This is a genomic window from Micromonospora sp. CNZ299 (assembly GCF_002754415.1).
Genome location: NZ_PEFG01000001.1, coordinates 5,025,151 through 5,082,236 on the forward strand (window position 1 = coordinate 5,025,151; position 57,086 = coordinate 5,082,236).

At 73.5% G+C, this 57,086-nt stretch carries 51 protein-coding genes, 1 pseudogene and 1 riboswitch (1 of these 53 running past the window's edge); of the genes and pseudogenes, 19 read left to right on the forward strand and 33 right to left on the reverse strand.

Going from position 1 to position 57,086, the window contains the following annotated elements; translation table 11 throughout:
• The 4 genes in view from CLT68_RS22925 to CLT68_RS22940 are tightly spaced (at most 19 nt apart) and all read right to left on the reverse strand, a layout consistent with a single transcriptional unit that may run on beyond the window.
• A protein-coding gene (locus CLT68_RS22925) for an acetyl-CoA carboxylase biotin carboxylase subunit (protein WP_099853892.1) crosses the window boundary here: on the reverse strand, positions 1–354 show its 5' end (the start). 1,089 nt of this gene lie to the left of the window's left edge; 354 of the gene's 1,443 nt are visible here — the first part of the coding sequence; its start codon is at positions 352–354; its stop codon lies off the left edge, out of view.
• 19 nt (positions 355–373) lie between these two features.
• On the reverse strand, positions 374–907 hold the full coding sequence (gene accB / locus CLT68_RS22930) for an acetyl-CoA carboxylase biotin carboxyl carrier protein (protein WP_099853894.1): 534 nt from the start codon (positions 905–907) through the stop codon (positions 374–376).
• Positions 904–2,682: an acetyl-CoA carboxylase carboxyltransferase subunit alpha gene (locus CLT68_RS22935; RefSeq protein ID WP_099853895.1), complete on the reverse strand. Its 1,779-nt coding sequence runs from the start codon at positions 2,680–2,682 to the stop codon at positions 904–906. The genes accB and CLT68_RS22935 overlap by 4 nt, the downstream gene beginning before the upstream one ends.
• Positions 2,679–3,017 (reverse strand): TcmI family type II polyketide cyclase, encoded by a 339-nt coding sequence (locus CLT68_RS22940; RefSeq protein WP_088948360.1) that lies wholly within the window; start codon positions 3,015–3,017, stop codon positions 2,679–2,681. The genes CLT68_RS22935 and CLT68_RS22940 overlap by 4 nt, the downstream gene beginning before the upstream one ends.
• Positions 3,018–3,451: 434 nt before the next feature.
• On the opposite strand from CLT68_RS22940, the gene CLT68_RS22945 reads away from it, so the two are divergent.
• The 3 genes from CLT68_RS22945 (at position 3,452) to CLT68_RS22955 (ending at position 6,114) form a co-directional block, all read left to right on the forward strand.
• Complete coding sequence (locus CLT68_RS22945; RefSeq protein WP_099853897.1) at positions 3,452–4,249, forward strand: AfsR/SARP family transcriptional regulator; 798 nt, start codon at positions 3,452–3,454, stop codon at positions 4,247–4,249.
• A gap of 91 nt (positions 4,250–4,340) precedes the next feature.
• Positions 4,341–4,763, forward strand: coding sequence for a TcmI family type II polyketide cyclase (locus CLT68_RS22950; RefSeq protein ID WP_486482282.1), 423 nt, complete (start codon positions 4,341–4,343; stop codon positions 4,761–4,763).
• Position 4,764: 1 nt separating this feature from the next.
• Positions 4,765–6,114, forward strand: coding sequence for an FAD-dependent oxidoreductase (locus CLT68_RS22955; RefSeq protein ID WP_099857507.1), 1,350 nt, complete (start codon positions 4,765–4,767; stop codon positions 6,112–6,114).
• A 245-nt stretch (positions 6,115–6,359) separates the two neighbouring features.
• On the opposite strand, the gene CLT68_RS33930 is transcribed toward CLT68_RS22955, so the two are convergent.
• Positions 6,360–7,688: a calcium-binding protein gene (locus CLT68_RS33930; protein WP_158240981.1), complete on the reverse strand. Its 1,329-nt coding sequence runs from the start codon at positions 7,686–7,688 to the stop codon at positions 6,360–6,362.
• A 162-nt stretch (positions 7,689–7,850) separates the two neighbouring features.
• Here CLT68_RS33930 and CLT68_RS22965 point away from each other — a divergent pair, with 162 nt between their 5' ends.
• Positions 7,851–9,059 (forward strand): low temperature requirement protein A, encoded by a 1,209-nt coding sequence (locus CLT68_RS22965; protein ID WP_099853901.1) that lies wholly within the window; start codon positions 7,851–7,853, stop codon positions 9,057–9,059.
• A gap of 61 nt (positions 9,060–9,120) precedes the next feature.
• Here the strand turns inward: CLT68_RS22965 and CLT68_RS22970 are convergent, their stop codons facing one another.
• Together CLT68_RS22970 and CLT68_RS22975 are read right to left on the reverse strand one after the other, a co-directional pair.
• Positions 9,121–9,876: an aspartate racemase/maleate isomerase family protein gene (locus CLT68_RS22970; RefSeq protein ID WP_099853903.1), complete on the reverse strand. Its 756-nt coding sequence runs from the start codon at positions 9,874–9,876 to the stop codon at positions 9,121–9,123.
• Positions 9,873–10,700, reverse strand: coding sequence for a hypothetical protein (locus CLT68_RS22975; RefSeq protein WP_099853905.1), 828 nt, complete (start codon positions 10,698–10,700; stop codon positions 9,873–9,875). Before CLT68_RS22975 ends, CLT68_RS22970 begins: the two co-directional genes overlap by 4 nt.
• 253 nt (positions 10,701–10,953) lie before the next feature.
• Here CLT68_RS22975 and CLT68_RS22980 point away from each other — a divergent pair, with 253 nt between their 5' ends.
• Entirely contained in the window at positions 10,954–11,160 is a 207-nt protein-coding gene (locus CLT68_RS22980) for a hypothetical protein (RefSeq protein WP_007460667.1), read from the forward strand.
• A 68-nt stretch (positions 11,161–11,228) separates the two neighbouring features.
• Here CLT68_RS22980 and CLT68_RS22985 read toward each other — a convergent pair whose 3' ends face one another.
• On the reverse strand, positions 11,229–11,423 hold the full coding sequence (locus tag CLT68_RS22985; RefSeq protein ID WP_099853907.1) for a hypothetical protein: 195 nt from the start codon (positions 11,421–11,423) through the stop codon (positions 11,229–11,231).
• Between the two features lie 393 nt (positions 11,424–11,816).
• Between CLT68_RS22985 and CLT68_RS22990 the strand changes: the two genes are divergently transcribed.
• On the forward strand, positions 11,817–12,776 hold the full coding sequence (locus CLT68_RS22990; protein ID WP_099853909.1) for a TIGR03557 family F420-dependent LLM class oxidoreductase: 960 nt from the start codon (positions 11,817–11,819) through the stop codon (positions 12,774–12,776).
• A gap of 201 nt (positions 12,777–12,977) precedes the next feature.
• Here the strand turns inward: CLT68_RS22990 and CLT68_RS22995 are convergent, their stop codons facing one another.
• From CLT68_RS22995 to CLT68_RS23015, 5 genes are all read right to left on the reverse strand, one after another.
• A complete protein-coding gene (locus tag CLT68_RS22995) occupies positions 12,978–14,495 on the reverse strand; it encodes a hypothetical protein (RefSeq protein WP_099853911.1) in 1,518 nt (505 codons plus the stop codon).
• Between the two features lie 173 nt (positions 14,496–14,668).
• Positions 14,669–16,765, reverse strand: a complete 2,097-nt coding sequence (locus tag CLT68_RS23000) for an APC family permease (RefSeq protein ID WP_099853913.1) — start codon at positions 16,763–16,765, stop codon at positions 14,669–14,671.
• Between the two features lie 87 nt (positions 16,766–16,852).
• The gene (locus CLT68_RS23005; protein WP_099853915.1) at positions 16,853–17,254 is read right to left on the reverse strand and encodes a PH domain-containing protein; all 402 of its coding nucleotides are present in this window, start codon (positions 17,252–17,254) and stop codon (positions 16,853–16,855) included.
• Positions 17,255–17,618: 364 nt separating this feature from the next.
• On the reverse strand, positions 17,619–18,389 hold the full coding sequence (locus CLT68_RS23010) for a DUF5995 family protein (RefSeq protein ID WP_099857509.1): 771 nt from the start codon (positions 18,387–18,389) through the stop codon (positions 17,619–17,621).
• Positions 18,390–18,524: 135 nt separating this feature from the next.
• Positions 18,525–21,419: a LuxR family transcriptional regulator gene (locus CLT68_RS23015; RefSeq protein WP_099853917.1), complete on the reverse strand. Its 2,895-nt coding sequence runs from the start codon at positions 21,417–21,419 to the stop codon at positions 18,525–18,527.
• A gap of 194 nt (positions 21,420–21,613) precedes the next feature.
• On the opposite strand from CLT68_RS23015, the gene CLT68_RS23020 reads away from it, so the two are divergent.
• Complete coding sequence (locus CLT68_RS23020; RefSeq protein WP_099853919.1) at positions 21,614–23,911, forward strand: adenylate/guanylate cyclase domain-containing protein; 2,298 nt, start codon at positions 21,614–21,616, stop codon at positions 23,909–23,911.
• A 120-nt stretch (positions 23,912–24,031) separates the two neighbouring features.
• Here the strand turns inward: CLT68_RS23020 and CLT68_RS23025 are convergent, their stop codons facing one another.
• The 5 genes from CLT68_RS23025 to CLT68_RS23045 form a co-directional block, all read right to left on the reverse strand.
• The gene (locus tag CLT68_RS23025; RefSeq protein ID WP_099853921.1) at positions 24,032–24,577 is read right to left on the reverse strand and encodes a YciI family protein; all 546 of its coding nucleotides are present in this window, start codon (positions 24,575–24,577) and stop codon (positions 24,032–24,034) included.
• Between the two features lie 45 nt (positions 24,578–24,622).
• A complete protein-coding gene (locus tag CLT68_RS23030) occupies positions 24,623–25,189 on the reverse strand; it encodes a dienelactone hydrolase family protein (protein WP_099853923.1) in 567 nt (188 codons plus the stop codon).
• Positions 25,190–25,244: 55 nt separating this feature from the next.
• Positions 25,245–26,351, reverse strand: a complete 1,107-nt coding sequence (locus CLT68_RS23035; RefSeq protein ID WP_099853924.1) for a nucleotide disphospho-sugar-binding domain-containing protein — start codon at positions 26,349–26,351, stop codon at positions 25,245–25,247.
• A gap of 141 nt (positions 26,352–26,492) precedes the next feature.
• Positions 26,493–27,800: a phenylacetate--CoA ligase PaaK gene (gene paaK / locus CLT68_RS23040; protein WP_099853926.1), complete on the reverse strand. Its 1,308-nt coding sequence runs from the start codon at positions 27,798–27,800 to the stop codon at positions 26,493–26,495.
• Positions 27,801–27,941: 141 nt separating this feature from the next.
• Positions 27,942–28,718 (reverse strand): maleylpyruvate isomerase family mycothiol-dependent enzyme, encoded by a 777-nt coding sequence (locus CLT68_RS23045; RefSeq protein ID WP_099853928.1) that lies wholly within the window; start codon positions 28,716–28,718, stop codon positions 27,942–27,944.
• Between the two features lie 187 nt (positions 28,719–28,905).
• On the opposite strand from CLT68_RS23045, the gene CLT68_RS23050 reads away from it, so the two are divergent.
• The 6 genes from CLT68_RS23050 to CLT68_RS23075 all read left to right on the forward strand — a co-directional run bounded on the left by CLT68_RS23050 (position 28,906) and on the right by CLT68_RS23075 (position 33,976).
• Positions 28,906–29,664: a class I SAM-dependent methyltransferase gene (locus tag CLT68_RS23050; protein WP_099853930.1), complete on the forward strand. Its 759-nt coding sequence runs from the start codon at positions 28,906–28,908 to the stop codon at positions 29,662–29,664.
• Positions 29,665–29,696: 32 nt separating this feature from the next.
• Entirely contained in the window at positions 29,697–30,173 is a 477-nt protein-coding gene (locus CLT68_RS23055) for a FluC/FEX family fluoride channel (protein WP_099853932.1), read from the forward strand.
• The gene (crcB, locus tag CLT68_RS23060; protein WP_099853934.1) at positions 30,170–30,532 is read left to right on the forward strand and encodes a fluoride efflux transporter CrcB; all 363 of its coding nucleotides are present in this window, start codon (positions 30,170–30,172) and stop codon (positions 30,530–30,532) included. Before CLT68_RS23055 ends, crcB begins: the two co-directional genes overlap by 4 nt.
• Before the next feature lie 89 nt (positions 30,533–30,621).
• Entirely contained in the window at positions 30,622–31,146 is a 525-nt protein-coding gene (locus CLT68_RS23065; protein WP_099853936.1) for a PadR family transcriptional regulator, read from the forward strand.
• On the forward strand, positions 31,143–31,823 hold the full coding sequence (locus CLT68_RS23070; protein ID WP_099853938.1) for an ABC transporter ATP-binding protein: 681 nt from the start codon (positions 31,143–31,145) through the stop codon (positions 31,821–31,823). The genes CLT68_RS23065 and CLT68_RS23070 overlap by 4 nt, the downstream gene beginning before the upstream one ends.
• Positions 31,820–33,976: an FtsX-like permease family protein gene (locus tag CLT68_RS23075; RefSeq protein WP_099853940.1), complete on the forward strand. Its 2,157-nt coding sequence runs from the start codon at positions 31,820–31,822 to the stop codon at positions 33,974–33,976. The genes CLT68_RS23070 and CLT68_RS23075 overlap by 4 nt, the downstream gene beginning before the upstream one ends.
• Before the next feature lie 3 nt (positions 33,977–33,979).
• Here the strand turns inward: CLT68_RS23075 and cobA are convergent, their stop codons facing one another.
• The 12 genes and pseudogenes from cobA to cobN form a co-directional block, all read right to left on the reverse strand.
• On the reverse strand, positions 33,980–35,644 hold the full coding sequence (gene cobA, locus CLT68_RS23080; protein WP_099853942.1) for a uroporphyrinogen-III C-methyltransferase: 1,665 nt from the start codon (positions 35,642–35,644) through the stop codon (positions 33,980–33,982).
• Positions 35,641–36,237, reverse strand: coding sequence for a precorrin-8X methylmutase (locus CLT68_RS23085; protein ID WP_099853944.1), 597 nt, complete (start codon positions 36,235–36,237; stop codon positions 35,641–35,643). Before CLT68_RS23085 ends, cobA begins: the two co-directional genes overlap by 4 nt.
• Positions 36,234–36,458 (reverse strand): 4Fe-4S dicluster domain-containing protein, encoded by a 225-nt coding sequence (locus CLT68_RS23090; protein ID WP_099853946.1) that lies wholly within the window; start codon positions 36,456–36,458, stop codon positions 36,234–36,236. Before CLT68_RS23090 ends, CLT68_RS23085 begins: the two co-directional genes overlap by 4 nt.
• Positions 36,446–38,173: a precorrin-3B C(17)-methyltransferase gene (gene cobJ / locus CLT68_RS23095; RefSeq protein WP_099853948.1), complete on the reverse strand. Its 1,728-nt coding sequence runs from the start codon at positions 38,171–38,173 to the stop codon at positions 36,446–36,448. The genes CLT68_RS23090 and cobJ overlap by 13 nt, the downstream gene beginning before the upstream one ends.
• On the reverse strand, positions 38,170–39,531 hold the full coding sequence (gene cbiE / locus CLT68_RS23100) for a precorrin-6y C5,15-methyltransferase (decarboxylating) subunit CbiE (RefSeq protein ID WP_486482453.1): 1,362 nt from the start codon (positions 39,529–39,531) through the stop codon (positions 38,170–38,172). Before cbiE ends, cobJ begins: the two co-directional genes overlap by 4 nt.
• Positions 39,492–40,562, reverse strand: a pseudogene (locus CLT68_RS23105) (cobalt-precorrin-5B (C(1))-methyltransferase); the annotation flags it as partial. The gene cbiE and the pseudogene CLT68_RS23105, both read right to left, overlap by 40 nt.
• Positions 40,559–41,404, reverse strand: coding sequence for a precorrin-4 C(11)-methyltransferase (cobM, locus tag CLT68_RS23110; RefSeq protein ID WP_099853952.1), 846 nt, complete (start codon positions 41,402–41,404; stop codon positions 40,559–40,561). The pseudogene CLT68_RS23105 and the gene cobM, both read right to left, overlap by 4 nt.
• Positions 41,401–42,180: a precorrin-2 C(20)-methyltransferase gene (gene cobI / locus CLT68_RS23115; protein WP_099857515.1), complete on the reverse strand. Its 780-nt coding sequence runs from the start codon at positions 42,178–42,180 to the stop codon at positions 41,401–41,403. The genes cobM and cobI overlap by 4 nt, the downstream gene beginning before the upstream one ends.
• Positions 42,177–43,538, reverse strand: coding sequence for a cobyrinic acid a,c-diamide synthase CobB (locus CLT68_RS23120; RefSeq protein ID WP_099857513.1), 1,362 nt, complete (start codon positions 43,536–43,538; stop codon positions 42,177–42,179). The genes cobI and CLT68_RS23120 overlap by 4 nt, the downstream gene beginning before the upstream one ends.
• Positions 43,535–44,146: a cob(I)yrinic acid a,c-diamide adenosyltransferase gene (cobO, locus tag CLT68_RS23125; RefSeq protein ID WP_099857517.1), complete on the reverse strand. Its 612-nt coding sequence runs from the start codon at positions 44,144–44,146 to the stop codon at positions 43,535–43,537. Before cobO ends, CLT68_RS23120 begins: the two co-directional genes overlap by 4 nt.
• A 56-nt stretch (positions 44,147–44,202) precedes the next feature.
• On the reverse strand, positions 44,203–46,419 hold the full coding sequence (locus tag CLT68_RS23130) for a magnesium chelatase subunit D family protein (RefSeq protein ID WP_099853954.1): 2,217 nt from the start codon (positions 46,417–46,419) through the stop codon (positions 44,203–44,205).
• A complete protein-coding gene (gene cobN / locus CLT68_RS23135) occupies positions 46,416–50,084 on the reverse strand; it encodes a cobaltochelatase subunit CobN (RefSeq protein ID WP_099853956.1) in 3,669 nt (1,222 codons plus the stop codon). The genes CLT68_RS23130 and cobN overlap by 4 nt, the downstream gene beginning before the upstream one ends.
• A 60-nt stretch (positions 50,085–50,144) precedes the next feature.
• On the opposite strand from cobN, the gene CLT68_RS23140 reads away from it, so the two are divergent.
• Together CLT68_RS23140 and CLT68_RS23145 are read left to right on the forward strand one after the other, a co-directional pair.
• Positions 50,145–50,357, forward strand: a complete 213-nt coding sequence (locus CLT68_RS23140) for a hypothetical protein (RefSeq protein WP_099853958.1) — start codon at positions 50,145–50,147, stop codon at positions 50,355–50,357.
• Positions 50,358–50,397: 40 nt separating this feature from the next.
• Positions 50,398–50,574: riboswitch (cobalamin riboswitch) on the reverse strand.
• Positions 50,575–50,898: 324 nt separating this feature from the next.
• On the forward strand, positions 50,899–51,606 hold the full coding sequence (locus CLT68_RS23145) for an MBL fold metallo-hydrolase (protein ID WP_099853960.1): 708 nt from the start codon (positions 50,899–50,901) through the stop codon (positions 51,604–51,606).
• An 11-nt stretch (positions 51,607–51,617) separates the two neighbouring features.
• Here the strand turns inward: CLT68_RS23145 and CLT68_RS23150 are convergent, their stop codons facing one another.
• On the reverse strand, positions 51,618–51,953 hold the full coding sequence (locus CLT68_RS23150; protein ID WP_099853962.1) for a hypothetical protein: 336 nt from the start codon (positions 51,951–51,953) through the stop codon (positions 51,618–51,620).
• 99 nt (positions 51,954–52,052) lie between these two features.
• On the opposite strand from CLT68_RS23150, the gene CLT68_RS23155 reads away from it, so the two are divergent.
• The 4 genes from CLT68_RS23155 to CLT68_RS23170 all read left to right on the forward strand — a co-directional run bounded on the left by CLT68_RS23155 (position 52,053) and on the right by CLT68_RS23170 (position 54,675).
• Positions 52,053–52,664, forward strand: coding sequence for an RNA polymerase sigma factor (locus CLT68_RS23155; RefSeq protein ID WP_099853964.1), 612 nt, complete (start codon positions 52,053–52,055; stop codon positions 52,662–52,664).
• The gene (locus tag CLT68_RS23160) at positions 52,657–53,367 is read left to right on the forward strand and encodes a hypothetical protein (RefSeq protein WP_099853966.1); all 711 of its coding nucleotides are present in this window, start codon (positions 52,657–52,659) and stop codon (positions 53,365–53,367) included. Before CLT68_RS23155 ends, CLT68_RS23160 begins: the two co-directional genes overlap by 8 nt.
• Before the next feature lie 93 nt (positions 53,368–53,460).
• On the forward strand, positions 53,461–53,973 hold the full coding sequence (locus tag CLT68_RS23165; RefSeq protein ID WP_486482283.1) for a hypothetical protein: 513 nt from the start codon (positions 53,461–53,463) through the stop codon (positions 53,971–53,973).
• A gap of 33 nt (positions 53,974–54,006) precedes the next feature.
• Complete coding sequence (locus CLT68_RS23170; protein ID WP_099853970.1) at positions 54,007–54,675, forward strand: hypothetical protein; 669 nt, start codon at positions 54,007–54,009, stop codon at positions 54,673–54,675.
• A gap of 125 nt (positions 54,676–54,800) precedes the next feature.
• Here the strand turns inward: CLT68_RS23170 and CLT68_RS23175 are convergent, their stop codons facing one another.
• Both CLT68_RS23175 and CLT68_RS23180 read right to left on the reverse strand, forming a co-directional pair.
• Positions 54,801–55,697, reverse strand: a complete 897-nt coding sequence (locus CLT68_RS23175) for an aldo/keto reductase (protein WP_099853972.1) — start codon at positions 55,695–55,697, stop codon at positions 54,801–54,803.
• Between the two features lie 73 nt (positions 55,698–55,770).
• Complete coding sequence (locus tag CLT68_RS23180; protein ID WP_099853974.1) at positions 55,771–57,033, reverse strand: MFS transporter; 1,263 nt, start codon at positions 57,031–57,033, stop codon at positions 55,771–55,773.
• Positions 57,034–57,086 lie beyond the last annotated feature (53 nt).

The window sequence follows — 57,086 nt, forward strand, 5'->3', positions numbered from 1 at the left end:
CGACGACTTGTCGGCCAACGCGGCCATCACCGCCGGCGGCGGGCCGATGAAGATCAGCCCGTTGTCCGCGCAGATCTCGGCAAAGTCGGCGTCCTCGGACAGGAACCCGTAGCCGGGGTGCACGGCCTGCGCGCCCACCTGCCGGGCCGCCTCCACTATCGCCGCGGCATTGAGGTAGCTGCGTCGACTCGCCGCCGGCCCGATCCGGATGGCCTGGTCGGCGAGTCGGACCGCCGCCGAGTCGGCGTCCGCGGCGGAGTAGACCACCGCCGTCCGTACGCCCAGCTCCTTGCAGGCGCGCAGCACCCGCAGCGCGATCTCGCCCCGGTTGGCGATCAGGACGGTCTCGAACATGGTCAACCACCCCGCGCCGTCATGCCGGGTCCAGTTCGACCAGCGGCTGGTCGTACTCCACCGGCTGACCGTCCTCGACGAGGACCGCGACCACCCGGCCGGCGCGGTCGGCGGTCACCTCGTTCATCAGCTTCATCGCCTCGACGATGGCGACCGGCTGGCCCGGGCGGACCAGGTCACCCACCGCGACGAACGACCTCGCGCCGGGCTCCGGCGAGCGGTAGAAGGTGCCGACGATCGGCGCCCGCACCACGGCGCGCCCGGGCACCGACGGCCGGATCAGGGCCGCCGGTGGGCCGGGTGCCGGCGCGACCGGCAGCGCCGATGCCTGAACCGGAGCAGGGAGTACGTCCGGTCGGGTCACCTCTTCGGGATGCCACTCGATTTCGAGCACCGCCGGCCCGCTGCGCAGCCGGACCCGGCGCACCGGGCCGGCCAGCTCGGCGATCAGGTGCTGTGCCTGCCGGCGCAGCCCGGCCAGTGCCTCCTCGCCGCCCACCTCGGTGTCGTCGGGCGCCTCGACGGTCGACACCGTCCCGTCGCCGGCGGTCACCGGACACCTGCCCGGTTGACGCCACGGGTCGTCCCGAACCGTCGGAAGCGCTGCCGACGGAGGCGGACCAGCATGGCGGGCGGCACGTCCAGCAGCGGCAGCAGGTTGGCCAGCAGGGCGGCCCGCAACCGGTGGGCGGTCTCCGCCGGGTCGTCGTGCGCGGCGGCCGACGGCTCCGGCACGACCTCGTCGACCACGCCGAGCCGGCACAGGTCGGGCGCGGTCAGTCGCAGCGCGCGGGCGGCCTGCGGCGCCGCGGACCGGTCCGGCCAGAGGATGGCGGCGCAGCCCTCGGGGCTGATCACCGAGTAGACGGCGTTCTCCAGCATCAGCACCCGGTCGGCGACCGCCAACGCCAGGGCGCCGCCACTGCCGCCCTCTCCCGTGATGACCGCCAGCACGGGGGTGGGCAGCACGGTGAGGGTCAGGATGTTCTCCGCGATGGCCGCTGCCTGGCCCTGCTCCTCGGCGCTCACGCCGGGGTCGGCGCCGGGGGTGTCCACGAGGGTCACCACGGGCAGGCCGAGCCGGGCGGCCAGGCGCATCAGCCGCAACGCCTTGCGGTGCCCGGCCGGGCTGGCCATACCGAAGTTGCGGGCGACCAGTTCGGCGGTGGTGTGCCCCTTCTGGTGGCCGATGACCATGACGTGCCGGCCGGCCAGCCGGGCCACACCGCCCACGATGGCCGGGCAGTCACCGCCGAGGCGGTCACCGTGCAGTTCCACGAACCCGTCGAAGACCGAGTCGAGGTAGTCCAGTGTGGTCGGTCGAGCGGGGTGACGCGCCATCCGGACGGTGTCCCAGGCGTCGCGTACCGCCGGCGTCTGGCCCGCCCCCGGAGTGGGTGACGGCGCCACGGCCGCCGCCGGGCCCGCTGGCCGCGCCAGGGCGGCATCGTCGTCGGCCAGGCGCTCGCGGCGCGACGCCGGCTCCTGCCGGGGTACGGGCGGGTGGCCGACGCGGGCCGCACGGCCGGCGCGGGTCGCGGCCAGCAGCGCCACCAGCCGCCCGCGCAGCGACCGACGCTGCACCACCATGTCGACCTGTCCGTGCCGGAGCAGGAAGTCGGCGGTCTGGAAACCCTCCGGCAGCGCCCGACCGGTGACCTGACGGATCACCCGGGGGCCGGCGAAGCCCATCCGCGCGCCGCTCTCGGCGAGCACCAGGTCGGTGTTGGTGGCGAACGACGCGGCCACCCCGCCGTAGGTCGGATCGGTGAGGACGCTCACGGTGAGCAGACCCGCTTCCCGCAGCGCGGCGATCGCCTGGCTGACGGTGGCCATCTGCATCAACGACAGCGCGCCCTCCTGCATCCGCGCCCCGCCCGAGGCGGTGACCAGGACGAGCGGGATGCGGTCGTCCAGCGCCCGCTCGGCGGTCCGGGTGATCAGCTCACCCACCGCGCAGCCCAGGCTGCCACCGAGGAAACGGAAGTCCATCACGGCCAGGGCGACCGGGTGCCCGCCGATGGTGGCCGTGGCACAGACGACCGCCTCGGCCAGGCCGGTGCTGGCCCGCGCGGCGGTGAGCCGGTGCGGGTACGGCAGCACGTCGACGAAGTCGATCGGGTCCGCCTCCGGCAGCAGGTCGGACAGGGGGCGCAACGATCCCGGGTCGACGAGTTGGCGCAGCCGTTCCGGTGCGCCGAGTCGGGCGTGCTCCCCGCACTCGGGGCAGACGTCCAGGTTGCGGCGCAACCGTTTGCGGTAGAGCAGGCTCGCGCAACCCGCACAGCGGGACCAGAGCTGCTCCTCGCGGCGCGCGATGGCCGTCACGACCGCCGTCCGGGGTCCGGGGCGTCGAAGCGGTAGAAGCACTGCGCCATGGCGTCGCGCGGCGAACGCCAGGTCGGCAGATACGGCGAGACGTACGGGCGCAGGCGGTCGCTGACCCGGATGAACTCGGGGTGGCCACGGGCGGATTCCACCGCGCCCTCCGCCGGCTGCTCGGTTTCGAGCAGGTGCACGTAGAGGTCGTGCAGGCGGTACAGCGAACGGTGCCGGACGCCGACCAGGCGCGGCAGCTCCGTCGCGTCCGACTCGGCGAAGATCTCGGCGACCCGCTCCTCGGCGGTCGGATCCACCTTCGCGACGATCAGCGATCGGTCCATACAGGCCTCCCCCCACGGCGTCCGGCCGGCGACGGGTCGCCCCCGGACGCGCTGGACGACTGCCGACACGATGCGGCAATCCTCGTCACGGCGGCGTCACCGTGAAGGGATGATCAGCTACGCATGACGGTGACGTTGCGTTGACGCAACCTGTGTATCAGCTATGCGTCGAGCGCGCCCGGGACGACGGATCGATCGGATGTTTGCCCAGTTCAGAACCGATCTCAGGTTGACTGTCGCGAATAGAAGGCCCACGTCGGCGTTGACTCACCGTGACCGCTATTGATAATCTTCACGGTGGTCAGCCCGGCGGCCTCAGCGGGCGGGGCCGCGCCCGGCCCCGCCGTCAGCGGTGAGGTCGACAGTGGCGTCACGGGCAACCGATCCGGGACACAGCAGACAGTCGGGACGAGCGTCCCGCAGGGGGTGCCGCCGTGGCCGCTGATCCGTCCGTGCCGACCGCCGGAGAACCGCCCGAGGAGGGCGTCTCACTCCACCTGCTCGGCGGCTTCCGCCTGCTGCGCGACGCCGTACCGGTCGTGGTGCCGCGCGGACTGCAACGGGTGATCGCGCTGATCGGGCTGCGCCCCGGCGCCACCCGCAGCCAGCTCGCGGGGCTGCTCTGGCCCGACGCCTCCGAGGAACGCGCGCTGTCCTCCCTGCGCACGGCGCTGTGGCGACTCCGTCAGGACCCGTGCTGCCCGATGACCATGGCCAGCGACACCGTACGACTCGGCACGGCGGTCCGGCTCGACGTGGACGACCTGGTCGGCACCGCAGCCCGGGTCCGCGACGGCGACGACCCCCGCACCGCCGCCGGGGCGCTCGCCGCCGGACGACACGACCTGCTCCCCGGATGGTACGACGACTGGGTGCTGCTGGACCGGGAGAGACTGCGCCAACTGCGCCTGCACATGCTCGAACAGGTCGCCGGGCAACACCTGACCGCGGGGCGACACGGCGAGGCCCTCGAAGCCGCGCTGGAGGCGATGGCCGCCGAACCGTTACGCGAGACACCGCACCGGCTGGTCGTCCGCATCCACCTCGCCGAGGGCAACGCCTTCGAAGCCGTCCACGCCTTCTACGTCTACCGGGACCTGCTGCGCAGGGAATTGCGCCTGGAGCCGAGCCCGGCGATGTGCGCCCTGCTCGACGACACGCTCGCCCCGATCCGCCAGGCCAGCCGGGACGCCGTCACCGATCGCCCGTCACCGGCCGGCAGACGTACGTGACGGTGACGTGACAGGCGCTGCGGCACGGTGGGCGCACAGAGCACGTGGCGCCGGTCCGAGGGGTCGGGAAGCCACCGGCGGAAGGGGTCCCATGAGTCGTCTACTGATCGTCAGCCGGATCATCCCGGGCGCGGAGGGGCGGGTCGCGCAGATCTTCGCCGAATCCGACGCCACCGAACTGCCCGGTCTGACCGGCGTCACGCACCGATCCCTGTACTGCCTGCACGACCTGTGCGTACACCTGCTGGAGACCTCGGACGTCGACCCGGACGCCCTCGCGGCGGCCCGCAACCACCCGCTCTTCCAGCAGGTCAACGAGCGGCTCTCCGCGCACACGTCGCCGTACCTGCCGACCTGGCGCTCCCCCCGCGACGCCATCGCCAGCTGCTTCTACCGGTGGGACGCCAGCGGCCCGACCAGCACCGACACGCCCGCAGCACGCCCAGCCAGCGCCGGTGCTCCCGCAGCGCGCCCGGCCAGCACCGACACACCTGCCGCGCACCCGGCTGGCTGAGATGTCCGCCGCCCCACCACACGTACTGATCATCGGCGCCGGCACCGGCGGACTGTGCCTGGCGCACGGCCTGCGCCGGGCCGGGATCACCGTCGCCGTCTACGAACGGCACCGCGACCGCACCGACGGGCTGCTCGGTTACCGCGTCGGCATCGGCCCGACCGGTAGCCGGGCACTGCGCGAGTGCCTGCCGCCGCAACTGTTCGCCACCTTCCTGGCCACCTGCGCGCGGCCACCGCACTACTTCAACGTGGTCACCCAGGGACTGCGCCAGACCGCGTCGTTCGCGCTACGGCCCAGCGCCGACCCGGTGCACACCGAACACTCGGTGGCCCGGATGGTGCTGCGCCACGTGCTGCTGACCGGCCTGGACGACGTGGTGCACTTCGACAAGACCTTCACCCGGTACGAGCAGCGCGACGACGGCACGGTCACCGCGTACTTCGCCGACGGCACCAGCGCCACCGGTGACCTGCTGGTCGGGGCGGACGGCACACACTCGGCGGTACGCCGGCAGTACCTGCCGCACGCCGTCACCCGCGACGCCGGCACCATCAACATCGCCACCCGCATCCCACTGACCGCACACACCCGCGACCTCGTCCCGGAACGCGTCCGCCAGGGCATCTCACTGATCTTCGGCATCGGCGGGATAATGGGCGTGCTGCACGTCATGGACTTCAAGTGGGACGCCGAACGGGCGATCAAGCCCGGCGTCAGCGACGCGGACGCCGCCCTGCTGCGGCAGTGGCCCGGCCTGTCCGACGACACCACCACCGACAACATCAACCTCATCATCTGGAGTGCCGCCCGCCGGTTCCCCGCCGACGTGATGGAACGACGAGGCGAGGACCTCGTACGGGTCGCCCTGGAACTCACCACCAACTGGCACCCGAACCTGCGGGAACTCCTCACCCGCGCGGACCCGGCCAGCGTCCTCCCGATCAACGTGTCGACGTCCGAACCGGTGCCTCCCTGGAAGAGCAGCACCGTCACCATGCTCGGGGACGCCATCCACACCATGACCCCCGGTCGCGGTGTCGGCGCGAACACCGCCCTGCGCGACGCCCGCCTGCTCTGCGAGCAGCTCACCCGGGCCACCACCGGAGACAAGACGCTGCTCCAGGCGGTGGCGGACTACGAGGCCGCCATGGCGCCGTACGGCTTCGCGCGGGTCGCCGAATCGTTGAACCGCAGCGGTACCAGCGGCGACGACCGGATGTACCGGCCGGTGGTGGGCCGGCTCGCGCTGCTCGGGGCACGCGGCTACTTCGGAGTGACCAGCCGGGTGCCGCGACTGCGCCGCCGGTTCGTCGACGACTTCCACACCTACGAGGGCGATCAGGACTGACCCGGGCAACAGCCCGTCGACCCGGGTTCGGCGTTCCGCGCCGGGCCCGGGTCTCGTCGTGTCCGTGCTGATCTCGTCGAGTCGCTGGCTTTCGTCGGGCCTGGCTTTTTGTGCTGCTTGAGGCGACGCTGTGTCACTCGGCGGGCACCGACTGAGGTGGTCGCCCCACGCACAACGCCCCTGGCCGATCCTGTCTCTCGCCCGCAATACGCGTGTGCGAAGCTGCGGCGAGTTTTTCTCGTGACTTATCCAACGAGCTGAGAGGGAGGTTCGCCGTGGCGTGGTCTATCGGACACTCGCTGATAGTGGTACTGGCACTGTTGCTGGGACTGGCCGCCGGATGGTTGCTGCGCGGCCGGCGGGGCGTGCAAGGCAACTCGATTGTGGAAGGTGACCCCGTCGCCGGCCTGGCCGTGATCTCCACGCCGACACCGGCGGCCACCACCGACGAGGTCCAGCCCGCGGCCGCCGTCGACCCGACCCCGACCGCCGTCGCGGACGAGCCGGTGCCGGTGGACACGGTCAGCGCGCCGGCTGCGGTGACCGCTTCGGACGGTCCCACCCCGGTTCCCGTCCCGACGGAAGCCCCGAGCACTATCGACCCGGCCGACATGGCGCTGACCGAGCCCCCGCCGCCCGTACCGGCCGCCGAGCAGCCCGACCCGGCCGAGCTGCGGTCGGAGCCCGTTGTGGAGTCGACCCCCGAACCGGTCGCGATCGACGAGCAGCCCGCCCCGGCGGCCGTGGTCGCCCCCCGTCAGCCCGCGGACGACCTCCCGCCCGTTGACAGCACGCCGCTCGACGGCACCCCGGCCGACGAGCCGCTCCCGGCCACCCCGGCCGACGAGCCGGTCGCGGCCACCCCGGCCGACGAGCCGGTCGCGGCCACCCCGGCCGACGAGCCGGTCGCGGCCACGCCGGCCGACGAGCCGGTCGCGGCCACCCCGGCCGACGATGCGGAGACCCGGGCCACGGTGGCCGATCCGGCGGAGGCGCCGGTAACCACCGACGCGGTGGACGTGGATCCGGTGGACGCTCACCGGGTGGACGCGGAGCCGGCGGACGCTGAGCCGGTGCATGCGGCGGTGGCCACGCCTCCGGTCCGGCCGGCCGTGAGCGCGACCCCTCCGGTCCGTTCGACCGCCGACACCGCGATCAGCACCTACGAGGGCGACCCGACGGGCCCCGCCGACGACTTCCGCCGCATCCAGGGGATCGGCCCGAAGATGGCGGCGGCGTTGCAGGACGCAGGCGTGCGCACGTACGGCCAGCTCGGCGATCTGGACGAGCCGGCGCTGCGCGACCTGATCCGTGCCGCCGGTCTGCGCGCCGCGCCCGGGCTGGCCAGCTGGCCGCAGCAGGCTCGTGTGCTCGCCGGAGCTGGTGAGGAGATGGCCGCGGTGCTGCCGAGCAGCAACCAGGCCTGACGCCCGAGACCGAGCCCTCGGCCCACCGTCCAACGCGACGGTAGGCCGAGGGCTCGTCCGTGCGGGTCGGAACACCGCAGGGCCGCACGCCGAACCGGACGGACAAGGCGCACGGTGATCGACTCGCCTTGCAGGAAACCGCGCCATCCGACCGCCCCGGACACCCCGACTTACAGGAACCCGAGTCGATCAGCCCCTGTTGGGGGAAGGACCGGTGAATTCGGGGGCCGTGCCGTCGACCGATCGTTACCGTCCGGGGAGGTGGACCGGACGGGTCCGTCGAGTCGACCGGTTCCGCAGGAGAATCCCGTGAACCTCGCCGCGCCGGAGCCCGGGTCACCTGGGCCCCGCCGCCCTCCGGTGCGTGATCCGGCGGCCCCGCGCCGGGTGACACTTCTCGAACTTTTCTTCGACCTTGTGTACGTGGTCGCGTTGGCCCTCATCTCCCGCGGGATGGTCGACCAGCTCGACTGGCACCGGGCCGGTCAGGCACTGATCATGCTGGCGGCCGTCTGGTGGACCTGGGTGATCACCACCCTGGTCACCGACCTGTACAACCCGGAACGCACCGAGATCAAGCTGCTGATCAGCGCCGTGATGTTCGGCGCGCTGCTGATGACCACGGCGATCCCGGAGGCGTTCAAGGACCGCGGGCTCGTCTTCGCCGGCACCTACGTGGCGATCCACCTGGGGCGCGGGCTGTTCCTGATGCCGGCGGTACGCCGAGAACCGCAGACCCAGCGTCGGGCGGTACGCATCTTCATCTGGTTCGCGGTGTCCGCGATCCCGTGGATCATCGGCGGGTTCGTCAGCGACGACGCCCGGCTGGTGTGCTGGGCCATCGCGCTCGCCATCGACTACATCGGTTTCCGCCTCGCGTACCCGGTGCCCGGGCTCGGGATGGTGCCCGAACCCCAGCGCAACGTGACGGCGGAGCACCTCTCCGAGCGCTACCAGCAGTTCTTCATCATCGCCCTCGGCGACGCGATCCTGACCATCGGCACCATGTTCAGCGCGCAGCACAGCGAGACGGAGAACATCGGCGCGTTCGCGGTGGCGTTCCTGACCACACTGCTGCTCTGGCGGATCTACGTACACAAGTCCGGCCAGCTCCTACCGATGGCCATCAAGGGATCCGGGTCTCCGAGCAAGTTCCTGTTCACCGCGCCGTACACCCATCTGCTGATGGTCGCCGGGGTGGTGACCACGGCCTCCGGGTTCCACCTCGTGCTGCTCGAACCGAGCGGCCGGACGCCACCGGCCTGGGCGGCGGTGATCCTCGGCGGTCCGGCACTCTTCCTGACCGGACGGGCCTCCTTCGAGTACGAGGTGTTCAGCCGGGTGTCGTGGTCCCGCCCCGGCGGGGTGCTGGCGCTGCTCACCATCGCGCCCGCCGTGCTGTACCTGCCACCGGTGTTCGCCTCCCTCGGCGCCCTCCTGGTGCTGGCCGGCGTGGCGTATGCGGACTTCCGACGCAGTTACGGCAAGCCGCCGGAGGCCCCCAGCCCACCGCACTGAGCCGGCTGACCGCACTGAGCCAGCCCACCGCACTGAACCGACCCACCGCGGCGTCGGCAGGTCAGCGGGCCGTCCCGGCCAGCAGGAGGCCGGCGTCCGGCACGTACGGCTCGACGCCCAGACCGGTCAGCAGTTGGTGCACCGTGGCGGTGGCCGCGGTGAGCACCGGGCGGCCGAGGCGGGCCTCCACCTGCGGCACCGCCGCCAACGACGGCAGCTGCACGCAGGCGGAGAGAACCACCGCGTCCACGTCGGTCACGTCCAGCCGGTCGGCCAGCTCGACCAGGCGGGACGTGGGGATGCGTCCCACCGCCACGTTGTCCGGCTCGCTCAGGCTCACCGCGTCGGTCACCTGCACGCCGTGCGCGGCAAGGTAGGCGACGACGGTCGCGGTCAACGGCGGCAGGTACGGCGCGATCAGGGCCACCCGGCGGGCACCCAACGCCCGCAGCCCGGTGACCAACGCGCCCGCGCTGGTCACCACCGGCATGCCGTGCCCGGCACGACCGGCCGCGCGGCCCAACCGCCGCTCGGCCCGCTCGTGCGCCCCGGCGCCCTCGCACATCACCGCCACCAGGCAGGCGTACGCGAGGACGTCGCAGCGGGCGTCGGCCAGCTCGGCGGCGCACCGGACGGCGGAGCGGTTCATCCGGGCCAGTTCGTCGAGGGTCACCTGGCGCAGCCGTACGCGGCTGGAGTGCGTGGTGAAGCGGACCGTCGGGTCGACGATCTCGCGTCGGCGCAGCATCGCCGGGATCTCGGTCTCCATGGTGGTGTTCGAACTGGGCACCACCAGGCCGACCCGGTATTCGCTCACACCAGCGCCCCGGCGTACCCGCGGACCTGCAACCGCTGCCGGGCGGTGCCGCCGAGGCGCACCTGCAGGCCGAGCGGCGCGGCCGCGCGGCGGACGTCGTCGAGGTGCAGCGACCCGTGCCGGTCCACGGTGAGCACGGGCGGCTCCTCCAGCTCACCCTCCGGCGCGTGGAAGGAGAGCAGAGTGACCGAGGTGGTGAGGTAGCCCGGGTACGCCGCGCGGGCCGCCGCCTCGTCCCGGTGCAGGAGCACCACCAGGTCGTCGAGGTGGGCGAAGTCGGCGGCGAGGCCCCCGGCCTTCCAGTGCGCCGGTTCCTCGGCCGTGCCAGTGAGATGGCGGGACCGGTTCGCCGAGGTGATGTAGAGGTGGTCCGACCCGGTTTCGGCGAGCGCCCGCTCGAAGAAGGCGTTGGACGGGCAGGTCAGGCCCGGGGCGATCACCTGGGTGGTTCGTACTCCCTGGTCGACCTGGACGAGGTGCTCGGGGAGCCGTTCCGCCGCCGGGCCCCGGAAGCCGAACGGCCCGGCGCCGTAGAGGGTGTCCATCAACGCCCGCACCCGACCGACCGGCAACCGGGGTGAGATCCGGGTCCAGTCGAACATCCCCGGGATCCGTCCGATCGCGGTGGTGATGCTGCCGACCTGGTTGACCGGACGCCCCTTGGCGAGGTTGACCCGGCCGACGGTGTCCGCGTCGGGACGCGTGACGATGACGTAGAAGTTGGCGAACGCCGCCGCGACGACCGCGCCGCCAGCCAGCGCGCGGGCCGCGACCGCGACGTCCTCGGGGCGGTCGATGTACAGGGGCGGTGACGGGGCGTCCATGAGTCCTCCTCGGCGGGGCGCTGAGGCAGTTCTACGTCCACCGGCCCATACGACGGCGAGGTCGGTCGGCGATCCGATAGCCGATTCGCGTGACCCGGTGCGGGCGGCCGATGCGCGGGCGGTACTCAACGGCGGACGGCATCGGCCGGACGGACGATCCCCCGGGGGTCGTGGCGGGCGACCGTTAGCCGCGTGACCCGATTGGGTACAACGCCTGCACCTCAGATCCACCACATTCCCCCAGGAGGCAGCGATGCGCGGCACCTCGATACTCGGAGTCATCGTCGTGATCTGGTTGGTGATCGGCGCAATCGCCGGTGGCCAGCGAGGCTATTACAGCGGCGACGACACCAACTGCGCCGAGGCCGGCACCATCCTGGTCACCATCGTGGCCGGGCCCTTGAACTACATCGGCGCCAACCCCAAGGTCGACTGCAAGCTGCCCGAACCCTCGAAGTAGATCGAACGCACTCCGGCCCGTGCCCCCTGACCGGGGGCACGGGCCGGTGCACGTTCGGTAGGAACGGCTCAGTTGTTGTAGACAACCGAGTCGCAGCGGCCGTTGTAGTCCTCGGGCCTCGCGTAGCCCATGCAGACGAAGACCTCAGTCCAGCGATACGAGGTGCCCGCGCCGGATTCCCACCGCAGCCGCGCGCTTCCGGCGTTGCTGCTGTCGTCGACGGCGATCGCACCTGTGTACTGCTGTGCCCAGTAGACGTACACGCGCGCGGCGGACCCGTCGGCCTTCTTGTCGGTGACAGTTGGTGCGGTTCGTGTCCAGCCAGGCGTAGCCGGCGCTGTTGACGCAGAGGGTTGCCGTCGCGCTGGCTCCCGCCCCGCCCGTCGGGCTCGACACGTTGCCGGTGAGGCAGCCCTCCGCGTCGGCCCTGACGCGGCGGGCCCCGAAGGCTGATCGACTCGAGTTCCTGGAAGTCGCGGTGTCCGAGGCTCGGCGACAGCCCGATTTCCGGAAGCCCGAGTGGATCATGGGCTGTGGATGACCGCACATCCCGTAAGCCGTCCTAGGAGGCTGGTTTGCGGGCCCGGGGGCGTTTGTCGACGCCGAGGTCGGGAAGCCGACCCGGCGTCGACCGGCGGACGGAATCGGAGCGTGCCATGCAGATCGGCTACAAGCTGGCCTCGGAGGGCTACGGCCCCCAGGAGATCATCCGGCAGGCCGTCATGGCCGAGCAGGCCGGTTTCGACTTCGTCGAGATGAGCGACCACTTCCACCCCTGGCTCGACACGCAGGGCCACTCGTCGTTCACCTGGAGCGTGCTCGGCGCCATCGCGGCCAGGACCCGCACGCTACGGCTGGCCACCGGCGTCACCTGCCCGACCGTGCGCTACCACCCGGCGATCATCGCGCAGGCCGCGGCGACCATGGCACTGGTCTCCGACGGGCGGTTCACCCTCGGGGTGGGCGCCGGCGAGCGACTCAACGAGCACGTCGTCGGCCAGGGCTTCCCCAGCGTGCGGGGCCGACACGAACGGCTACGGGAGGCACTGGAAATCATCCGGCTGCTCTGGCAGGGCGGATACCAGTCGTACGAGGGCCGGCACCTGCAACTGGAGGACGCCCGGATCTTCGATCTGCCGGACACCCCACCGGTGATCGCGGTCGCGGCCAGCGGCGAGGCGTCGGCCCGGCTGGCCGCCGAACTCGGCGACGGGTTGTTCGCCACCGAGCCGGAGGCGTCCATCGTCGAGCACTACCGACGTGCGAACGGGTCGGGCCCGCGCTACGCCGAGGTTCCGCTGGCCTGGGCCACCGACGAGCAGCAGGCGGTGCAGGCGGTGTTGCAGACCAGCCGGTGGATGGTCACCGGCTGGAAGGTGATGAGCGAACTGCCGAACCCGGTCAACTTCGACGCGGCCAGCGCGTACGTCGAGGAGAAGCACATCCGCCAACTCTTCGCCATCGGCCCCGACCCGGAGCCGCACGTCGCCAAGGTCCGGTCGTACGTCGAAGCCGGCTTCGACCACATCGTGCTGCAGAACGCCGGCCCCGACCCGGACGGCTTCCTCGACTTCTTCGCCGGCGACCTCGCCGGCCGTCTCCGGGCGATGAGCTGACGGCCGCCGCACCTGACACCGCGACCGCTCCGAGCGCCGCACGGCCCGAGCGGGACGTGCCGAGCCGCCCCGACTGATCGTCGGGGCGGCCGGTTGCGCGGGTCCGCTCAGCGCGGATCGTGCGCGGGTCCGCTCAGCGCGGATCGTGCGCGGGTCCGCTCGGCGCGGCTCTGCGCGCGGGTCCGCTCAGCGCTGATCCGCTCAGCGGAAGCAGTGTGCGATCGGCACCTGGCTGCCCTCGCAGTTGGTCGGCTCGTTCTCGACGACCACGCTCTCATCGTCGATCTTGACCTGGGCGTGCGAGGCGAAGATGCCACCGGGCTTCACCGTCGACGCGTTGTGGGTGACCTTGCTGGTGTAGATGGCCAACGAACCCGCCGTCGCGTAGATGCCGCCCCCCTTGGAGGCGGCGCCGACGGCCTCGTTGCGGGTCACGTCGCTGCCGCGTACCAGCAGGTTCGCCTTATCGGCGTAGATGCCGGCGCCGAGGCCGTGGGTGGTGTTGCCCTCGACCACGCTGTCGTCGAGTGGCGTCAGGCCCTTCACGGTCGAGATGCCGCCACCGTTGACGGTGGACGTGTTGCCGCGGATGGTCATCGTGCGCATCACCAGCACCGCGTCGGAGTTCGCGGCACCGCCGCCGACCTGCGCGGTGTTGTTCAGCAGCTCGGTGTCGGAGACCTTGGTCCGGGCCGAGAAGCTGGCCAGCCCACCGCCCTGGCTGGCGCTGTTCTGGGTGAACGAGACGCTCTCCACGTCGGCCGCGCCACGGTAGTTGCCGAGCCCGCCGCCGTACCCGTTGGCGCTGTTGCGGTGGAACTCGGATCGCTTCAGCGTCAGCACGCCACCGTTGAGCAGGCCCCCGCCCTTGCCCGCGGCGCCGGATGCGCTGTTGCCGATGAACGTGGAGTCGGTGACCACCATGTTGCCGTCGTTGAAGATGCCTCCGCCGCCGCCCTCGGGGGACAGCGAGGTGCTCTGGGTGACGGTGACCCGCTCCACCACCGCTGTCGCGCCGTGCACCACGTGCACGCTGCCGCCCTCGATGGCCGAGCGGCCGTTGTGCAGTTCCACGTCGCGCAGGGTCAGCTCGCCGCCGTCGCGGACGGTGAAGAACCGGAACGCGACGGCCTGGGCGTCCCGGGCGATGGTGGCTCCGGCGCCGTCGATCGTGATGGGCTGGTAGATCACCGGCAGGCCGGCGGTGTCGTCGGCCGGGTTGTGCGGCGGCGCCTCGGCGTCACCGGGGGTCTCCGCGGCGTCGGCCGCTTCCCGTGCGTCGCGGATCCCACCGTCGTACTGGTCGGTCTCGTGGAACGCCTCGGTGAGGGTGTAGCGGCACTTGGGCGCGAGGCGGAGTTCCGCGCCGCCCTCGGCGTTGGCCGTCACCAGCGCCGCCACCAGCTTCGCGGCGTCGCAGGGCACCGACACCACACCGCGCTTGCCGGTGCCCGGGGTGGCCGGACGGGCCCGCTCGGCACCGTCCTTGTCGCGCCCCTCCCCACGCTGGTCGTCGGCCCGGCGGTCGTCGTCGCTTCCGGCCGTCGCGCTCAGTCGGCCCAGACCGGGGAGGGAGAGGGCGCGGTCCGCGGCGGCGGCCACGCCGGCAACGCCGGCCGCTCCCACGACCAGGCTCCCCGCCAGGAAGCCGCTGGCGAGGAACCATCGGGACCGCCGTCTGGGTCGGGTCGCGCGGTCTCCTCCTGGGTACGTGGACATCAAGAATGCCTACCTTCCTGCCTGCCTACCGTGACCGCGCGCCGATCCGGGCGCGGGGCGCTCGACGTACCGTCGACCACCAGACGTCACGATAAGTCCGCAATACGGACAAGAAGGTGTGAACGTGAATAGTGCCCTTATTCATCTTTTGAACGCACCAAAAGGGCAGCCGGTCACCCGCCGACGTGGATCCCCGGCCGACGCAGCGGATCCCGCTCGGTCCGACGGATGATCTCCCGTACCACCGGCGGGGTGTCTCCACGGCCGAGGATGAGATAGCGCGCCAGGTGCGCGATCGGGCTCCCCTCCGACCACTCGAAGTGCGCGTGCGGACGTACCCCGGTGGCGTCGCGCAGGGCCAGCAGGATCGCGGCGATCGCGTTGGGCGCGGCCGGGCTGCTGGCCCGCAGCACACGAAAGCCCCCCACCTCGATCCCGTGCACCTGCAGCACCTGGCTGAACCCCGACGGGTCGACCACGTCGATCTCCAGGAACAGCACGTCCGCCGCCCCGGGCACCGGGTTCATCCCCCGCTGCGCCCGTTCCTTGACCGTGTACTCCTTCACCGAGCCCTGCTGCCGCTTGTTCGCGATCAGGTGCAGCTGCCCGTCGTGGGCAAGCGACTCGGTGATGAACCGACGGGCCGGCTCGTCGAACTCGATCCGCTCGGCACGCAACTCGGTGGTCCGGGTGACCCGGGAGACCAGCGAGACCACGATGATGCCGAGGATGAACAGCGCGGAGATGGTGATCCCGTCCGGCTGCTCGACGACGTTCTCCAGCAGCGCGTACAGCAGCACCAGGGTCAGCACCGTGAAGCCGATCGCAGCGGCGCGCTGGTGCCGTCGGGCCGCCGAGATCGTCACCGCCACCGCGCCGGAGACCATCATCGCCAGGATGCCGGTGGCGTACGCCCCGGCTTGGGCGTTGACGTCGGCCCGGAAGGCGATGGTGATGGCCACGCTGACCACCGTGTAGACGATCACCACCGGGCGCACCGCCCGCGCCCATTCCGGCGCCATGCCGTACGAGGGCAGGTAGCGCGGCACGATGTTGATCAGCCCGGCCATCGCCGAGGCGCCGGCGAACCAGAGGATGAGCACGCTGCTCACGTCGTAGACGGTGCCGAACGCCTCCCCCAGATAGGTGTGCGCCAGGAACGCCAGCGCCCGCCCGTTCGCGGCGCCGCCCGGGCGGAACTCCTCCTCCGGGATGAGCGCCGTGGTCACGAAGGTCGTCGAGATCAGGTACACCGACATGATCAGGGCGGCGGTGGTGAGCAGCCGGCGGGTGTTGCGGATCCGGGCGGCGAGTCGGGCCTGCTTGTCCGGACCGTCGGCCGAGATCAGGGGCATCATGCTGACCCCGGTCTCGAAACCGGACAGCCCCAGCACCAGCAGCGGGAACGCCAGCACGGCGGTGAGCAGCACACCGCCGGGCCCGTCGCCGGTCTCGGTCAACGCGGCGGTCCAGTCCGACACGATGCCCGGGTCGCCGACGATCCGGACCACCGCGACCACGACGATCACCGCGTTGAGCACCAGGAAGACCGCGACCAGCGGGATGGCGACAACCACCGCCTCGCGGAACCCGAGCAGGAACACCCCGCCGAGGATGAGCAGCAGCGCGACGGTCACGACGACCGGCACCAGGGGGCCGTGCAGGGCGTCGGGAAGGTACGGGTTCTCCAGCAGATGAACGGTGGCGTCGGCCGAGGAGAGGGTGATCGTGATGATCCAGGAGGTGGCCACGAAGCCCAGCAGCACCAGAACGAAGATCTTGCCCCGCCAGAACGGCAGCAGCCGTTCCAGCATCGCCACCGACCCCTGGCCGTGCGGGCTCTCGTGGGCCACCCGCCGGTACATCGGCAGCATGCCGAACAGGGTGAGCGCGACGATCAGGAGGGTCGCCAGCGGGGAGAGCGCGCCGGCCGCCACCGCCGCGATGCCCGGCAGGTACGACAGGGTGGAGAAGTAGTCCACGCCGGTCAGGCACATCACCTGCCACCAGGCGTGCCTGCGCTCCTGCCCCTCGGTCGCCTCCGGGCCTGGTGGCTGCACCTGATGCTGGAAGAGCCACCGGCGCAGTCGGCTCGCCGGCGGCCCCGAACGGACCGGCGTGGGCACCCGTTCGGGCACCACGACGCCCTGCCGGCCGCTCCGGTGCGGGCGGGCCGGGTCGCGGGCCGCCCGCAGCGCCGGGTCCGGCCCGTTCGGCGTGTGCCGGCGTCCGCTCCAGCGTCGTGGTTTCGCCCGGTGCTCGTCACCCATCGTCCGTCCCACCCTCACAGGTCCTGATCCGACGGTAGGCGGTGGCCGGGGGCCCGGCCTGCGGAAACGGGGACGTGGACGGCCTGCTCAGGACAGGTCCGGGACGGCGAGCAGCCGGGCCAGCGCCGGCGGATCGGTGACGGTCATCGTGGCCGCCGGGTGCCGTGGGCGACCGCCCGGTACCAGGGCCGGCACCGGTTCACCGAAGCGCAGACAGATCCCGCCGGCCGTGCTGGTGCCGAAGCTCGCGCCCCCGTCGGCCAACGACAGGTGCGGCCCGATCACCCGCCACCAGCGGTACGGGCCGCTCAACTCGACGGCGGTCACGTTGTCCCGGCGGGTCCGCAGCCGCCACGGTCCGTACCGGATCGTCAGGTCCCGGTCGGTCACGGCCACCCAGGCGGTCGCCGGGCGGACCCCCAGCAGCGCCAGCACCGGGCGGAACGCCGGATCGAAGCGGAACGGAAACGGCGTCGCGGCCTCGGTCATCGCGCACCGGGCCGGGCGGTGGGCCGCGACACCGGGCCACCCGGCCGCAGGGGCCCGGGCCGCGCCGGCCGGGGTCGGGCGGCGGGACGGTGCCGGGCCAGGACGGTCATGGCGCGGGCGTACCCGTTGCGCGCCCTCCGACACCACCTAATCTCGCGCCGTCGCCGCCCTCCCCCACCGCCGGCCGGCACCCCCCGGGCCGGCCGACGGTGGCAGACGGTCGACACCCCCCGGGCCGACCGGCTGTTCTCCCCGAGGGCCGACCGAACGTCGGGCGACCACGCGGGGTGGGTGGAGCTGGTGGGACGCACCCCCGCGCTCCGCCGCCCCCCACGGGGCGGAGCGCGGGGGCCCCCCGTCCCGACTACTGCAGGAACGCCCCGAGGGGCGAGAGCAGCAGCCGGCCGAGCGCCGCGGCGTTGTCGTCCAACCGCATGCGCTCACACTCGCGGGCGTCCGGGTCGTGCCGGCACCGCCAGATCTTCTGCGCGTTACGCCAGGCGACGTCGCGGGTGTACTCGACCAGTTCCCCCTGGTACCAGTCGTCGATGTCGCCGTTGAGCATGTCGATGAGCAGCTGCCACCGCTCCAGATAGCCGCGGCGCAGGCCGGGGATCTTGTCCGCGAAGATCTTGTTGATCTCCAGGTAGTCGTGGTGCTGGTCGCTGCCGTCGACCGGCTCCGACTCCAGGTGGTCGAACGTGGTCACCAGGGCGAACGGCAGGTCGAAGTTGATGTGCGCGTTCACCCCGGCCGCCGCCGAGGGCAACGGGCGGGCGTCCGGCCCACGCATCCGCTCGAAGAGACACGACCACGCCTTCGGCGTGCCCGGGCTGGAGTCGGTCCACAGCCGCATCGCGTCGAAATACCGCGCCGCGAACTCGACGTCGAGCCGGGAGAGGAACGCCGGGTCGACGAAGCGGTCGTCGTACAGCCCGTCCAGCACACTGCTGGTGATGGTCAGGTAGAGCCTGTTGAAGTCGGCCAGTGGGCAGCTGGCCTCCAACGGAGGCAGCCGCACCAGCATGTCCTGAAGCTTGGTGAGGTGATCGACCACGGCCGGCACGTCCGCGGGATGGTCGGCCAGCAGGTCGACGATGTCCCGGTGCACGGGCCCCCAGACCGGTTCGGTCATCTCTCCTCCATCGTGGTCGGCGGCCTCCCCCGTGCCGTCGTCGACGCGGTCCAGCCTCTCAGCCGACACCCGTGCGCCGGATCAGTAGAACGACGTATCCCGGCGCGCGCACGGGCCTACGTACGGCGGGGTCGATCAGCCCCGGTGGTTGCGCAGCTGGATCGCGCTGGCCTGGACGCGGGTGCGGACCTGGAGCTTGTCGAAGATGTGCGACACGTGCACCCCGATGGTCCGCTCGCTGATGAACAGCCGCTGACCGATCTCCTTGTTGGTCAGCCCCTCGGCGACCAGCGCGAGCACTTCCCGCTCCCGTGCGGTGAGCGCGGCCAACTCGTCGTCGGACTCCTCGGTGGGCACCCCGCGGGTGGCGCCGTTGGGCTCCCGCTCCTCCAGCGACACCCGGGCCCGCCCGGCCAGCTCGCGGATCTCCGAGGTCAACGGCACCGCGCCCAGCCCCTGCGCCACGTGGTACGCCTCCCGCAACAGCTTGCCGGCGGTGGCCACCCGGCTGCGACGAGCCAGCAGCGCCTCGGCCTGCCGCAGCCGGGAGTACGCCGCCGGGTAGGGGTGATTGCGTCGGTCCCACTCGGCGGCCGACACGGCCCACAGCTCCGGGTCGCTGCCGTCGAGGCGGCTCACCTCGGCGGCGCAGAGCGCCAGGAAGCCCTCCACCACCGAGCGCACCGGTCGGGCCGCGCCTGCGCTCTTGCGGGCCACCCGGTCGGCGACGTCCCGCAACCGGCGTACGGCGGTCGGGTCCACGTCCACGGTGCGGCTGGCGTGCGCCTCCGCCTCGGCGCGCAGCCCGTGCCAGACCAGGGCGGACAGGATCATCACGTCGTCGGAGCGACTCTCGGTGAGGCCGCGCTGGACCGCCAGCCGCGCCACGTCGTGCCGGCCCTCCCACATGGCCAGCCCGGACCGCAGGGTGAGCAGCGGGATGACGTGGCGCGCCCCGCCGCCGGCGAGCAGGGTCGCCACCGCGTCAAGGTCCCGACCGGCGGCCTCGATGTCCCCGTAGCCCACCGAGAGCCGGCACCGGGCGAGCAGCAACTCGACGGCGTCCGCGCCGGAGGGTCGGTGCCGCAGGGCCGCGGCGACCACCTTCTCCGCCTCGGCCCACTGGCCCACCCGGAACAGCCCATTGATGGCGATGGCCAGCAGCCGGGTGCCCCAGGTGCGGCCCAGCCCCAGCTCGGCCACCCGCTCGGCGCCGCGCCGCGCCACCACCACGCCCTCTTCGAGGATGTTCAGCGGGCCGGTCAGCAGCTCCGCCAGGTGCAGGTAGGCGCAGGCCACGTCCTCGGGTTGGCCGGCGCGCTCGGCGGTGTCGAGGGCGTCGCGCATGACCGCCAGACCTGCGTCCGGGTCTTCGAGACAGGCGTCGCTGAAGCCCAGCGCCGAGCTGGCCAGCACGACCTCGGTGGCGGAGCCCTCCACGTTCTCGGCCAGCGCAAGCGCCTCGCGTGCCCGCTCGCCGGCGTCGGCGTAGCGGCCCAGGTGCAGCAGCAGCTCGGCCAGGCGCGCGGCTGCGGCGGCACGGTCACGCGGGGAACAGTCCGCCGCCTTCAGCGCCCGCTGGTATTCCTCCTCGGCCAGCGCCGAGCGGCCGGCGGCGGCCAGGTAACGGGCCCGACGGATGTGCAGTGCGCAGCTCGGCTCGCCGCCCCGCAGCGCGGCCAACTCCTCCAGCAGGGCCAACGCGCGGGCGTGCTCCCCGCAGTGGTGGGCGGCCTCGGCGGCGTTCTCCAGCAGCTCGACGCGGTCCACCGTCAGCGGGCCCGGGTCGGCGGCCAGTTGCAGCGCTGCCGACCAGTGCCGGTGCGCCTCGGCGTAACCGTGCAGCCGCTCGGCCTCCTGGGCGGCGGCCACCGCCGCCGGCAACGCGCGCGCCGGCTCACCGGCCAGCCGCCAGTGGTGTGCCAGTCGCGCCTGGTGCAGCTCACCCGGCGCGGCGGTCAGCGCCTCGGCGTAGCGGCGGTGCAGCCCGGAACGCTCGGCCGGCAGCAACTCGTGCGCCAGCACCTCGGCGACGAGGCGGTGCCGCAGTCGGTAGCCGTCGTCGGCGCCGACCAGCAGCCGGTGTGCCACAGCGGCGCGGGCCGCGTCGATCAGCTCGTCCTCCGGCAGCCGCAGCACCTGGGCCAGCAGCCAGTGCTGCACCGGCTCGACACCGGCGGCCACCGCGTGCACCACCGCGTGCGCGTGCTGGGGCAGCGCGTCGACCCGGTCGAGGAAGATCTCCCGCAGCGTCTCGGACAGACCGTCGCGGCCGTCGCGCAGGTCGCGGGCCAGCTCCTCGATGACGAACGGGTTGCCGCCGCTGCGCTGCCACACCTGCTCGGCCGCCTCGGCGGACAGCGTCCGGCCGACCACGGCGGCGGCGAGCTCCTCGGTGTCGGCCCGGCCCAGCGGCGCCAGGTCGAGCACCCGCACCGTGCGCAGCCGGCGCAGCTCGGTCAGCACCCGGCGCAGCGGGTGCGCGCCCTGCAACGACTCGGCGCGCACCGCCGCCAGCACCGAGAGCTGGAGGTCACCGAGCCCGGCCAACAGATAGAGCAGCAGCTGCCGGGTGCTGCGGTCGACCCACTGCAGGTCGTCGAGGATCAACACCAGCGGTCGGCCCTCGGCGATCAGGTGCAGCCCGCGCGAGACCCGCTCCAGCAGCGCTCCCGCGCCGTCCGGGCCGGCGGTCTCGTCGGCGAACATCTGCAACAGCCCCCGCACCGCCGAGGAGGTGCGGGCGCGCGTGGACAGATCGGCGTCGAAGCGCCGCAGCGCCTGCAACAGCGGGTGCAGAGGCGACGCGTCGCCGATGTCCAGACAACTGCCGGTGAGCACCACGGCGCCCTGCTCACGCAGCCGGTCGCCGATCTCGCCCAGCAGCCGGGTCTTGCCCACACCGCTCTCGCCGGTCAGGAAGACGGCGGCGGTCTGCCCGTGCGCGCCGTCACCAAGCAACGCGGACCGAACCGTCTGCACCAGCTCGGCCCGACCCACGAGCGGTGCGGTGTCCACATCGCTGGCCATGGCACGCAGCCTAATCACAGGGCCCCTCACCGTTCTACGGCCATACGTCGCTTGTGGTACTCCTCGCGTCGACTTTGCGACTAAAGGTTGCGGGTGGCCGACATACGTCGTTCGGCAGATCCCCCGTGAGCCCAGGAGTGCCAATCTCCGGAGGTCATCAGGCATGAGCGGGGAGAAGGGCCGGTGCGATACCCATGACCACCATCATCGTCGACGCGCAGCGGACCTCGACCCCGCACTGGCCGGTGCCCCAGGAGAGACGCACAGTCACTGTGCTCTTCGCGGACATCGTCGGTTCCACCGCGTTGGTGGACCGACTCGACCCGGAGGACGTCCGCGCGCTGCAACGGGCCTACTTCGACACCGTGGCCGGTGTGCTGCACCGCTGGCAGGGGGTGGTGGAGAAGTACGTCGGCGACGCGGTGATGGCGCTCTTCGGCGCCCGGCACTCGGACGGCTTCGACGCGTACCGGGCGGTGCGCGCCGGGCTTGAGATCCAGGCCGCGCTGGACCGCCGCCCGATGGTCGGCGACAGCAGACTGCGGGTCCGCGTCGGTGTCGCCACCGGCGAGGTCGTGGTCGACCTGGGCAGTGCCGTCAGTGGTGGGCACGGCGTGGCCAGCGGCGCGGTGATCACCACCGCAGCCCGCCTGCAGGAGTACGCGCCACCCGGCGCCGTCGCGCTCTGCGCGGCCACCGCCCGGGCCACCGCGGGCCTGATCACCCAGCGTCAGCTGACGCCGGTGTCGGTCGCCGGCCGGGTGCCGCCGATGCCGGTCTGGCACGCCGTCGGTCCGGTCCGTCCGGGCACCGACCGGCACGACGGCCCGCTGATCGGTCGCCGCCGCGAGCTGGCCACGATCCGCGACCAGTTGAGCCGGGCCATCCGCGAGCAGGACCCGCGCTGGATCTCCCTGGTCGGCCCCACCGGCAGTGGGCGAAGCCGGCTGCTGCACGAGTTGACCCGTGGGCTGACCACGGTGGACGGGATGCCGGTGCGCTGGTGTGTGGCGACCTGCCAGCCATACCCCGATCAGGTCATGGCGCCGGCCGCCGAGCTGCTCCGCGGCCTCGCCGGGGTGCGGCACGGCGACGGCCCGGCGGTGGTCCACGACCGGTTGGTGGCCGCCCTGGCGTCGCTGTTTCCGCCGGAGCGCGTCGCGGCGGCGATCCCGGCCCTGCAGCGGTTCCTGACCACCCCGGACGGCTCCTCGGCGGCGCTGGCGGGGGCGGCGATCTGCCGGGACGTCCTGCTGCGTCTGGCCGCGCACCAGCCGCTGATCGTCGCCGTGGACGACGTGGACCGGGCGGCGCCGGCGATGAGCCGTTTCCTGCACGCGCTGTTCAGCACGGCGACGGCGCGCGGATTGCCACTGGCCCTGATCACCCTGCACCAGCCGCAGTGGGCCGACACCCGGCCCAGCCCGGCCCGACGGGTGACGATCGGGCCGCTGGCCACGGTGCAGTCCGGGCGGCTGCTGCGCCACCTGCTCACCCGCGCCGGGCAACCGGTGACCCTCGCCGACCGGCTGCTGCACCTGGTGGGGGGCCGACCCGGGCACGCGGCGGCGTACGTGCGGTCGATCATGGACGGTGCCGACCGGATGACGCTCCCGCTGCCCGAGGCGGTCCGCCGGGCCGTCTGCGCGGAGCTGGACCACCTCGACGGTGAACGGCGGGCGGTGCTGATGGCCGCTGCCACCATCGGCGGTGTGATCTCCGGCGCTGCCGTCGACCGGGCGCTCGGTTGGGCGTCCGGCCGGTCCGCGCCGGCCCTGCGCGGGCTGGTCGCGGCCGGGCTGCTGCTCCCCCGGCGTGCCGACGGGTACGCGTTCGTCGCGCCCGCGCTGCGCCAGGTCGCCGCCGAACGCTTGCCCCGCGCGTTGCGGGCCGTTTTCGGCCGACGGGCCGCCGAAGCGCCGCCCCTCAACACGGTCTGCCCGGACGCCGCCCTTCCTCCTGACCACGCTGCGGCCGACCGTGCTGCGTCCGGCCGTGCTGCGGCCGAGCGAGCTGGGTCCGACCGCGCTGGGTCCGATCGGGCTGCCGTCAGCGGCTCGGGCGTGCGGCGCGCCGAGGTCGTGCCCCTCGACGTCGTTCGGGCCCGGGACGGCCGCCTCGACGTCGTCCTCGCGGTGCCGCCCTCCGGCGTCACCGACCCGCTGCGCCGAGGCCTCCCCAGCTCGACAATGGCCACCTCACCGACCGCGCCGACCGGCGGAGCCAACCGATCGTTGGGCTTCCGCCGGCTCCGCGCCGTTGCGTCGGCTGGCGACGTTCCTCCGACCCGAGTGTCCGCGACACCGAACAACGCGGGCGGTCACTGGCCTACGGCCCCCGACCGGTCCCCGGCAACGATCCGCGCGGTGCCTGCCGTGCCGCCGGCCGGACGCACGGCGGCTGCCGCTGCCGGGGCTCCACCGGACGTGGTGCGCACCGGACCGCGCCCGCCGTTGATCCGCTGGCCGACCGGCCTCGCCGCCTCCGCCTGAGGGACCGGCGTCGTCACTCGTCCCTCGACGTTGGCAGCTGAGCAACTCGACACGCCGAGCACCCGTCTGCTGAGCTGCCACTGATCGGCACGACCGTCCCGAGCAGGTCTCGGGAGCGAGTCAGGACGGACGCCCGCCGAACTGCCAGCGGTGCACCTCGACGTCGGCGTACCGGTCCACGGTCAGGAAGGCGCGCGCCGCGTCCGGGGTGGGTGCGCGGAGCAGCGCGGCGGTGCCGAGCCAGGTGTCGCCGTCGTCGGACAGCAGCGGCCCGTACGCGATCAGCTCGTCCGGGTCGCGCGGCACGGCCAGGTCGACGGCCGGCCCCGCGCCGAGGCCGAGCACCAGGTACCGGTCACCGCCCGTCCGACCACCGGGGAAGTCCCACATCGTGCGGCCCAGCGTGTTGCGCCACCGGCGCAGCAGCACATCCCGGTACACGCCGGCCTGGTAGTTAGGCTCGTCGAAGGCGAACGCCCGCGCGGCGGCCGGATCGGGCACGTCGACGATGTGCACGCTGCCGGTGGCCGTGTCGCCGGACAGTGTCGGGCCGCGGGCGATCATCTTCGCCGCGTACCGGTCCATGTAGGTCCAGTGCTCGGCCAGCAACTCGTCGCGCAACGCGGCCGAGTCGGGCCGGTCGCGGTGGTAGCACAGGAACTCCATGCCGCACATTGTCGACGCCGTGCCCGGTCCACTGCCGGCCGGGCTTCAGCAGGCGGCCAGGAAGGCCAGCACGCGCGGCCAGGTCGCCGCCGTGGCGTCCGGGGAGTGCTCGGCCAGGCCCGGGTCGGTGAACAGGTGCCCCACCCCGGGGTAGCGGAAGACCGTCAGGTCGGCACCGGCGTCGGTGAGCGCCTGCTGCCACTCGTCGACCTCGTCCGGCGCGTCGTACGGGTCGGGGTCGGCGAGGTGCAGCTGCACCGGCAGCCCGGCCCGGACCGCGTCGGGCGCGCCGCCGGTGCCGTGCAGCAGGAGCAGACCCGCGGCGTCGGGGCGCTCGGCCAGCAGCGCCCCGGCCACACCGGCGCCCATCGAGAAACCGGCGAGCACCGTCTCCGGTGGGAGGTCACGCAGCGCTGCCCGGGCCCGGTCGAGCACCACCTCCTGGCCAATCTTGTCGAGCAGCGCGAAGCCCTCCTCGACGGTGTCGGTGGCCGGCACGCCGTACAGGTCGGGGGTGGTGACCTGATGGCCGGCGGCGCGCAACCGGTCGGCGGCGGCGCGCACGGCGGGTCGCAGGCCGTACACGGAATGGAACAGCACGACGTGTCGCATCACGTCATCCTGCCGCAGCCGACCGCGCGCCCGGCGCGGCCACGCGGGGCGCGCCTCAGACCAGTGCCGCCAGGCGCGCGACGAGGTCGGTGGGCGGCGGCATCGCGGCGATCTCCTGGCTGACCTGCCCGGCGGCGACGCGCAGGCCGTCGTCGGTGAGCAGCCGGGTCAGCGCCTGCGCGGTGATGTCCCGGGGGCGCAGGGCCAGGCCGGCGCCCCGACGGGCCACCAGCTCGGCGTTGTGCCGCCGGTCCCCCGGACCCACTGTGGCCAGTTGGGGCAGGCCTGCGGCGAGGGCTCCGAGGGCGCTGCCCGCCCCGCCGTGGTGGACCAGCGCCGCGCTCGCCGGCAGCGCCTCGTCGAGCGGAATCCAGTCGACCACCCGCACGTTCGCGGGCAGCGACCGCGCCGACCGATCGTCCGGGCGGACGAGCACGATCTCGGCGTCCACGTCGGCGGCGGCGGCCACCACGGCGGGCATCGGCCCCCGGTCACCGGGGCCGGTCAGGGTGCTGCGGGTGACCAGGATCCGGGGCCGGTCACCCGGCTCGCGCAGCCAGGCCGGCAGCTCGCCACCGCCGACGTAGGACGTGTAGCGCATCGGCCAACCGCCCTGCACGGCCACGCTGGGTGGGGCCACGGCGAGGGCGGCGGCGGGTGGCGGCAGCTCACTCAGGCCGTGCCGGCGCAGCGCGCCGCCGAGTCGGGCCACTGTGGCGCCGACCAGGTCCCGGCCGTCGAACAGGGCGTTCTCCTGGCGTACGGCAGGCACGTCGAGCCGCGCGGCGGCCACCGCGCCGGCCACCGCGAACGGTTCGTGCAGCACCAGATCCGGCCGCCACCGGGCGGCAAGCGCGACCACCGGGTCGGTGAGCTGGTCGTTGAGCGCGCCGAACAGCAGGCCGGCGCCCCGGGTGCCGGCGGTGCCGGCCAGCTCGGCGCGCGCGATCAGTGGATGGCGGGGGAAGACCCGCAACGCGATCCGGCCGAAGTCGAAGCCGGGTGCGATGTCGTGCACGGGCAGACCGGCGCCGGCGGCGGCCAGGCCACCGCCCCCGGTGGCCAGCAGCACGTCATGCCCGGCGTCACGCAACGCGACGGCGAGCGGCACCAGCGGGAAGACATGCCCGACCAGGGGCGCGGAGACCACCAGCACACGCATGGGCAGGATCCTATGTCCACGACGCACCGGGAGTCAGGACTCTCGGCGCCCTCGACCAACCAGTTGCCCCGCAACCGGGGCAGCTCCACAGGAGACGGATCTGCGGCCCGGTCCAGGACGAGACCGGGTGTCGACCGTGGGTCAGCCGCCCGCCCGCTGGTCGACGATGCGGCGCATCTTGCCCATCGACCGCTCCACGGCATCCGGGGCGAGCACGTCGACCGCCACGCTCACACCGATGGTGTTCTTCACCAGCTGGACCAGCGTCGCCCCGGCCCGTTCGGCAGCGTCCACACCAACCCCGGCCCGTCGTTCCACCCGCACGGTCAGCGTGTCCAACCGGCCCTGCCGATCGAGTACGCACTGGAAGTGCGGCGACAACTGCGGGGTCCGCAGGATCAGCTCCTCGATCTGGGTGGGGAAGATGTTCACCCCGCGCACGATCATCATGTCGTCCGTCCGACCGGTGATCTTCTCGATCCGGCGCATCGGGCGGGCGGTGCCGGGCAGCAGCCGGGTCAGGTCGCGGGTGCGGTAGCGAACTACCGGCATCGCCTCCTTGGTCAGCGAGGTCAGCACCAGCTCACCCCGCTCACCGTCGGGCAGCACGGCCCCGGTGACCGGGTCGATGACCTCGGGGTAGAAGTGGTCCTCCCAGACGTGCAGCCCGTCCTTGGTCTCGACGCACTCGGTGGCCACGCCGGGACCCATCACCTCGGAGAGCCCGTAGATGTCCACCGCGTGGATGTCCAGTCGCTGTTCCATCTCCCGGCGCATGTCCTCGGTCCACGGCTCCGCCCCGAAGATGCCCACCCGCAGCGAGGTGGCGCGCGGGTCGACGCCCTGGCGCTGCATCTCGTCCACGATGGCGAGCATGTAGCTGGGCGTGACCATGATGACCTCGGGTTCGAAGTCGCGGATCAGCATGACCTGACGCTCGGTCATGCCGCCGGAGACAGGGATGACGGTGCAGCCCAGCTCCTCGGCGCCGTAGTGCGCGCCCAGGCCCCCGGTGAAGAGCCCGTAGCCGTACGCGACGTGCACCCGGTCGCCGGGACGGCCGCCGGAGGCGCGGATCGACCGGGCCATCAGTCGCGCCCAGGTGCGCAGGTCGTCGCGGGTGTAGCCGACCACCGTCGGTCGGCCGGTGGTGCCGGATGAGGCGTGCAACCGGGACACCCGCTCCCGGGGGACGGCGAACATGCCAAAGGGGTAGTTCTCCCGCAGCTCCGCCTTGCCGGTGAACGGGAAGTGGGCCAGGTCGTCGAGGTCCCGGCAGTCGTCGGGGTGCACCCCGGCCGCGTCGAACGCCCGGCGGTAGTGCGGCACGTTGTCGTACGCGTGCCGCAACGACCAGCGCAGCCGTTCGCGTTGCAGGTCACGCAGCTCGTCGATGCCGGCGCGCTCGATCGGCTCCAGCTCCTCCGCACGAGGGGTGCGGTCCTGCATCGCGTGCCTCCTTGGCGCGGCGGTCCCGGTGGGGCTGCGGGTACCGTACGCCCGCCGTCGCCCGGGCTGGCGGTGCGGTCAGCGGGCAGCCGGTGCGGTGAGGCCGAGGTCGGCGCAGGGCGGTGGGTCCGTCGTCGCGTCCTATACCTCCGGCTCCCAGGCGATCAGCTGGTCGAGGACGCGCCGGTCGCCGTCGAGCCGCAGCGAGTCCATCGTGATGCGGCCGTAGCAGAACATGACCAGCTCATTGGCCGTGCCCCGGGCGGAGACGTAGGCCACCTCCGAGCCCTCGTCGGCGGCCGGCGTGGAGAGGCGGGCGGTCCGGGCGCCGTCGGCAGAGAACCAGAGCCGCCACGATCGGCCCTCGGTGGCGTGGTAGTCGAGGACCGCGGGCTTGTGCGGCCACGCGGCCGTCGTCGCGACGCAGGTGGTCAGGAACTCGTCGACACCGTCGAGGGCCACCTCGTCCGGCAGCGGCTGCGGGGCACCCACGGCGACCTGGGCGTCGTAGGTGTGCACGGCGACCTGCTGAAGCTGGTGCCGGGCGACAGCACCAGCCGTCTGCGGCGATTGCGAATCACCCCACCACGTCCAGCAACCACGATCCGGGCCGGCCTCCCGCAGCGCGTCCAGCAGCTCCTCCGTCGACGCGGCGAACCAGGCCAGCAGGGCCTCGCGCTCCCGGGGCGCCACCGGGGCGGACATCACCGGAGGAGCGTCGGCGGGCCCCGCGGCCACGGTGGCGGCCCACCTGCGGCGCCCGTCGCCCAGGTGCTGCACCAGGTCGAACAACGTCCACTCGGGGCAGGTCGGCACCTGCACGTCGAGGCTGGGTGCCGCGGCGACCGCCGCCCGGAAAGCGGTAGCTCGTTCGTCCATCAGCCGCAACAGGTCGGCAAAGTCCAGAGTCTGTTCCACCGAGGCTTTGTACCACCACGCCTCGGACAACGGCCAGCGAATTTCCCACTCTCGCACGAGGACGCCGGGCCGGGCGGATGCCCGACCCGGCGTCACCCTGATCATCGCCCTGCCATCTTTTCGCAATTGCAAGTTATAGGCAACAAGGTCTGGACAGTGCGCCCGAACGGTAACTAGCCTCTCCATCATGAGTCCTTACATCACGGATGCGTGGGCCTGGCAGGAGAGCTGGGACCGTCAGCAGGAGGCCTACCTACCGGACCGGGAACACCGGTTCACCGCCATGCTCGACACCGTCGACGCGGTCCTCGACGGTCGACCGCCACGAGTCCTCGACCTGGCCGGCGGCACCGGCAGCATCTCGCTGCGCACGCTGGCCCGCTTCCCCGGCGCCGAAGCGACCCTGCTGGATCTCGACCCGGCGCTGCTCGCCATCGCCCGCTCGTCGCTGGCCGACCGGGCCACCATCGTGACGGCCGACCTCGGCACCCCCGACTGGCGCGACGCGCTCCCCCACCGCGAGTACGACGCCGTCCTCACCGCCACCGCCCTGCACTGGCTGCCGGCCGACCGGCTCGGGCAGCTCTACGCCGAGCTGCGGGACGTGCTGCGACCGGGCGGAGTCTTCGTCAACGCCGACCACATGCCGGACGACAGCCTGCCGGAGCTGACCAAGCGGCTGATGGACCGGGCGAGGGACCGACGCAACGCCCGGTACGCGGCCGGTTCGTTGCTGTCCTGGTCGGACTGGTGGAAGCAGGCCGGTGCGGACCCGACGCTGGCACCACTGGTCACCCAGCGGCACGACATCTACCCGACCGGGCACAGCCCGGAGTGGAACCCGCCGGCCTCCTGGCACCTCGCCGCGCTCACCGCCGCCGGTTTCACCGAGGTCGGCACGGTGTGGCGCGGCGGCTCGGACGCCGCCGTCGCGGCAGTGCGCTGACGCCGCCGTCGCCGGCACTACGCTGAGGAGCCGTGCCAGAGCCATCCGAGCCGCGTAGCGACCCCGACGTCGACCTGCACGTCCCCGCCGACCGCCGCGAGCTGACCGTGCGCCCCACGACGGTCCTCGCCGCGATCGCGGCCGGCGGGGTGCTCGGTGCGCTGGCCCGGGCCGGTCTGCAACACACCGCCCCGCACCCGCCGACCGGCTTCGGTTGGGCGACGTTCGCCATCAACACGTCCGGCTGCCTGCTGATCGGCGTGCTGATGGCGGTGCTCGGGCACCTCGGCGGTGGGCACCCCCTGGCTCGCCCGTTCCTCGGGGTCGGGGTGCTCGGCGGGTTCACCACGTTCTCCGCCTACGCGGTCGACATCCAGCAGGCGCTGGTCGCGGGCGCGCCGGGCACCGCGCTGGCGTACCTGGCGGCGACGGTGCTCGGGGCACTAGTCGCGGTCGCGCTGGGCGACGCCGTCACGGCGTCGCTGCTGAGGCGGCGGGCGGCCCGATGACCGTGCTGCTCATCGCCCTGGGCGCGGCCGTCGGCGCGCCGTTGCGTTACCTCACCGACCGGGCGGTCCAGACCCGGCACGACTCGGCGTTTCCCTGGGGCACGTTCACCGTCAACGTGGTCGGCTCACTGCTGCTCGGGGTGCTCGTCGGGTGGCCGGCCAGCCCGGCGCTCACCGCGCTGCTCGGCACCGGGTTCTGCGGCGCGCTGACCACCTACTCCACCTTCAGCTACGAGACGCTGCGGCTGGCGCAGGGCGGTCAACGGCTCCTCGCGCTGGCCAACGTCGTGGGCAGCGTCGCTGTGGGGCTCGCTGCGGCCGCCGCCGGCTACGCCCTGGCCCGCGTCCTGCTGGGCTGACCTCCGGAAATTGCACCCCGACCAGGGGACCCTGCGAGAACACACCGAGGGTATATACGCGAGGTATACCCTCGGTGTAGTCTCCTCCCATGAGCGTGCCACTGACCCTTCTCGGCCTCCTCGAACGAGAGCCCAGCCACGGCTACGACCTGAAGCGCGACTACGACGCCTTCTTCGGCCGGGGCAAGCCACTGCCGTTCGGCCAGGTCTACTCCACCCTCAGCCGACTGGCCCGCGACGGCAAGGTGGTGATCAGCGACGTCGCTCCCGGCTCCGGCCCCGACCGCAAGCGCTACATCATCACCGACGTCGGCGCGACCGAGGTCGAGCAGTGGCTGACCCAGCCGGTCGACCCGGAACCGCACCTGCAGACGGTGCTCTTCGCCAAGGTCGTGCTCGCGCTGATGCTGGACCGGCCGGCCGCCGAATACCTCGACACCCAGCGCAGCGCGCACCTGCACCGGATGCGTGAGCTGACCGAGATCAAGCGCGCCGGCGGCCTGGTCGACGCGCTGCTCGCCGACCACGGTCTCTACCACCTGGAGGCGGACCTCCGGTGGATCGAGATGACCGGCGCCCGGCTGGACGCCCTACGGAAAGAGGTGCGGCCATGAGCGTCGTGATCGAAGCACGGGACGTGGCGTTCTCCTTCGGCCAGACGCCCGCCCTGCGCGGCGCGAGCGTCGCCGTTGACGCGGGCGAGATTGTCGCCATCATGGGCCCCAGCGGCTCGGGCAAGTCCACCCTGCTGCACTGCCTGGCCGGCATCCTCGTGCCCGACTCCGGCGAGATCCTCTTCGACGGTGTTCGGGTCGACGCCATGGCCGAGACCCAGCGCAGCAGCCTGCGCAGGGACCGCTTCGGCTTCGTGTTCCAGTTCGGCCAGCTCGTCCCCGAGCTCACCGCCGTGGAGAACGTCGCCCTGCCGCTCCTGCTCAGCGGCGTACACCGGAAGCAGGCGCTGCCGAAGGCGAGAGCCTGGTTCGAGCGCCTCGGCCTGGACGGCATGGAGCAGCGCCGGTCGGGTGAGCTGTCCGGCGGGCAGGCGCAACGCGTCGCCCTCGCCCGAGGGCTGGTCGCCGAGCCGCAGGTGCTCTTCGCCGACGAACCGACCGGTGCGCTCGACTCGCTCACCGGCGAGCAGGTGATGGACCTCCTGGTCGGCGCCGCCCGCGAGCAGGGCACCACTGTCATCCTGGTGACCCACGAACCCCGGATCGCCGCGTACGCCGACCGTGAGGTCATGGTCCGCGACGGGCGCGTGAACGCGCCGGACCGGATCGCCTCATGATCCGCTTCGGGCTCCGCCTCGCTGTGGCCGGCGGCCGGGAGGCGCTCACCCGCCTGCTCGTCATCGCTGCCGCCGTCGCGATCGGCAGCGGGCTGCTGCTGACCACCCTCGCCGGAGTCAACGCGGTCAACGCCCAGCTCACCCGGTACGCGTCGGTCTATCCCAACGCCTCGACGGGCGGCGACGCCGATCCCCTGTGGTGGTCGACGCGCGAGGACTACTTCCACGGCAAGCAGATCATCCGGATCGACGTTGCAGCGACCGGCCCGGACGCGCCCACCCCGACCGGCGTCCCGAGCACGCCGGGGCCCGGGGAGTACTACGCCTCGCCCGCGTTGCGGAAGCTGCTGGCCGCCCACCCCGCCGACCAACTGGCTGACCGTTACCCGGGGCGCGACATCGGCTCCGTCGGTCCGGCCGGATTGACCTCACCGGACACCATGCTCGTCATCCGGGGCGGCACCCCCGACGAGGTGGCCGCATTGCCCTCCGCCAGGCAGCTCACCACCGTCGGCGACACTCCCGCGCTGCCCGAGACGACGGTGAACCTCATCCTGAGCGTGATCGCCGGCGGGCTGCTGTTCCCGTTGCTGATCTTCGTCGGCACCGCCACCCGGCTCAACGCGGCCCGCCGGGAGCAGCGCTTCGCCGCGATGCGCCTGGTCGGCGCCACCCCGAAGCAGATCTCGGTGGTCGCGGCGGTGGAGGCGACCACCGCAGCCGTCATCGGCACCGCCGTCGGCTTCGGCCTGTTCTACGCCTTCCGCGGCCCGATGGCGGGCATCCCGTTCACGGGCATGCCGTTCTTCCCCAGCGACATGTCGTTGGGCGTGCTGGACACCCTGCTGGTGGCGCTCGGCGTTCCGGCCGGCGCGGCGCTGGCAGCACAGATCTCGCTGCGCCGGGTACGGATCTCGCCGCTGGGCGTGACCCGCCGGGTCACTCCCCGCGCCCCGCGGGCGTACCGGCTGATCCCGATCCTGCTCGGTGTCGCCGTGCTGTTCTTCGCCATCGGGTTCCGGCCCCCGACATCCGATGGTCAGGCCGCGGTGTTCCTTCCCGGCCTGCTGCTCATCATGGCCGGCCTGATCCTCGCCGGCCCGTGGCTGACGATGGTCGGCGCCCGGGTGATGGCCCGGTTCGCCAACCGCCCCGCCACCCTCATCGCCGCGCGACGCCTCGCTGACAACCCGAAGGCCGGCTTCCGGGCGATCAGCGGCATCATGCTCGCGCTCTTCGTGACGAGCGTGGCCGTCGGCGTGATCACCACGATCGTCGCCAACCGCGGCCCGGCACCGGTCGGCTCGACCGAGGCGGGACAGGTGTCGCTCTACCTTCCTGAGGATGCACCGGCGACGCCTGACTCGCTCTTCACCGACCTACGCTCGATCACCGGCGTGCGGTCCGCGTTCGCGGTGCGCGAGAACCCGGACTGGATGAGCGCCAGCGAGCCCGGCCTGATCGCGTGCGCCGAGATCCCGAGCGCGTACGGCCGGTGCGTTGAGGGCGCCACCGTTGCCGAGGTGGCCACGGGTCTCGTCCCCTTCCGGGAGTCGGCGTCGTCCGCCAGGGTCTGGCCGGCCGCGTCGGTGTCACTCGGCAATCTCCAACAGCTGCCGGTGATGTCGATCGTCGTCGACACGGACGGTTCCGACGCCGCCATCGAGCGCTCGCGCACCGTGCTCGAGACCGCCCTGCCGGCCTTCCAGGTGCCGCCGAACGTGCCCGGTGACTTCGAGTCGGAGTTCGCCAACGCACTGCGCGCCTGGGAGCAACTGGCCAACGTCGTCATCATCGGCAGCCTCGCGCTCGGTGGGTGCAGTCTCGCGGTCAGCGTGATCGGCGGTCTCACCGAGCGCCGACGCCCGTTCAGCCTGCTGCGCCTCAGCGGCGCACCGGTGCAGGTCCTGCGTCGGGTGATCGCGCTGGAGAGCGCCGTACCGATGCTCGCCGTCGCCGCCGTCGCCATCGGGATGGGCCTCCTCGCCGCCCACCTGTTCCTGCGGGCACAGATGGGCTACACGCTGATCGCGCCGGAGCCACGCTTCTACGTGATCGTCGTCGTCGGGTTGGCCGCCTGCCTCGGTGTCATCGCCTCCACCCTGCCGCTGCTGGAACGGATCACCGGTCCGGAGACCGCCCGCAGCGAGTAGTCGTCATCCCGTCGGCCCGGTGGCGGTGAGGGCCACCACCGGGCCGAGGACGAAGACGGCGGGCGGGCCGACGCCCTCCCGGGCGGCGACTGCGCCGATCTCGTCGAGCCGGGCGCGCACCGATCGTTGGTCGAGCAGCCCGGCGTCCTGCACGGCCAGCACCCGGCTCTCCGGGGCACGACCGTGCTCGATCAGCACGGTCGCGATCTTGGCGATGGTGTCGACTGCCATCAGCAGCACGACGGTGCCCCGGGCCCGGGCCAGCGCCGCCCAGTCGACGAGCGAGTCGGGGTGCCCCGGCGGCAGGTGCCCCGACACGACTGTGACGTCGTGCGCCACGCCGCGGTGCGTCACCGGCACGCCGGCCAGTGCCGGCGCGGCGATGGCGCTGCTCACCCCGGGGACCACTGTCACCGGCACACCGGCCGCCGCGCAGGCCTGCACCTCCTCGTGGCCGCGTCCGAAGACGTACGGGTCGCCGCCCTTGAGCCGGACCACCCGCCGGCCGGCGCGGGCGTGCGACACCAGGGCCGCGTTGATCGCCTCCTGGGCCATCGACGGACCACGGGGCACCTTGGCGGCGTCGACCACCAGCACGTCGGGGCGCAGTCCGGCGAGCAGCCCCTGCGGGGCCAACCGGTCGACCACCACCACGTCCGCCGCGTCGAGCAACGCCTTACCGCGTACCGTGATCAGGTCGTCAGGTCCGGGCCCGCCGCCGACCACAGCGACCGAGCCGTGGTCGTGAGCGTGCCCGTGCTCGTGCCCGTGGTGATGGTGGTGGCCGACCGGGTCGTCGGGGTGGTCGTGCGGGCGTTGCGGACGGCCCACCTTGTCGGCGAAGCCGGGCATCAGCACCCGGTACGCGCAGGTGTCGCAGTTCATCCGGATGTCGCCGCCCAGCGCCTCCGAGTAGCGTTCCCGCACCAGGTCGGCGAGGGCGTCGCAGTCGCCGACCACCTCGGCCACCCGCACGTCGAGGTCGGGGTGGGCGGCGGCGAACTCCGCCGACTGGGCGACGATCCGGTCCGGCAGCACCCCGGCGAACAGGAAGTACGGCGCGACGACGATCCGCCGCGCGCCGAGGCGGCGCAACCGCTCCAGCACCGCCGGCACCGACGGAGACGCGAGGGAGACGAAGCCGGGCTCGACACCCGCGTAGCCGCGACCCTCCCAGAGCAGCCGGGCGACCTTCGCGACCTCGGCGTTGGCGTCCGGGTCGGTGGAACCCCGCCCGATCAACGCGACCCACGTGCCGGCCCGGTCGACCGTGTCGGCCTGAACCGCACCGGCCAGTCCCGTGCCGGCGAGCGCCGCGTCGATGCGATCTTCGAGGGCCTCGTGCAGCAGCGGGTGCGGGCCGAGTGGGCGGCCGTAGCGGTAGCTCAGCCCGGGGTGACGTTCCTGCTCGCGGGCCATCGCGGCCGGGATGTCGCCCTTGCCGTGTCCGGCGGCGGTGAGCACCAGAGGCAGCGCCACCAGCGCCCGGTGCCCGCGCGCCACGAGCGCGCCGACCGCGTCGGTCAGCGGGGGGCGGGACAGCTCGATGAAGCCGCCCTCGACGTCGCCGACGTCACCACGACGGCGGACCCGCTCGACGAGAGCGGCGAACTGGTCGACCCCGGCCGCGCTGCGCGTGCCGTGCCCGACGATGACCAACCCGGTCATGACTTCTCCTCGACGTAGAGCAGGGCGTTGAGGGCGGCGGCGGCGACCGCCGACCCGCCCTTCTCGCCCACGTTGGACACCCCGGGCAGGCCGCTGGCCCGCAGCGCCGCCTTCGACTCGGCGGCACCCACGAAGCCGACCGGCAGGCCGACGACCAGCGCCGGTGCGGCGTCCACTGTGAGTAGTTCGACAAGCGCGGTCGGCGCGCAGCCGACCACCCAGACCGCGCCCGGGCCGACCCGGGTCAGTGCGATCCGCACGGCCGCCGCCGAGCGGGTGATTCCGGCCTCGCGGCCCAGGTCGGCGGCGGCCGGCTCGGCGACCGGGCAGACCAGCTCCAGGCCGGCCCGGGTGATGCCGGCGGCGACCATCGCCACGTCGGTGACCACGGGCGCCCCGGCACGCAGCGCCGCCAGGCCCGACTCCAGCGCCGCCTCGTCGCAGACCAGCTCGTCGACGTACGCGAGGTCGGCGCTGGCGTGCACCACCCGTTCGGTGACCGCTCGGCAGAGCGGCGGCAGGTGCGACAGGTCGACCCGCTCGCGCAGGATGCGGTACGACTCGACCTCGATGGGATGCACCACCCGGCTCATCGGGCTCCTTCGCAGGGGTCGGGCTCGACGACGCGGATCGCGTCAGGGTCAGCGACGACGCGGATCGCGTCGACCGGGCAGATCTCCAGGCACTCCAGGCAGCCGGTGCAGCGGTCGGCGCGGACGGTCAGGCCACCGGGGACGGGCCGGATCGCGTGCGTGGGGCAGGTGAGCAGGCAGGCACCGCACCCCTGGCAGGCGCCGATCGTCACGATCGCCACCGGTACCCCCGGGGTGTGACCATCCGGCCGGCGACCAGCCTCGTGTCGCTGTTGCCGACCACGACGACGCTGTACATGTCGACCGCAGTCGGGTCCACCGTGGTCAGGGTGGCCAGGTGCACCCGCTCGCTTGGGCGGCTGGCGTTGCGTACCACCCCGACCGGGGTGTCCGGTGGCCGGTGCGCGGCGAGGATGCCGAGCGCCTTGCCGAGCTGCCAGTCGCGTGCCCGGCTGCGCGGGTTGTAGAACACCGTCACGAAGTCGCCCTCGGCGGCGGCGGTCACCCGCCGCTCGATGACATCCCACGGCGTGTGCAGGTCGGACAGACTCACATAGGCGTGGTCGTGGCCGAGGGGCGCGCCGAGCAGCGCCCCGGCGGCCAGCGCGGCGGTCACCCCGGGCACACCCACCACGTCGATCCGCTCGTCGGCGTACTCCAGGGCGGGGCTGGCCATCGCGTACACCCCGGCGTCGCCGGACCCGACCAGCGCGACCGCCCGGCCGGTGACGGCCTCGGCGACGGCGGCGCGGGCCCGCTCCTCCTCCGCGCCCAGCCCGCTGGACAGCACCCGGGTGCCCGGGCGGAGCACGTCGCGGACCTGGTCGAGGTACTGGTCCAGGCCGACCACCACGGCCGCGCGCCGCAGCTCGGCCACCGCGCGAGGGGTGCGCAGGTCGGCCGCGCCCGGCCCGAGCCCGACCACGGCGAGCCGGCCGCGCGGCGCGTGCCGGGCCACCGCCACGGTGGCCATCGCCGTCGCGGTCTTTCCCACCAGCAGCGTGGCGTCGTCCGGTCGGCCCGCCGGGCCGAGCAGCGCCGCCGCCTCCGACACGCTCGGCGTGCCGACCGCGGCGCGGACCACGTCGCTGGGATGCGGTACGTCGACGGTGACCAGCCGCGTCGCCGGCCAGGTCACCAGGGGTACGCCGAGCGCGTCAGCGGTGCTCAGGATGCCCGCCTCGTCGGCTTTGACGTCGGCGCTGGCCAGGCAGCGCAGGCTCGCCGGGTCGAGGCCGGCCTCGGCCAGCACCCGGTGCAGCAGCTCCCCCACCTCGGCGGCCGGTACGCCCCGACTCGCGCCCACCCCGGCGACCAGCGACGGTGGCCGCAGCACGGCGGTCCGCTCGTCGAGCGGCACCACCCGGTCGGTGACCAGCAGCCGGTAACCGCCGTTCACGGCGTCCTCGTCGGTGGCCCGGACGTTCGGGGGCAGGGCGGGCAGCGGCCAGTCGGCGTCGGCGACCAGTCGGACCGGCTCGCCGTCCAGGATGGCCCGGGACACCGCGGCGACCGCGCCCTGCACGGGCCAGCCGAGGGTGTCCAGCCCCGGTAGGTCGACCGCGTCGGTGGCGGTGGTGATCACCGGTTGGGCGTCCAGCACCGCGCCGACCTGCTCGGCGAGGTCGTTGCCACCGCCGGCGTGTCCGCCGAGCAGCGCCACGGCGTGCCGGGCGGCCTCGTCGACGACCACCACGGCCGGGTCGCTGCGCTTGTCGGTGAGCAGCGGCGCGAGGATCCGCACCACCGCGCCGGTGGCCAGGAACGCGACAACCGCGTCGCACTCGGCCCAGGCGCCGCGCAGCGCGTCGGCCGCGCTCTCCCCCTCGACCAGTCGGGCGTGCGGCCAGGCGGTGGCCAGGGTGTCGGCGTGCCGTCGGCCGGCGGCGGTGGCCGCCACCAGACCGATCCGGACGGGCGGGTTTCGGTGGTTCACGGGCGCTCCCCGGTGAGGACGACCACCGGGTTGGTGGCCGCGAGGCGGATCGACCCGCCCGGCAGGTCGGCGAGGCGGGCGGCGGAGAGCTGGCTGCCCTCGACCGTGTAGCCGGCGGCGCGCAGCAGACCCACGGCCGGCGCGACCCGGTCCAGGGCGGCCAGGGTCAGCACCACCCGCTCGGGTTGGCGGGCCACGACGGCGGTGAGGGTGTCGGGGCCGCCACCCCCGACGAAGACCGCGTCCGGTTCGGGCAGGCCGGCCAGCGCCTGCGGGGCTCGACCGGTGACGAGCCGGACGTGCACGGCGTGCGCGGTCGCGTTGACCCGGATGGTCGCGCCGGCCACTGGGTCCTGTTCGACGGCGAGCACTGCCGCGCCGAGCAGCGCGCACTCGATGCCGACCGAGCCGCTGCCCGCGCCGACGTCCCAGACCAGCCGGCCCAGTCGGGGTCGCAGCCGGGCGACGACGAGGGCACGCACCTCCGACTTGGTGATCATGGAGTCGCGGTGGGCGTACCGGGTCTCCGGCAGCGCCCACCCGCCGGCCGGGGCGGCGGCCGGCTGGTTGTCGGAGCGCATCCCAGCGGGCTCGACCCGATCGGGCGCGGCGTCGGTGGTCGCGACGGGTGCGACGTCGGCGAGGCTGAGCAGGACGTGCGGGTCGGCCCACATCTCGGCGGCGGCCTGCTCGGGGGTCACCGCGCGGATCTGTTCGGCGGCGGTGCCCAGGTGCTCGGCGACCAGCAGGCGGCGGGACCATCCGACCAGGCCGGCGCCCAGCTCGGCCGCACCGGCGCCGGGTGCGGTGAGCACCGCGACCAGCGGCAACGCGCGGCAGGCGTTCAGGGCCGGTCGCGGGTCGCGGCCGTGCGCGGTGACCACGGCGGCGCCGTCCCAGGGCAGGCCGGCACTGGCGAACGCGGCGGCCACACTGGATACCGCCGGCACCACCCGCAGCGGCAGCCCGGCCGCGCGCAGCCGCCGGACGATGCCGAACAGGCCGGGATCCCCGCTGGCCAGCACGACGGCCGGCACCCCGGCGGCGACGGCCTCGGCCAGCCGGTGCACGGCGGGGGCGAGCGGCCCGAGGGTCACGGTGTCGGCGCCGGCCGGTACGGGCACCGCGGCCAGGTGCCGGGCGGCCCCGACGACCAGCCCGGCGGCGGCCAGCAGTGGCGCGAGCGTCGGGTGCGGTGGGGCGCCGACGGCGTCCAGCCCGACCACGGTCACGGCGCTCATCGGGGCCACCGGCCGGACGAGGCGACGACGTGTGAGCCTGCGAAGTCGACCATCGCCACGTCCACGGTGACCGTCGGCCCACCGAAGCGCCGCAGCACCTGGCGGACCCGTTGGCAGAGCAGGTCACCGGCCGGGGCGAGCAGTCCGGCGGCCTCCCACAGCTCGTACGCGTGCCGCCCCGTGTTGGCCTCGGTAACGGCGGCGACGAGCGACGCGTCGCCACCGGCCTCGGCGGTCACAGCCCCGAGCAGGGACAGGTCCACCTTGGAGCGCGTGTAGTGCGTCATCAGCACCCCGGCGGCGAGTTTGGCCAGCTTGCCGGCCATGCCGACGAAGACCACGCCGGTCATGCCGTCCTCCACCGCGGCGGTCACCGCGGCCCCGGTGAAGTCGCCGACCTCGACGAAGCAGACCTCGGGCAGGTCGGGCAGCAGCGCGCGGGCGGCCCGCTCGGTACGCCCGCCAGTGCAGAGCACCACAGTCGACTCGCCCTGGGCCGCCATCACGTGCACGGCCTGCACGACGCTGGCCCGCCAGGAGGCGGTGGAGAACGGGCGCACGATGCCGGTGGTGCCGAGGATCGAGATGCCGCCGAGGATGCCGAGTCGCCGGTTGGTGGTCTTGCGGGCCATGATCTCACCCCGCGGCACGCTGATCACCACGCGTACGCCAACCTCGCTGAGGTCGACCACCTCGGCCACCGCCTCGCCGATCATCCGCCGGGGGGTGTCGTTGATGGCCGGGCCGCCCACGATAAGCCCCAGACCGGGTTTGGTGACCGTGCCGACGCCGGCGCCACCGGCGAGCCGCAGACCGGGGACGTCGTTCCAGTCCACTGTGGCGGTCAGCTCGGCCCCGTGGGTGACGTCCGGGTCGTCGCCGGCGTCCTTGACCACCACCGCCTCGGCGCGCACCGGTGGGGTGCCGGACACCTCGCAGCGCTCGACCGGGAAGCGCACCCGCCGCCCGGCGGGCAGGCCGATCTCCACGTCCGGCTGGATCTCCCCGGTGACCAGCGCGGTGACCGCGGCCTTGGCCGCCGCCGTCGCGCAGGCGCCGGTGGTCCAGCCGGTACGCAACGCGGTGGGCCGTACCTTCGCGGTGCGCGGCAGGTCCGGCTCACGCAGCGGCGGCTCGGCGTACGTCATGGTGTGTGCCCCGGTGTGGCCGTCCCCCCGATGCGGGTGCCGGCCTGGCGGCGCAGCTCGGTACGGGCGGCCGGCTCGGCCTTGCGGAAGGTGTGGAAGTGCCCGGGGTGGTACAGGTGCGAGCGTGTGCCCTCGGCGGCGAGGGCCGGCCCGACGAGGAACAGGGTGTGCTTCCACAGCTTGTGCTGCTTGACCGTCGCCTCCAGCGTGCCGACCGTGCAGCGCACCACCAGCTCGTCGGGCCAGGTCGCCTGGTACGCGACCACTGCCGGGGTGTCCTCCGGGTAGCCTCCGGCCAGCAGCTCGGCCTGCACCTGCCCGGAACGGGCGGCGGAGAGGAACAGCGCCATCGTGGTGCCGTGCCGGGCAAAGTCCCGCACCCGCTCGCCGGGCGGCATCGGGGTCTTGCCACCCTCCAGGCGGGTGAGGATCACCGACTGGGCCACCTCGGGCACGGTCAGCTCCCGCCCGACGATCGCCGCGACGGCGGTGAACGAGGAGACCCCGGGCACGATCTCCACGGCGAGGCCGAGCGCCGAGCACAGCTCCAGTTGCTCCTGCACCGCGCCCCACAGCGCCGGGTCGCCGGAGTGGATCCGCGCCACGGTCAGCCCCTGCTCGGCGGCACGCTGGTAGAGCGGCAGCACGCCCTCGATGGGCAGCTGCGACGAGTCGATCACCTCCGCGCCGGGGCGTGCGTGGTCGAGCACGTCGGCGTGCACCAGGCTGGCCGCCCAGATCACGATGTCCGCCTCGGCGATCACCCGAGCGGCCCGCACTGTCAGCAGGTCCGCCGCCCCCGGCCCGGCTCCGACGAACCACACCTTGCCGTCGCTGGTCACAGCTTTCCTCCTCGGTGGTCGCGGCGGGCCGGCACCAGCAGCGTCGACAGGTACGGCAGGTCGTGCTCGGCGTCGTCGACCGGGCCGATCCGTTCACCGGGCAAACCCAGGCTGCGCCCGAGCACCGCGTCGGGGAGCCGGCCCTGTCGGCGCAGCTCGGCGAGCAGTTCGGGGTGCCGCCGCCAGCCCTTGTAGGCGACCACGGTGCCCGGCCCGGCGAGGGCGTCGGCGAACAACGCCAGACCCGCGGTGGCGGGCAGCAGGGTCAGCGGTTCGCGTCCCTCACAGAGCGGGGTGCCGCTGCGCGCCGCGAGCTCCTGCATGGCGGTGACGCCCGGAACGGTGGTCACCCGCAGGCCCGGGCGCAGGGCGCGGACGCTCTGCGCCAGGTAACCGAAGGTGGAGTAGATGTTGGGGTCGCCGATGGTGGCGAACGCGAGCGACCGCCCGCCGGCGTCGATCGTCTCGACCACCACCCGGGCCGCCTCGTCCCAGGCGGCCGCCCGGCGGGCGGTCACCCCGCCCCGGTCGTCCAGGGCGAACGGCAGCCGGCGCAGCCGGTCCACCGCGACGTGGTGCCGCACCGTCGCTTCGGCCCGCCCGGCGTCCGCACCCGCCGACGTCGCGGCGGCAGTCACCGTGGGTTCGACAGGGTCCGCCATCACGGGTACGAAGACGACGTCGGCCTCGCGCAGCACCCGCACCGCCTTGACGGTGAGCAGTTCCGGGTCGCCGGGGCCGACACCGACCCCGGTCAGCGTGGCGTCGGCGCTCATCGGCACGCCTCGACGAGCCGGCGGGCCGCGTCCGGGTGACCGGCCCAGTGGGTGTGCAGGTAGGAGGCGTGCACCCGACCGCTCACGAAGCCGTGCTCCGCGTCGTTCCAACGCCACGCCGGTCGGTCGCCGTGCCCCGGGTCGGTGGTGGTGCGGTGGAACTCGTGGCCGCGTACCGGCTCGCCGGCACGGGCCACCGGGGAGTCGGTGACCGCCACGGCCTCGCGGTAGCCGAGGGTGAGCCGGCCGGTCATCCGGGCGGTGAGGTCCAGCCGCCCGCACATCGGTACGTCGTCCAGGGACCGCCCGAGGTAGAGCAGCCCGGCGCACTCGGCCACGATCGGCCCGTCGAAGTCGGCCAGCTCGGCGCGGAGCATGGTGTTGCCGGCCAGCGCCTGGGCGTACGCCTCGGGGAAGCCGCCGCCGATGACCACCGCGCGGGTGCCGGCGGGCAGTGCCGGGTCGCGCAGCGGGTCGACGGTCACCACGTGCGCGCCGGCGGCGGTGAGCAGTTCGGCGGTCTCCGCGTACGAGAAGGTGAAGGCCGGACCACCGGCGAGCGCGACCACTGGCCGCTCGGCGCCGGCCGGCCCGCCGACGGCGGTGACCGGGTCCCACGCGGGGGTGGTCAGCGGTGCGGCGGTGCGGGCCAGGTCGAGCACGGCGTCCAGGTCCACTGTGGCGTCGACCAGCTCGGCGAGCGCGGTGACGATCGCCAGGGACTCGGGGGCCCGCTCGGCGACCGGGACCAGCCCGAGATGCCGGGCCGGCGCGGCCACCTCGGCGGCGCGGGTGACGGCTCCGAGCACCGGTACGCCCACCTCGGCGAGGGCGTCGCGCAGCAGGGTTTCGTGCCGGGGCGAGCCGACCCGGTTGAGGATCACCCCGCCGATGCGCACGGCCGGGTCGAAGGCGGCCATGCCGAGGGTGAGCGCGGCGGCCGAGCGGCCCTGGGCCGTGGTGTCCAGCACCAGCAGCACTGGCGCCTCGATCAGCCGGGCGACGTGTGCGGTGGAGGCGTAGTCGCGGCGGCCGACGGCGCCGTCGTGCAGGCCCATGACGCCCTCCACCACGGCGATGTCGGCGGGTGTGGGGACGCTCGCGCCGTGGCGCAGCAGACCGGCGATCCGTTCCGCCCCGACCAGGAACGGGTCGAGGTTGCGCCCGGGCCGGCCGGCGGCGAGGGCGTGGTAGCCGGGGTCGATGTAGTCGGGGCCGACCTTGTGCGGGCTGACCGTCAGGCCGCGACGGCGCAGCGCGGCGAGCAGCCCGGTGGCGATGGTCGTCTTGCCGTGGCCGCTGGCCGGTGCGGCGACGACGACCCGGGGCAGCGGCCGCGGGTCGGTGGTCGTGGTCACCACTCGATGCCCTTCTGGCCCTTCTGGCCGGCGTCCATCGGGTGCTTGACCTTGGTCAGCTCGGCCACCAGGTCGGCGGCGGCGACCAGGCGCGGGTCGGCGTCCCGTCCGCTGATGACGACGTGCTGGAAGCCGGGCCGGTCGGCCAGTGTGGCGACCACCTCGTCGACGTCCACCCAGCCCCACTTCATCGGGTAGGTGAACTCGTCCAGCACGTACAGCCCGTAGCGCTCGGCGGCGAGGTCGCGCTGGATCTGCCGCCAGCCCTCCAGGGCGTCGGCGGCGTGGTCGGCGTCGCCGCCGCGCTGGATCCAGGACCAGCCCTCACCCATCTTGTGCCAGGCGACCGGCGCGCCCTGGCCGGTGCGCTCGTGCACCTCGCCGAGCGCCCGGAAGGCGTTCTCCTCCCCCACCCGCCACTTGGCGCTCTTGACGAACTGGAACACGCCGATCGGCAGACCGGCCGTCCAGGCTCGCAACGCCAGGCCGAAGGCGGCTGTCGACTTTCCCTTCATGTGTCCGGTGTGGACGATCAGCAGTGGCTGGTGCCGTCGCTGCCGGGTCGTCAACCCGTCGGCGGGCACCACGCTCGGCTGTCCCTGCGGCATCAGCACGCTCCCCTTCGGGCGATCCTGCGGTTGGGGTCGGTCATCGGTGCCCGTCGTCACGCCGCGACGGGAAGCGCGGTGCCGCGGGTGTCGGGGTGGGTGAGGGCGGCCAGGGGGTGGTGGGGGGCACCCAACTGGGTGGCCAGTCGACGCGCCAGGTTGAGGCGGACCGGGCCGGTCTCGCAGTCGACGACGACGCAGGGGGCACCGGTCGCCGCGAGCACTGCCGCGGCTGCCGCGGCGCGGTCCAGCGGGCGGTTGCCCGCCGTGGCCCGGCCGTCGGTGACGACGAGGACGAGCGGACGCCTCAACGGGTCGCGCAGGCGCTCCACCCGCAGCAGGTCGGCGGCCGCGAGCAGCCCCTCGGCCAGCGGAGTCCGCCCACCGGTGGGCAACTCGGCCAGCCGGGTCGAGGCGGCCAGCACCGACGAGGTGGCCGGCAGCAACGTCTGCGCCTCGGCGCCCCGGAAGGCGATCACCGCGACCTTGTCCCGCCGCTGGTAGGCGTCGGTGAGCAGGGCGAGCACCGCGTCCTTCACTGTGGTCATCCGCTGCCGGGCACCCATCGAACCGCTGGCGTCCACCACGAACAGCACCAGGTTGCCCTCCCGCCCCTCCCGGACCGCCTCCCGCACGTCGTCCGGGCGCAACCGCAGCGGGCCGCTCAGCCGTCCCCGGGATGCCTGGTGCGGCGCGGCGGCGCGGACCGTCGCCGGCAGGTGCAGCGCCCCGACCCGGCCGGTCGGGACCCGGGCCCCGGTGGTGCGCCCCCGCCCGGTGCGAGCCCGCGAACGTCGGCCCGGCACGCCGTCACCGACACCGGGCGCGGTGAGCACCCGTGCCTTCAGCCCACCCCGGGGTACGGCCACCGGCTGCCCGTCGGCGCCGCCGTTGCGCCCCTGGTCCGGGTCGTCGCCACCGTCCGCGGTGTGCAGGTCGCCGGGCTGAGCGTGCCCGCCGGGGTCGTCCGTCGGGCGCTGCGGCGAGCCGCCGTCGTCAGCTCCGCTCGGCACCTCGGTCCGCCCGTCCGGGCCGGCGTCACCCTCGGCGGGCGCACTCTCGGCCGGGCCGGGTACACGCTGGTCGAGCACGTCGCCGCTGCTCCCCCCACCGCCGGCCGGGCCGCCACCGCCTGATGGGCCGCCACCACCCGGGCCGTCGTCGTCCGGGCCCGGGTCGTCCAGCTCGTCGGGGTGGGCGTCCTGGGCACGCTGCAACGCCTCGTCCAGGCGCTTCTCGTCCAGCCCGGGGGTGTCGAACGGGTCGCGGCGGCGGCGGTGCGGCAGGGCCAGTCGGGCGGCCACCCGGACGTCGTCGATGCTCACCCGGTCCCGGCCGTGCCAGGCGGCGTGGGCCAGAGCGGTACGGGCGGTGACGATGTCGGCGCGCATCCCGTCCACGTCGAACGCGGCGCACACCTCGGCGATCTGCCGCAGCGCGGCGTCCGGAAGTCGTACCCCGGAAAGCCGGCGTCGGGCGTCGGCCACCTGGCCGGCGATCTCCGCGTCGGCGTCGGCCCACCGGGCGGCGAAACCGGCCGGGTCGGCGTCGGCGGCGAGCCGGCGGCGGACCACCTCGACCCGGACCTCCGGGTCCCGGCTGGCGCCCACCTCGACGGTGAGCCCGAACCGGTCGAGCAGCTGCGGACGCAACTCCCCCTCCTCCGGGTTCATCGTGCCGACCAGCAGGAACCGGGCCGCGTGGCTGACCGAGACGCCTTCGCGCTCGACGTGGCTGCGGCCCATCGCCGCCGCGTCCAGCAACAGGTCCACGAGGTGGTCGTGCAACAGGTTGACCTCGTCGACGTAGAGCACCCCCCGGTGGGCGGCGGCGAGCAGACCCGGCTCGAAGGCGCGTACGCCCTCGCCGAGGGCCTTCTCCAGGTCCAGCGAGCCGACCACCCGGTCCTCGGCGGCGCCGACCGGCAGCTCCACCAGCCGGGCCGGACGCGTCTCGGCGGCGGCACCGGCCGGGTGCGGCCCGTCCGGGCAGCCCGGGTCCGGCTCGGCCGGGTCACAACCGAAGCGGCAGCCGGCAACCCGGCGCACTGGTGGCAGCAGCGCGGCGAGTGCCCGAACGGCTGTGGACTTGGCGGTCCCCTTCTCCCCCCGGACCAGCACACCGCCGATCGCCGGGGACACCGCGTTGAGCAGCAGCGCCAGCCGCATGTCGGCCATGCCAAGCACGGCACTGAACGGATAATTGACGATCACTGTGCCTTCCTTCGATCGCGACTGCGGGGCTCGCAAACCCGGCTCACTCCTCGCGCTCACACCCGGTCCTCCAGGTCGCCCTCGCTGGCCAGGTACGTGTCGCGCAGCCGGTCCAGGGTGGCCGGCTCGGGTTTGGCCCACAGCCCCCGGTCGGCGGCCTCCAACAGGCGTTCGGTGATGCCCCGCAACGCCCACGGGTTGGACTGCTCCAGGAACTCGCGGGTGGTGTCGTCGAACAGGTACGCGGCGGCCAGGTGCTCGTACATCCAGTCGTCGACCACGCCGGCGGTGGCGTCGTAGCCGAACAGGTAGTCCACTGTGGCGGCCAGCTCGAACGCGCCCTTGTAGCCGTGCCGGCGCATCGCGGCGATCCACTTCGGGTTGACCACCCGGGCCCGGAACACCCGCCGGGTCTCCTCGCCCAACGTGCGGGTGCGCACGTCGTGCGGCATCGCCGAGTCACCCACGTACGCCTGCGGTGACGTGCCGGTGAGGTGACGGACCATCGCCACCATCCCGCCGTGGTACTGGAAGTAGTCGTCCGAGTCGACGATGTCGTGCTCGCGGGTGTCCTGGTTCTTCACCGCCACCGCGATCCGGGCGAAGGAGCGTTCCATGTCGGCGCGCGCCTCCCGCCCGTCCAGGCCCCGGCCGTAGGCGTAGCCGCCCCACACCGCGTACACCTCGGCCAGGTCCGCGTCGCTGCGCCAGGTCTGCGCGTCGATCAGGGGCAGCAGGCCCGCGCCGTACGCCCCGGGCTTCGAGCCGAAGATCCGGGCGGTCGCGCGCCGCTCGTCACCGTGCTCGGCGAGGTCGGCGGCGACGTGCGCCCGCAGGTAGTTCTCCTCCTCCGGCTCGTCCAGGGCGGCGACCCGCCGCACGGCATCGTCGAGGAGTGCCACCACGTGCGGAAACGCGTCGCGGAAGAACCCGGAGATGCGCACTGTCACGTCGACGCGCGGCCGGCCCAACTCGGCGGTCGGCACCACCTCGATGCCGGTGACCCGCCGGGACCGCTCGTCCCACACCGGCCGGCAACCCAGCAGCGCGAGCACCTCGGCGATGTCGTCGCCCTGGGTGCGCATCGCGCTGGTGCCCCACACGGTCAAACCCACCGAGCGGGGGTACGCCCCGGTGTCGGCGAGGTGCCGGGCGAGCAGCGAGTCCGCGAGGGCCACCCCGACGTCCCAGGCGTTGCGGCTGGGGATGGCCTTCGGGTCGACGGAGTAGAAGTTGCGGCCGGTGGGCAGCACGTTGACCAGGCCCCGGGTGGGTGAACCGGACGGGCCGGGCGGCACGAACCGGCCGTCGAGCGCGCCGAGGGTGTTGGTCAGCTCGTCGGTGGTCCGGTCCAGCCGGGGCACCAGCTCGGTGGCGGCGAAGTGCAGCACGGCGGCGACGTCCGGGATCGGCTGGCCGGTCACCTCCGCGACCACCGCGTCGACGGCCTCGGCGTCCCAGCCGAGCGTCTCCATCCCGATGGCCAACCGCCGGGCGAGGACCTCGATCAGGTCGACGGCGTCGGCGGCGGTGCCGGCCGGCCCGTCCACCACGTCGGTCAGCGCCACCGGGAGGGCGATCCGCTGCCCGGGCGACGCGAGCAGCTCCTGCTCGTCAAGCCCGTACGCGACGGCGAGAGCCTGCCGCATGCCTGGCAGGGCGCGGGCGCCACCCCAGATCTGGGGGGCGCGCAGCACAGCGAGGACCAGGTTGACCCGGGGTTCACCGGTGGGCGCGTCGGCGAGGATGTGCAGACCGTCGCGGATCTGCACGTCCTTGACCTCGCAGAGGTACCCGTCCAGGTGCAGCACGAACTCGTCGAAGTCGTCCGCGTCGGGCATCGCCTCGGCGTGCAGGTCGTGGTGGAGCTCGGCGGCGCGTACGAGGTCCCAGATCTGCGCCCGCACGGTAGGCACCTTCGCCGGGTCGAGGGCCTGCACCGTGGCGTACTCGTCGAGCAGTTGTTCCAGTTTGGCCAGGTCGCCGTAGGTCTCGGCCCGGGCCATCGGCGGCACCAGGTGGTCGATCACCACGGCGTGCGCCCGGCGCTTGGCCTGGGTGCCCTCGCCGGGGTCGTTGACGATGAACGGGTAGACCAGCGGCAGGTCGGCGAGGACCGCGTCGGGCGCGCAGTCGGCGGCCAGGCCGAGGCCCTTGCCCGGCAGCCATTCGAGGGTGCCGTGCTTGCCCAGGTGCACCACGGCGTCCGCGCCGAAGCCGCCGTCGGCGACCGGCGCGGCCAGCCAGCGGTACGCGGCCAGATAGTGGTGACTCGGCGGCAGGTCCGGGTCGTGGTAGATGGCGATCGGGTTCTCCCCGAAGCCGCGGGGCGGCTGGATGAGCAGCACCACGTTGCCGAAGCGCAACCCGGCGAGCACGATGTCGCCGCTCTCGGTGTAGAGCTGGCCGGGCGGCTCACCCCAGTGTTCCCGCATCCGCTCGCGCAGCTCGGTCGGGACCTGGTCGAACCAGCGCCGGTACGTCTGCCCCGGTATCCGGGCCTCGGCGGCGGCCAACTGCTCCGGGGTGAGCCATTCCACGTCGTGACCGCCGGCGGCGATCAGCGCGTGGATCAGCGCGTCGCCGTCCTCGGGCGGTGGAGCGTCACCCAGGTAGTAACCCGCCTCGGCGAGTGCGGCGAACAGGCGGACCGCCGAGACCGGGGTGTCCAGCCCGACGGCGTTGCCGACCCGGGAGTGCTTGGTCGGGTACGAACTGAGGACGATGGCGACCCGCTTGTCGGCGTTGGGCACGTACCGCAGCCGGGCGTGGCGCACGGCGATCCCGGCGACCCGGGCGGCCCGCTCGGCGTCGGCGGCATAGACCGAGAGCCCGTCGGCGTCGATCCGCTTGAACGAGAACGGCACGCTGACGATCCGGCCGTCGAACTCGGGGATGGCCACCTGCATCGCCGCGTCCAACGGGGACAGTCCGGCGTCGCTGCCGGCCCACTGCTCACGGGTGCTGGTCAGGCAGAGCGCCTGGATCATCGGCACGTCCAGGGCGGCCAGGGCGCCCACGTCCCAGGCGTCCTCGTCGCCGCCCCCGGACGCGTCCGCGGCGACCGCGCCGCCGGCCGCGAGCACGGTGACCAGCAGCGCGTCGCAGCGGGCGAAGAGCCCCAACGGGCCCGCGCCCGTGGTCAGGCCCCGCAGCGAGCCGCAGAAGATCGGCAGCGGGCTGCCGCCGGCTTTGTGGACCGCGTCCGCGAGGACGTCGACGAAACCGGTGTTGCCGGCGAGCGCGTGCGCCCGGTAGAAGACGATTCCCACTGTGGGCCGGTCCGGGTCGGTGGGGTGTTCGCCGTGCACGGCGTACGCCGGGGTCGGTGCGGGCGGGGCGAACCCCTCGCCGGTGAGCAGCACCGTGTCGCAGAGGAACCGGGCCAGCTGCGCCAGGTTGTCCGGGCCACCCTCGACCAGGTACGCCAGCGCCTGGGTGACGACCCCGGACGGCACTGTGGAGATGGCCATCAGCTCCGCGTCGGGCAGCGTCTCGCCGCCCAGCACGACCGTCGGCACGCCGGTGGCGAGCACCGCGGCGAGGCCGTCCGGCCAGGCCTGTCGACCGCCGAGCAGGCGTACGACGACGAGGTCGACCCCGACGAGCAGGGCGGGCACCTCGTCGCCGGCGACCCGGGCGGGGTTGGCCAGCCGATAGTCGGCGCCGCTGGCGCGGGCGGCCAGCAGGTCGGTGTCGGCGGTGGAGAGCAGCAGGATGCGCACGGCAGGCTCCGGAGAGTGACGCCCTGGCCGCCACCGAGGCGACCTGGACGAAGCGGGTGGGTGCGGCGTCAGCCGGCACGACGGCGCGGTCGGCTCGCCGACGCGGGCGTCGGGGCCGGTCAGCGCCGGGCGCTCAGCTCAGCGGGGCCGGTGGCCGACGCGGGCGACCTGGAGCACGCCGACGAGGCCGGCCCGGAGCATGCTGGTCCGGCCGGTCGTGGGTGCGGTGCGGCGCCCGCGATGCGGGTCATGACGATGATCGTCGATGAATGAGACGCCGTGCGTCATCGGGTCCTCCTCGGGTGTCCACGCCCTGGGGTACGTCCCGACGGCCGAAGTATCCTGGCTTCCGGATCGACGCTCTCCCCCGGCCTTCCAACCGCAGACACACGGCCGTGACTCACGAGGGGGGATCGCTCCCCGGTGACAGTGGCGGGACCGCGTCGGAATCGCACCGACTTCCTTCACTGCCGTCAGGCCGCGAATGCTGCCACACCGCCGCGCCGCCGGTCAACGCTGGCCCAGCCCGCCGAACTGGCGCCCTTCATCGAGATTCGCCGACTTGTCTGCCCTCGAACCGTCACGTGGCAAAGCCCCGAATCAATGCCAGCTCCCCTTTGCTCTGCTTACCTATAGGCACCAGTGACGCTCCGTGTCTGGTGCAGATAGGTAAGCAGAGCAAAGGGAGGTAGCACCTACCCTGGCCTGCGCCGATCGTCCGAGGGTGCGGTGGCATGCGGCACCCTCGCCTAGGATCGGCGACCACCGGAGCAGCGTCCGCGATCAATCCCGGGAGTCGATCACCATCGTCGCCATGCGATTCCACCACCTCGCCGGCCGTGTCTGGTTCTGCCCGGGCGATCCGGACCCGGAGGCGGTCCAGGCCGGCGTCGCCGTCGTGGCCGACGAGCGCGGCAGTGTGATGATCGACGCCGGGCAGAGCCCCGCGCACGCCCGCGAGATCCAGGCCGCGCTGAGCGCCGCCGGGCTACCCGGACCGCGCTGGCTCGTCTACACCCACCACCACTGGGACCACGTCTGGGGCGCCTGCGCCTGGCCGGGAGTCGAGATCGTCGGGCACGAGACGGCCGTGCCGCTGCTGCGCGCCGAGGCCGCCCGACCGTGGAGTCACCGCTACCTCGACGAGCAGGTACGCGCCAATCCCCGCCTCGGCCCCAGCTTCCGGGCCCGGGCGCGTGCCGTGGACTCCTGGGAGGATTTCGCCATCCTGCCTCCGAACCGCGTCTTCGCCGATCTGGAGGAGCTGCCGGTCGGGGTGGGGCTACGCCACGTCGGCGGCGGGCACGCACCCGACTCGACAGTCGTGCTGGTGCCCGACTCGGGCGTCGTGCTGCTGGGCGACTGCTTCTACCCACCGCCGGCGCACCTGCGCCAACCCGAGGACGGCCTCGACCTGGGCCTGGTCCGGCGACTGCTCAACGGCGCCTATCACTGGTACGTGTCCAGCCACGCCGAGCCGATGACGCTTGAGCAGGCCCGCTCAGCCGTCGAGGCTGCCTGAACAGACGAGCCTCAGCGGGCGTGGCGTTCCGGGTGGGCCCGGCTCCAGGTGCGCATCCGTTCCGGGTAGCCGGTGCGCGCCGCCTCGTACAGCGGCACCGCGTGCTTGCGAGCGATGGACCCCGCGGCCCGCGGCGTGCCGGTACGACGACGGATCCACTCGCCGTCGTGGGCGATCGCCACCACTGTGGTGTCCGTCGCGGTGGTCTCCGGCTCCAGGTAGAACTCCACCCCCTGCCGGCTGGCGACGAACTCCTCCAGCGCCGCGAGATCTTCGCGGGTCGCCTCCCGGTCCAGCTTCGTCGGGGTCGCCTCGGCACCCCGCGACCGGCGGTTGAACCAGCTCATGACCAGCTCCTCTCCTCGACGCCCTCCAGTGCAGCACCGAATCCTGGCAATACGCTGCACGCCGGATGGGAGACAGCTGACCCGCGCCGAAAAGGACGGGTGGAACCACCGGGGCGTACGCGGTGTCATGAGTGTGATCCGAACGGAGGCCTACCCCTGGACGACGACGCTCTCGTCACCCGCGCTCGGGCCGGTGAGCTGGAGGCGTACGACCTCCTGGTCGCCCGGCACACCGCGTCCGCACACCGGACGGCGGTGCTGCTCGGCGCCGGATCGGACTCCGAGGACGTCATCCAGGAGGCGTTCGTGAAGGCGTACCGCAAGCTGTCCCGTTACCGGGGGGAGTCGTCTTTCCGATCGTGGCTGCTCGCGATCGTCGCCAACGAGACCCGCAACCTGCACCGGTCCCGTGGCCGGCGGGACGGGCTCGTCCTGCGGGCCGCGGCGGCGGACCCGGCGTCCGAGATCGCCGAGGACGGGGCGGTCGACGCCGTCCTCGCCGGGGAGCGCCGCGCCTCGCTGGTGCAGGCCCTGCGTCAACTACCGGTACGCGACCGCGAGGTGATCGTCTGCCGGTTCTTCCTCGACCTCAGCGAGGAGGAGACGGTGGCGGCACTGGGCTGGCCCCGGGGCACGGTGAAATCGCGCACGTCCCGGGCGCTGGCGAAGCTTCGCGGCCTGCTCGACCGGGAGGAGGTCCGGCATGGGTGACCTCGAACGGGAGCTGCGCGACCTTTCCGCCTGGCTGGAGACCCCCGACGCGCCGGACGTGACCGCTCGCGTCCGCGTACGCCTCGACAGGCCGGCGCGCCGGTGGCGTCCGCTTGCCGCGGCGGCGCTCGTCGCCGTGGTCGTGGCGGTGGTGCCCCCGACCCGCGCCGCCGTCGCCGACGCGGTCACGGGACTGCTGCGCTTCGCCGGTGTCAGCATCGCCACCACGCCCGCCCGCACGCTGCCCGGCGGCACGCCGTCGCCGTTGCCCGGCCAGCGGTCCATCACTCTGGACGAGGCCCAACGGGCAGTGCGGTTCCCGATCCGTCAACCCGCGAAGCTGGGCCCACCCGAGCGGGTGCTCGTCGCCGACCCCGACGACACGGGCACCTGCCGGGTGGCGACGTTGCTCTACGACGGGGGCGCGCTGCGCGTCGACGCGTTCGACGGTCATCTCAATCTGGCCTTCCACAAGGAGGTCACGCCGCCGGGAGCGGACTGGGTCCAGGTCAACGGCGACTTCGCCATCTGGGTGGACGGGCCACACGTGCTGTCGTACGTGGACCGCGCGGGTGAGGTCCGCCAGGAGACCGCCCGACTGGCCGCCTCGACCCTGATCTGGCAGGAGGGCGACGTGAGCTACCGGCTGGAGGGTGCCGTCGGCAAGGCGGAGGCGATCGAGATCGCCCGCTCACTGCGCTAGGCGGGAACCTGGCGGGCGCGGCCGGTGTCATGACGGTGCGACGAGTCGTCGACGCGTACCGGAAGGGGCGAGATGGTTTCCTGGGGCAGATGGGTGCTGGCATCATCGGTGGTCCTGCTGGCGGGGTGCACGACCACGACCAGCGGCGGGGCAGCCGCGCCAACGAGCTCTGCCGCCACCACGGCGAGCGCCACGGCCGCCACGGCGAGCGCCGCGACCGGCTGCGCGGCGCGGGTCGAGACGGGGTCGCTGCCGGACTGGGCGGACGCCGGGTTCAGCGGGGACGCCCGGGTCCCGCACGTGTTCGGCGCGAAGGGTGACATCGTGGCGGTGGTGTTCGCCCATCCGCTGCGGCAGCACCGCAAGGACGGGTCGAACAACAAGATCCTTTGGGTGGCCCGGGCCGCCACGACCTCGCCCGACCCGAGCGCACCGGCGACCCTGGTGATCACCGCGACGCTCGACGGCACCGACACCCTTGTCACCCGGGAAGTCGCCGGCGGACCGGGCCCGTCGATCATCGACATGCCCCAGGCCGGTTGCTGGCGCCTCGACCTACGCTGGTCCGGGCACACCGACACGATGGACCTGGTCTACGCACCATGACGTCGTGCCCTGGCGCCGCCTAGGCTGCCGGGCGTGCTGAAGGACGCGCGGGCGGCGGCGGCCCGCAACAACGCCGAATGGTGCGACATCGTCTGCGGCAGCCACGGGCTGGCCGGGCGTACCGACGACGAGGCCTGGTCGGTCCCGCGCCGCTCACCCCCGTGGTATCCGGACGCGGTCACCCTGCGGCCGGGGGTCGACGCCGAGGCCCTGCTGGCGCGCATCGACGCGGGGCCCGGCGCGTCGGTGAAGGACAGCTTCGCCGACCTCGACCTGTCCGGACACGGGTTCCGGGTGCTCTTCGACGCCCAGTGGATCCACCGCCCACCGTCGGCACCAGCTGCCGGCACACCGCTGGCCGCGGTCACCACACCCGACGAGTTGGCGGCCTGGGCGACGGCACACGGCGGTGGCGAGCTGTTCCGCCCCGCGCTCCTGACCAATCCCCGGGTACGGGTGCTCGCCCGCCACGACGACAGCGGCGTGATCACCGGCGGCGCGGTGCTCAGTGGCGGCGACGGCGGGTACGGCGTCTCCAACCTGTTCACCCGCTCCGACGACCCCGAGGCCATCTGGTGGGCGGTGTGCGCCACCCTGCCCACCGCATCCCTGGTCGGCTACGAGGAAGCCCCGGACCTACCCCCAGCCCGACAAGCAGGCTTCCACCCGACGGGCCCCCTCCAGATCTGGCTCCACCCCTAACCCCCTCCCGCCCTCCCCCCTTTCACACCGTTGATCATGAAGTTAGCGACATCGACACCGGCGTGTCGCGCCGCTAACTTCATGATCAACGGGGCAGGCCGGGTCGGGGCAGGTGGGGGTGGGGGTTAGGCCAGGTTCTTCAGGTCTTCGGGGGTCAGGGTCAGGGCTCCCGCCGCTATGTTCTGCTCCAGGTGGGTGGGGTCTGCGGTGCCGGGGATGGCGAGCACGTGGGGGCCCTGGTGCAGGGTCCAGGCGAGGCGTACCTGATGTGCGGTGACGCCGTGGGCGCGGGCGACGGCCTCGACGGCCTCGCCCTGTGCGGCGCTCGCGCCCGCCTCCCTGCCCGTGCCGGCCAGCGCGAAGAACGGCACGTACGCGATGCCCCGTTCACCGCAGGCCCGGACGAACGCGTCCTGCTCGCGGTAGGCGTCCACCCCGTAGTTGTTCTGCACGCACAGCACCGGCGCGATGCCCGCCACGTCGTCCAGCTGCTCGGGCCGGACGTTGGAGAGCCCGAGGTGTCGGATCAGCCCGGCGGCACGCAGGTCGGCGAGCGCACCGAACCTCTCCGCCAGCGGCACCGCACCGGGCCCTCGACCGAGGCGCAGGTTCACCACGTCGAGCTGGTCGCGGCCGAGCCGGCGCAGGTTGTCCTCCACCTGGTCGCGCAACTGCGCCGGGGTGAGCGCCTCGGTGAAGCCCGCCTCCGGGTCGTACCCGAAACCGACCTTGGTGGCGATGACCAGGTCCTGCGGGTACGGGGCGAGCGCCGCGCGGATCAGCTCGGTGGCGTAGCGGGCCGGGCCGGTGCCGACCCGCAGGGTGCCGCCGGGTGAGACGTAGAAGGCGGCCGTGTCGATGTGGTTGACGCCCAGCTCCACGGCGCGGCGCAGCAGGGCGACGGCCCGGTCACGGTCAGGGTTCGCGGTGATCCGCATGGAGCCGAAGCCCATCCGGTGCACGGTGCGGTCGCCCAGGGTCCAGGTGCCCGCCGCGGCGGCGGTGATCTCGTCGGTTGGCATCGGGCGACACTAACCAGCCCGGGTACGCGGCGCAGTCGGCCGCGCACCCGATACCGCTCGGCGGTGAATGGGGTTAGTTTTTGTGTGCTGACGGAGCCGGTTCGACGGCGTGCGGTGGGCGCAGCACCCGCACCAGCAGCAGGGTCGGCAGCAGCAGCAGCGGCACCACCAGCAGCGCGCGCAGGATGCCGACCTCGTCGCCGAGCAGCCCCAGCAGCGGCGGCCCACCCAGGAACGCGGTGTAGCCGATCACCGCGACCACGCTCACCCGCACCGGCGCGTGTGCCTCCTCGTCGGCCGCAGCGCTCATCCCGACCGGGAAGCCCAGCGACGCGCCGAGGCCCCAGAGAGCGACGCCGACGATGGCCACCGGCCCGGAGCCGGCCAGTACGGCAAGGCTGGCACCGACCACGGCGAGCCCGATGGTGCCGCTGAGCACCGGCACCCGACCCCACCGGTCCAGCGCGACGGTGCCCGCGGTGCGCCCGATGGTCATGCCCACGACGAAGACACCGAAGACCGCCGCGCCGGCGGCCTCGCTCAGGTCCCGACCGTCCACGAACGCGACCGCCAGCCAGTCGTTGGCGGCGCCCTCGGTGAACGCCGCCACCAGCACGAACAGCCCGATCAGCAGGGTGCGCGGCTCCCGCCAGGCAGCGAGCTGCGCCCGGCGACGGGCAGCCGGGGTGGCGTCCGCCGGGTCGCCGGCGTGGTCGCCGCCCAACGGCAGGAACGTCCGGGCCGCGAGTGCGGTGCCGATCAGTACGACCACCGCCACCCCGACGAGGTGTGCGCCCACCGACACGTCGAACCGGGCCGCCGCGGCGCCGAGCGCCGCGCCGGCCACCGACCCCAGGCTCCACGCGGCGTGGAAGCGGGGCATGACGGTACGCCTCAGGCGCCGTTCCACCGCCGCGCCCTCGACGTTCATCGCCACGTCACAGGCGCCGGAGCCGTAGCCGAAGGCGGCCAACCCGAGCGCGACGACGGCGAAGGAGCCGGCCATCGTTGCGCCCAGCCCCGCCACGGTGAGGCCGACCGCGACCAGCACGGTGGCCAGTGTCACGGTGCGGGCCGCGCCCAGTCGCTGGGCGAGCAGGCCGGAGGTGGGCATGGCGAGCAGCGCGCCGACGCTCATCGCCAGCAGCAGCAACCCGAGCCGGCCGGCGGAGAGGTCCAACGCCTCGCGGACCGCCGGCACCCGGGAGAACCAACTGCCGACGGCCAGCCCGTTGAGGGTGAAGGTGACCGCCACGCCGTTGCGGGCGAGCAGCACCGCCCGTGACGGCGGCGGTGCGGTGTCCGGGGCAACGGGACGGCTGGTGGGGGCGCTCACGGGGTCAGGTCCTCTTCCTCGGGGTGATCTCCTCGCACGATCGCACACCTGAG

Coding starts and splice junctions, on each gene's coding strand:
- CLT68_RS22995 (WP_099853911.1), bottom strand. CDS start 14,495: ATGTCCACGTACCCAGGAGGAGACCGCGCGACCCGACCCAGACGGCGG.
- CLT68_RS23000 (WP_099853913.1), bottom strand. CDS start 16,765: ATGGGTGACGAGCACCGGGCGAAACCACGACGCTGGAGCGGACGCCGG.
- CLT68_RS23050 (WP_099853930.1), top strand. CDS start 28,906: ATGAGTCCTTACATCACGGATGCGTGGGCCTGGCAGGAGAGCTGGGAC.
- CLT68_RS23070 (WP_099853938.1), top strand. CDS start 31,143: ATGAGCGTCGTGATCGAAGCACGGGACGTGGCGTTCTCCTTCGGCCAG.
- CLT68_RS23005 (WP_099853915.1), bottom strand. CDS start 17,254: ATGACCGAGGCCGCGACGCCGTTTCCGTTCCGCTTCGATCCGGCGTTC.
- CLT68_RS33930 (WP_158240981.1), bottom strand. CDS start 7,688: ATGGCGCGGTTTCCTGCAAGGCGAGTCGATCACCGTGCGCCTTGTCCG.
- CLT68_RS23065 (WP_099853936.1), top strand. CDS start 30,622: ATGAGCGTGCCACTGACCCTTCTCGGCCTCCTCGAACGAGAGCCCAGC.
- CLT68_RS22950 (WP_486482282.1), top strand. CDS start 4,341: ATGAGTCGTCTACTGATCGTCAGCCGGATCATCCCGGGCGCGGAGGGG.
- CLT68_RS23030 (WP_099853923.1), bottom strand. CDS start 25,189: ATGCGACACGTCGTGCTGTTCCATTCCGTGTACGGCCTGCGACCCGCC.
- CLT68_RS23010 (WP_099857509.1), bottom strand. CDS start 18,389: ATGACCGAACCGGTCTGGGGGCCCGTGCACCGGGACATCGTCGACCTG.
- cobO (WP_099857517.1), bottom strand. CDS start 44,146: ATGCCGCAGGGACAGCCGAGCGTGGTGCCCGCCGACGGGTTGACGACC.
- cobI (WP_099857515.1), bottom strand. CDS start 42,180: ATGAGCGCCGACGCCACGCTGACCGGGGTCGGTGTCGGCCCCGGCGAC.
- CLT68_RS23035 (WP_099853924.1), bottom strand. CDS start 26,351: ATGCGTGTGCTGGTGGTCTCCGCGCCCCTGGTCGGGCATGTCTTCCCG.
- CLT68_RS22975 (WP_099853905.1), bottom strand. CDS start 10,700: ATGGACGCCCCGTCACCGCCCCTGTACATCGACCGCCCCGAGGACGTC.
- CLT68_RS23015 (WP_099853917.1), bottom strand. CDS start 21,419: ATGGCCAGCGATGTGGACACCGCACCGCTCGTGGGTCGGGCCGAGCTG.
- CLT68_RS22955 (WP_099857507.1), top strand. CDS start 4,765: ATGTCCGCCGCCCCACCACACGTACTGATCATCGGCGCCGGCACCGGC.
- CLT68_RS23145 (WP_099853960.1), top strand. CDS start 50,899: ATGCGATTCCACCACCTCGCCGGCCGTGTCTGGTTCTGCCCGGGCGAT.
- CLT68_RS23025 (WP_099853921.1), bottom strand. CDS start 24,577: ATGGAGTTCCTGTGCTACCACCGCGACCGGCCCGACTCGGCCGCGTTG.
- CLT68_RS23160 (WP_099853966.1), top strand. CDS start 52,657: ATGGGTGACCTCGAACGGGAGCTGCGCGACCTTTCCGCCTGGCTGGAG.
- CLT68_RS23175 (WP_099853972.1), bottom strand. CDS start 55,697: ATGCCAACCGACGAGATCACCGCCGCCGCGGCGGGCACCTGGACCCTG.
- CLT68_RS23020 (WP_099853919.1), top strand. CDS start 21,614: ATGACCACCATCATCGTCGACGCGCAGCGGACCTCGACCCCGCACTGG.
- CLT68_RS22940 (WP_088948360.1), bottom strand. CDS start 3,017: ATGGACCGATCGCTGATCGTCGCGAAGGTGGATCCGACCGCCGAGGAG.
- CLT68_RS22980 (WP_007460667.1), top strand. CDS start 10,954: ATGCGCGGCACCTCGATACTCGGAGTCATCGTCGTGATCTGGTTGGTG.
- crcB (WP_099853934.1), top strand. CDS start 30,170: ATGACCGTGCTGCTCATCGCCCTGGGCGCGGCCGTCGGCGCGCCGTTG.
- paaK (WP_099853926.1), bottom strand. CDS start 27,800: ATGCAGGACCGCACCCCTCGTGCGGAGGAGCTGGAGCCGATCGAGCGC.
- CLT68_RS23075 (WP_099853940.1), top strand. CDS start 31,820: ATGATCCGCTTCGGGCTCCGCCTCGCTGTGGCCGGCGGCCGGGAGGCG.
- cobA (WP_099853942.1), bottom strand. CDS start 35,644: ATGACCGGGTTGGTCATCGTCGGGCACGGCACGCGCAGCGCGGCCGGG.
- CLT68_RS23085 (WP_099853944.1), bottom strand. CDS start 36,237: ATGAGCCGGGTGGTGCATCCCATCGAGGTCGAGTCGTACCGCATCCTG.
- CLT68_RS23150 (WP_099853962.1), bottom strand. CDS start 51,953: ATGAGCTGGTTCAACCGCCGGTCGCGGGGTGCCGAGGCGACCCCGACG.
- CLT68_RS22990 (WP_099853909.1), top strand. CDS start 11,817: ATGCAGATCGGCTACAAGCTGGCCTCGGAGGGCTACGGCCCCCAGGAG.